This window comes from Maribacter sp. 2-571, from assembly GCF_050589625.1.
Classification (GTDB): domain Bacteria; phylum Bacteroidota; class Bacteroidia; order Flavobacteriales; family Flavobacteriaceae; genus Pelagihabitans.
In genome coordinates, this window is sequence record NZ_JBNGOP010000009.1 from 115343 (window position 1) to 158782 (window position 43440).

Consider the following 43440-nt stretch of genomic DNA (forward strand, 5'->3'; position numbering starts at 1 on the left):
AGTACTTCCCGCCGTTGTGGTACTCGGTGTAGGAGCGGTAGCATTTCCGGTTCCTCCCGTGGCATTGGCATACCATAATAGGTTGGAGCCTACCGCAGTCAAAGCGGAGGCGGTATCTCCGGAACAGTAAACTACCGGAGTGTTTACCGTTGCTGCGTTGGGTACGGTATTTCTTGTAATGATTACTTCGTTTCTGGTAGCACTGGTACAACCGGTCACCGTATTTCTGGTTTCTGCGAAAAAGCTGTTGGCGCCGTCGGTTAGGCTACCTGCTGCTGGCTGGTAGGTTAAAGAGCCCGTTATTAGGGCGGTACCACCGGAAGCGGAAGCAAACCAATCCACAGTTTCGTCCGGTCCGACGCTTACGGACACTGTAGGAACCGTATCCCCTGCGCAAAAGGCCAGATTACCGCTATCGTCCGTAGGTGCGTTTACAGTAGGGCAACTACAGTTGGGAGCGGTAACGTTAAGGGTATTGGTACAGGAATTACCGGTATCGGTTACCGTTATGGTAATATCGGTTCCCGAAGTAACGCCGGAAACGGTCCAGTTGTTTCCGCCATTGTCGGTAACGGCCCCTTGGGTACTGGTTACCGTTCCCGTACTTACGTTTACGGAAACGGAATAGGTGGCTAGATCGACCGAACAGCTTGGTGCGGTGGCTATGGCTATCGTTGGTGTTTCTCGTACGACGACCACAATTTCGGAACGCGGGCCTTCACAGTCATTGATTGTTTGGCTGACCCAGTAGGATGTGGATCCAGAGGCGGCGGTGCTCGGGGTAGGTGCGGTATTGGTACCACTGCCTCCGATTGCCGAGGTATACCATAAGAGATTGGACCCCGATGCGGTCAATGCACTCGCCGCATCTCCTTGGCAATAGCTTACCGGAGTGGTTACGCCAGGGGCGGCCGTATTGTTTTGCACGGTAACATCAAAACTATAGGTTCCGGTGTTTCCGTTGGAATCGGTGGTTTCAAAAGTATTGGTGGTGGTGCCCAAAGGAAACGTTCCTCCGGAGGCAATACCGGCAGTTTGGGTTATGGATAATACCATTGGAGCACAGCTGTTCGCAGGATCCGAAAGTTGCACGCCAGGAATACTTAGATTATCCATGCGTACACGTTTTGAGGTATTTACTTTGGTGTCACTATCAAATTCGAACCGAATACGGTAATTCCCTGTTTGTGTAACGGGTATTCTTGCAGCGTTGGTTGCTAAATCAGTATAGTTGAAGGTATAGATGGGGGTAGTAATCGCTGCTTCATCTTCCAATAAGACCGTTATCGTGTTTACACCGCTAGGATGTGCCTGTAAAGCATGTATAAAGCTAATTTCCCCTGTTCCGTTCAGATAAACTAAGGGACTGACAAGCCCCCGGGTAAAACTTGGTTCTATTTCCGAAGTATAAAAACTAGTGTTTCCGGCCAAAGGCGCACTTGTCGTTACGGTACTTCCAAAGAAGATATAACACTGCGCGATCAAGTCGTTTCGACTGGCAACTTCGAAATCGGTAACAACAGGAAAAGTACCAGTATTGGCTACACAGTTATCCGTAACGGTTGGTGTCGCATAATTTACAATGGCGGAACAACCTGCGCTGCTTGCTGCAACGGTTATATCCGTTGGGCCGCTGATAACCGGGTCAATAGTGTCGGTTACAACGACATCGAAACTGCAAGAAACCGAATTGCCGCCGAGATCCGTGGCGGTGTAAATTACGGAAGTGGTTCCGGGTAAAAACTCATCTCCTGGAGCGTAACCATTGGACGTAATGGTTGCCGTTCCACAATCATCGGTAGCGGTAGGTGGTGTCCAAGTTACTACCGCTCCACAACTACCTGCTGTAGTATTGGCGGTAAGAGGCCCCACAGGGCACCCTGTTATCACGGGATCCGTAGTGTCGGAAACGGTCAATATGGCCTCATTGGAGGTGGCGGGGCTACAGCTTGCCGCAGGACTGTTGGCGATGGCACGAAAACGATCGCTGTTCATGGCGATGGTCGTACCGCTGATCACTAGATCTGCACTTTGTGTACCACTATAGGGAGCCGCTTCGCTGAGGTCGTTCCAACTGCCCGATGTAAAGCGCTGCCATTGAAAGCTGCCGGAATTATTGGCACCGGCAGAGAAGGTAACGTTCGTTCCCGGACAGACCGATTGATTTGAAGGACTAGATGTTATGGTCGGTGGCGTGTTTACGTTTACGATGAGCTGCGCACGATTACTTTCACAGGTTATGCTACCGGATGAAGCGGATTGCGATACCCAAAAATTTTGTGTGCCCTGGGCCGAGGTATCCGGTCGGGTGTTGCCTGCGATAATATTGCCCCCGGTAGCGGCATCGTACCAGGTCAAATTTGTTCCGGTGGCATTGGAATCCAATGTGCCGGCGGTATCCCCGATACAATATTCGACCGGACTGGTAACGCTTGGTGCGGATGGTCGGTTAAAGACCACTACTTCAATTACTGCCCTTGAACCTTCGCAACCACTAGGGTCATGCACCTGGCTCACATAGTAATCGGTGGTAGCGGCCACGGATGTGTCCGGGGTGGGTGCGCTTCCAAGAGCAGGTCCCCCGGTTGCGTTTGAATACCATCGCAGGCTGTGGTCGGTAAGCGCGGTAGCCGAAAGGGGAACAGCGGTATCCCCAACACAATACTCGATCGGTGTGGTTACTGTCGGTTCCGGGGGCAGCGGTATCTGCTGCAAGGTAATTTCCAAACGGTCTACACTGGTACAGCCCGAAGATGAGTTTTCGGTCTCTACAAAATAGGTTCTTAAAAGATCCGTGGTGGTGGGCGGCTGATAGGTAGTACTTCCAGCTTGTATCTGTGTGCCCGCCGAGTCGTACCAGTTTGCGGTTTCGCCCGAACCGACCGAAACGGAAAGTTCGGGTGGTGTGGTGCCGAAGCAATGCGAGTAAGTGGTTTGACCTGTCGGTGGATTTATGTTGTTTTCTACCGTAATCGTAAAAGAGCGTTCGATTTCGTTTCCAGCGGAATCTTCCACCTCATAGGTAATGGTAGTGACACCAACGGCAAACTCATCGCCGCTCTGTAGTCCTGTTCCATCTTCCCTTTGTACAAGGAAACGATCTAGATCGCAACTAGGGTCGTTAATGTTGGTGACTATGGTTCCTGGCAACAAGAGGTCATCCAAGTAGCCAGTTTGTCCGGAGGTCAAAAATAGGTCCGAGTAGTACCGAATCCTTACTTTTCTATTACCCGAGAACGTAATAGGAAGATTTTCTTGTTGGATTGTGGTGGTGGCATACACTTCGGAAAAGAAATTTGGGATGACCACAACACCGTTCTGGTCAAGAATATCTACAATTAGGGTAGCATTATCGCCAATTGCCGAAATGCCATGTGAAAACGAGATTTCCCCATCGCCGGTAAATAAGAGTACCGGACTGGTAAACTCGCTGGAAAAGAAAGGAATACTCGATAAAACGGGCGCTTGCAAGTAATTGGACCCGTTGATGGGACTGCCAGGTTCTATGGTCGTTTGATAAAAATCGTAGCATTGGTTCGTCGGTGATTCAAAATCTTGTAATACCGGAGCTACTCCCTGACCGGCAGGGCAGTTATCGGTAGCTTGGGGATATGCCCAACTATGGACCGCCGTACAAGTAGCGGGGTCCGCGTTTAAAACAACATCACTTGGAAACTGCGTAAAAACAGGGTTTTCATTGTCGGAAACGATAACATTGAAACCGCAGGTCGTAATTTCCCCAATAGCATTTTCCGCACGATAGATTACCGCCGTGGTTCCTGGTAAAAAAAGATCTCCGGGGTCGTAGTTACTGGTAACCGAGGTCGCTCCCGAAGCGGAGGGGGGAGTCCAATTGACCGTAGCCTCGCACGTTCCCGGGGTATAAGTGACCACGACATCGGTCGGGGGGCAACCTGTAAAAGATGGAGGAGGTGCACTATTCGTTTCAACTATGCCGAAGGCGTGGTATGCAGCGTTTTCGGGAACGCTAAAACTGGCGAACAATCCGAAAACAAACAATAGAAAAACTAAGGTTCTTATTTGGGGCATTTGTTACGATTTGGTAGGTTCAATACACTGCCGCTGATATCATTTTAAACTTGGGAGAACCTATTCAGGCTAAAGCTTTAACGCAGGTTTTACCCTGGCAATGCCTTATATCGATGTTTTGTTGTAAAAAGCGGGTAAGTTGTAGTGAACGGGTAGATTTTTGAGGTATCCTACAAATAAACCTGGGTTTATCGAAAAATGTAGGCGCCTGTAAGAGCGGTATAATAGGGGTTTAAGTGGATTCTTACGAAGACTTCTACTTAAACGATTAAAATGAACTTTTTAGTAAATATACCTTTTGGTATGAGTTGTGCCAATAAAAAAGCCCCTGAAAATTTCAAGGGCTTTTTTATTGGAGAAATGGAGTCGACTACTCCTTTTTTTCTTCCAATTTATCGTCTTCTTTAGAAGCGTCTTTAAATTCTTTGATGCCACTACCTAGACCTCGCATTAGTTCCGGGATTTTCTTTCCTCCGAACAAAAGCAGTACTACGACCACTACTAAAATAATTTGCGGGGCTCCGATGGCCAAAAAAATATATGAAGCTGTCATTAGATTTTCTATTTAAATGGTAAAGATACTAAAAAGTTTATTGCCTATACGTACCCCTAACGGAGCTTTTGCGTTTTAATTGCCCGGTTCCAAGGCTATCTGCCCTGGTATAACACCCATCTAACCAATTGTTAATAGGTATTAAAAACTTTAAGGGGACCTTAAAAATTGAATGTGAAGCTTATATTTGTGCTACCATGGCAAGAAAAAGAAAAAAAAGAGGGGAGATCAAAAGGAAACTCTTGCACAAATACCGTTTGGTTATCCTGAACGAAAGTACCTTTGAAGAGAAAATCTCCTTTAAACTTAGTCGGCTAAACGTTTTTGTCACCGGCTCGCTTTTTATTATCGGACTTATCGGTCTTACGACCTTGTTGATCGCCTTTACGCCGCTCAGGGAATACATACCCGGCTATTCTTCCACCAAGTTGAAAAAACAGGCCACCGAACTCACCTATAAAACGGATTCACTGGTACGCACCCTTTATTATACCAATCGGTATTTAGACAATGTTCGAATGGTGCTCCGCGGGGATATCGAAAATAGCGAGGTCAATCGAGACTCCCTGTTCGAACGTTTCAAATTAGATCCCGCGTCCGTAAATTTGACCCCTATCAAGGAAGATTCCCTTTTGCGTGCCGAAGTTGCCCTTGAGGACAAGTACAATTTGTTCGAGCGAAATGTACGCAATACCAACGTGGTTTTTTTCCCTCCATTGAGCGGCACCATATCCCAATCGTACGATACGCAGAAAAAACACTATGCCGTTGATGTTGTAGCGCCTTTGGAAAGTCCCATAAAATCGGTTGCCGATGGTACGGTTATTTTTGCGGAGTGGACGGCCGATACAGGGCACGTTATTATTATCGAGCATCGCGACGGACTTTTGAGCGTTTACAAGCATAACGCTTCGTTGACCAAGGGGCAGGGCGATATCGTAAGTTCCGGGGAAGTCATTGCATCGGTAGGAAATACCGGTGAGTATACTACCGGTCCGCACCTGCACTTTGAATTATGGAACAATGGCGTTCCCCTGAACCCCACCGATTATATCGATTTTAAATAGCGCCTATGTCCCTCAAATCGATTGCAGCAAAATTGTTTGCCAAGCACATTGCCAAAAAGACCTTGAAATGGACGAATAATCCCGTTGCCACCCAGGAAAAGGTTTTTCAAGATTTGATTGCAACGGCACGGCACACGGTATTCGGTAAGGACCATGGTTTTGATACCATAACGAACCATGCCGACTTTGTGCAAAAAGTACCGATCCGGGATTATGAACAGTTGAAACCTTATGTAGAACAGGTATTGGAGGGTCGACCGGATGTTTTATGGCCCGGACTGCCCGTTTATTTTGCGAAGACATCCGGAACTACTTCGGGCGCCAAATACATTCCCATTACCAAAACGTCCATTAAGCAACAAGTAAACGCCTCCCGAAATGCCATTCTCAGTTATATTCACGAAACCGGGAATACCGACTTTGTTAACGGTAAAATGATTTTTTTACAGGGAAGTCCGGAGTTGACCGAAAAAAATGGCATCAAATTGGGAAGGTTATCGGGAATATCGGCCCATTATGTGCCCAAATATTTGCAGACCAACCGACTTCCCAGCTGGGAAACCAATTGTATCGAAGATTGGGAAACCAAAGTGGATGCCATTGTATCGGAAACCGAAAATGAAAACATGACCGTTATTGCGGGTATTCCTTCATGGGTACAGATGTACTTTGAGCGGCTACGGGCGAAAACGGGAAAACCGGTAGGGGAACTTTTTAAGGGGTTCGAACTCTTTATTTATGGAGGGGTTAATTACGAACCCTATCGCGCGACTTTTGAAAAGCTGATCGGCCGAAGGGTGCCCAGTATCGAACTGTTTCCCGCCAGTGAAGGCTTTTTTGCGTATCAAGATTCCCAAACGGAAAAAGGCATGTTGCTTTTACTTGACGCCGGTATTTTTTATGAATTTGTGGCAGCGGATACCTTTTTTGATGAATCGCCCGTGCGGCTGGGAATTAAGGACGTGCAGCTGCACGTTAATTACGTAATGATCATTAGTACCGATGCCGGTCTTTGGGGCTATAATCTAGGGGATACCATTCAGTTTGTTTCCTTAAACCCCTATAGAATAGTCGTTTCCGGAAGAATCAAGCATTTTATTTCGGCCTTTGGAGAACATGTTATCGCTAAAGAGGTGGAGGAAGCAATGCAGCTGGCAATAGCGCAGACCGATGCCGAGGTAAACGAATTTACCGTAGCGCCACAAATTACCCCACAAGGCGATGAACTTCCCTACCACGAGTGGCTCGTAGAGTTCCAAAAAGTGCCGTCGGATCCCGATACGTTCGTTTCAATATTGGATAATGCCCTGCAAAAACAGAACAGTTATTATTACGATTTGATAACGGGCGGTATTTTACAGACCTTGAAGATAAGCGCGATTCGTCCGGGGGGCTTTTTGGAGTATATGAAATCCATTGGGAAGCTTGGTGGCCAGAACAAGGTACAACGGCTATCCAACGACCGCAAATTGGCCGATGGACTACGCTCATTTAAGCGGTAAGGGCAAACAACGTGAAAGCTGTCCAAGGAACAACTTCGCTTTTGTGCCTTTAAACGGTATGCTATATGGTGCCGGTTTTTGAAGCCCTTCGGGAGATAGCGGCACTAAAAATGGGTGTTTGCGTTTTAATTATTAGTTGTAATTTCGTTGTAAATTCAACTATGGCCAACACGATTAAAACGACACGCGCACAGGAATCCACCAATGCCATTGAGCGCTTGTACATTACCATGCGCCACCTGTTCAATAGGGGTTTTTACAAACCGAACGGGGTTTCGGGGGAATCCTTAAAAAATGCGCTTTTGCAATTGCGCCCCGAAATATACGGTAGCGTGGCCGAGGAAAAATCGGAATTGAACGGGCTTATCTATGTTCTGGAACGTTTACCGGAGGGGATAGAGGAATGCAGGTTCATTAACCTTACTTCCGATGAAGGCTATGGAAAATCACATTTCACCCCCATCATACCACCAAAACGGCGTCGGAACTGCTATCGGATCGATGCCGAACAAATGAATATTGAAATTACACGGGGCAGGTCCGATATTTATGATATTCTTACCCACTTGACCTTTCTTTTCATTGAATCGGAGAAAATTTGCAATCGGGTATTGATCGAAGATTCCGATAAGACCATTAGAGACTGGAAAAAATTGGAATCGGCGGTGAAAAAAAATAAGCTTACCCAAGCCGAAAAGGAAGTGGCAATAATTCATACCGCCACCATACTGGGGCGCTCTTTTGAAGATACCATGGACATTTACACCCGTTTTGCGACTAAAAAACGTCCGGAACGGTTTCTACATATCATTTACTGGTTGGGAAAGCTGGCCATCGAGGAGGAGCTTACAGGCGAAAAACGAGCCATAACCTTCACTTCATTGTTACGAGAGCGGCTCGGCCATCATATTCATGGAGAGCGATGGGCGAAAACCATTAAACAAGTACTTGCAAAAAACGGATTGTTACGGCGCCCTATTCATATTATCAGCGCCAACATGCATAGCGTTATGAACTCCCTTTTTGCCCGAAATGCGCTGCAAAAAGAATTTCCGAATACGGAATCTTTGGAGATATATGAGGCATTAAGCTCATCTGCGAACACCGATTTCCGAAACAAGGTTATTAAGGAAGCGAGTAAAAACGGAATGCTTTCGGTGGATGATACTTCCGGAACCAATATCGACGTACAAATTTTTGATTTGGCAAAATTGGGTCCGGCAGGCTGTTGTTATGAATTGGACCCGAATATTCCCGATGATGAAAAACCTGTTATCTTTGTTATGGACTATGCCTTTGGGGAGCAGGCCTATGAGACCATCGACGAGCTGTTAAGGCCTTACGGGAAGAACAAGAACGATATGACGTTTTTAAATATCAAGTCGATTTCGATAATGGGTAAGGCAGGCATCCTCGAGGGCGGAAAAGGAGATTTGATGATTCCTTCCGCGCATATTTTTGAGGGGACCGCCGATAACTATCCGTTTCAAAATCAGCTAAGTGCCGAGGATTTTAAAGGGCATGGACTTGAAGTATGTGAGGGAACTATGGTTACCGTTTTGGGAACCTCACTCCAAAACAAGGATATTTTAAAGTTCTTCCATAGGAGTACTTGGAACGTAATAGGTTTGGAAATGGAAGGGGTACACTACCAAAAAGCCATACAATCGGCCTCTAAGATAAGAAAGAGTATTGCGGAAGACGTTCAGGTGCGGTACGCGTATTATGCCTCTGACAACCCTTTGGAAACCGGAAGTACCTTGGCCTCGGGCGGTTTGGGCACTACCGGGGTAAAACCGACCTATTTGATTACCGATAAAATTTTAAAGCAAATTTTCAATACATAGTTTATGGGAAACCAGACACCCCCTACTCCTAATACTACTTCCGATGAGATTGATTTGGGGCAATTAGTTAAATTGGCAAAAAAAGTAATCAATAAGGTTGGAAACTTTTTCTTAAGGGTTTTCATTTATTTGAAGAAAAATGGGATAAAGTTGGGAGGCTTGATCATCATAGGTCTTGCAATCAGTTTTGGACTCAATCAAATTATTTCCAAGAAACTTAAAACCGATGTAATTGTTCGACCCAACTTTGAGAGCAAGAATTACTTATATGAGGTAGTAGCTGAGTTAGAGGCAAATATCAAATCAAAAAATGAAGTCTTTTTCAAGGGGCTAGAAATCGCGATATCCGATTTGGAAGGGTTTAAAATTGAGGTTAATGCCATTGAGGATGAGAAAGCTAAGACCGACGAAGCCATTATTAACGAAATGAAGTATTTAGAAGTACTTGAAAATTTCAAGGATGAAAGCTTCGTTATCGACATTCTACGTTCAGAACTTTCTGAACAAAGCGTAATCAATCACAAAATTACGTTTACGTATAAAAATTCAACTAAAGGCCCGGCCATTGTCAAAAAGTTGATGGCATATATCAACACTAATACTTATTTTGATGGCCTAAGGGAGGTTCATATTGCCAATGCCCATTCCAGAATCGAGAAGAATACAAACCTGATAAAACAAATCGATGTTTTGGTGGACAATTATGCTAAGGCACTGTTATCCGAAAAACAAAAATCGGGTACCGGAGTAGTCTACATGGAAAAGGAAAACACCTTGAATGTACCTTCTCTTTTGTCACAGAAGGACGTGCTACTCAAAGAAATAGAGGACAAAAGAGTGGAATTAACCCAGCAAACAGGGATACTTAGTATTTTGAATTTTGGCAAGACCCAAGAGGTAAGTAAGTCTTTTTTTAATCGAACCTACTTCTTGATACCGGCTATTTTAGTCGTCGGTTTTCTGCTGTTATCCTTCTTCAAGTACCTTGAGCTTAAGGTAAAGGAAATCGAATAGATGGAAACCGGACCCGATACGAGAACACTGTTGGTGACTGGGGGCGCGGGCTTTATAGGCAGTAATTTTATTCCTTTTTATTTAGACAAAAACCCTTCACATCAAATTGTCAATTTAGACAAGTTGACATATGCCGGTAATCTGCTAAATTTAATAGATGTTGTCGATGACAATCACTATCATTTTTTTGAGGGCGATATTTGTGATAAACATACGGTAGATAGCCTTTTCGATAAGTTTGAAATTGATGGCGTTATCCATTTTGCGGCGGAATCGCATGTAGATAACTCCATTGCAGATGCAAGTAATTTTGTAAAAACCAATATAGAGGGAACGCATGTATTGTTGGAAGCCGCTAAACGGTATTGGATGACCGAAGCAAACGAACTCAAACCTGGTTTTGAACAAGCGCGTTTTCACCATATTTCTACGGATGAAGTATACGGTAGTTTGGGTGCCGAAGGTTTTTTTACCGAGGAAACGCCTTATGCACCTAATAGCCCGTACAGTGCCTCAAAGGCCGCTTCCGATTTTCTGGTAAGGAGTTATGGACATACCTATGGGCTTCCCGTGGTTACGACCAACTGTTCCAATAACTATGGACCGAAGCAGCATGATGAGAAACTGATACCGACCATAATTCGACATGCCTTATCGGGCAAACCGATACCCATCTACGGGAATGGAAAAAATATAAGGGATTGGTTGTATGTGGAGGACCATTGTATTGGTATAAATATGGTTTTTGAAAGCGGTGTTTTAGGAGAAACATATATTATCGGTGGCGATACGGAGCATACGAACATTGCAGTCGCAGAGCGAATATGTGCTATTTTGGATGAAGTATTCCCAAAGGAGAAAGGATCATATAACGATCAAATCACTTTTGTAAAGGACCGTTTGGGACATGATTGGCGTTACGCCATCGATGCCGGTAAAATGAAAAGTCAAATGGGTTGGAAACCCCGAGAGAACTTTGATTCCGGCTTGCGTAAAACCGTTGCTTGGTGCTTAGAAAAATACCAAAAAGTATAAAAATGAAGGGAATTATCTTGGCCGGTGGTACCGGTACACGTCTGCACCCCATTACCTTAGCGGTAAGTAAGCAATTGATGCCTATTTACGACAAGCCAATGATCTACTATCCGCTAAGCACATTGCTGTACGCCGGCATACAGGAGATTTTGATCATTACCACTCCCAAAGATCTTGAATTGTTTCGATCGCTCCTTGGCGACGGCACTCGCTATGGATGTTCTTTTTCTTATGCGGTCCAGGCCGAACCAAAGGGTTTGGCGGAAGCATTTATCATTGGAGCCGATTTTATCGGAGGGGACAAAGTTGCACTCATTCTGGGCGACAATATATTTTATGGGTCAGGACTTGCCAAACAGATGCAGGACCATAACGACCCTGATGGGGGTGTTATTTACGCCTATCATGTTCACGACCCCGAGCGTTATGGTGTAGTGGCCTTCGATGCCTTGGGAAAGGCCATCAGCATAGAGGAGAAGCCGGAACGCCCAAAATCAAGTTATGCCGTTCCGGGCATTTATTTTTATGACAACCAAGTGGTCGATATTGCGAGGGGGATTGCGCCAAGTTCACGTGGTGAGCTCGAAATCACCGATGTTAATCGGGCTTATCTTGAAATGGGCAAACTACAGGTGAGTATATTAGATCGTGGCACGGCATGGCTCGATACGGGCACTTTTCAGTCCTTGATGCAGGCTTCCCAGTTTGTGGAAGTATTGGAAGAACGACAGGGCCTCAAAATCGGCGCTATCGAGGCAGCAGCCTTTGAAATGGGATATATCGATGAAAAGGAATTCGCGGCTTTAACCGAACCTTTAATGAAAAGTGGTTACGGAGAAAAGCTATTGGGTATTCTTAAGCAGTAGAAATGACAGGAACGAAAACCGCATTAAAAGGTTGCGTAATACTTGACGCACCGCTTTTTAAAGACGAAAGGGGGTATCTGACCGTTGTTTATACCGATGAGCGATTTAAGGAGGCGACCGGTTCAGCGGTAAACTTTGTACAGGACAACCAATCGTTTTCTCAGTATGGGGTATTGCGTGGGCTGCATTATCAAAAAGGCAAACACGCTCAGGGAAAATTGATACGTGTGCTACAAGGTTCGATATTGGATGTGGCAGTGGACCTTCGAACAAACTCGCCCACATTCAAACAGCATATCAGTGTCGAGCTAAGCTATGAGAATAAAAGACAACTTTTTATACCAAAAGGTTTTGCGCACGGTTTTGTGGTTTTAAGCAATACAGCTGAGGTACTTTACAAATGCGATAATTATTATAACAAAGAAGCAGAGTGTGGGATTGCCTACAACGATCCCGACCTTGCTATTGACTGGAAAATACCGTCCCATTCCCAGATTTTGTCCGAAAAAGACAGGGCGCTACCAAATTTTGATATGGCCAGCTTATGAGCAAGATTATCGTTACTGGTGGAAGTGGACAATTGGCAACGTGTATCAAAACCGTAAGCAAGCCTTCTGAAAATTCTTTTGTCTTCCTCGATAAGAACAGTTTGGACATCACCGATTACAATGCCGTCAACGCTTTTTTTGAAAAGGAAATGCCAGGCTTTTGTGTGAATTGTGCGGCGTATACCGCTGTAGATAAGGCCGAGGCGGAACCACAAAAGGCTGCGCTCGTAAATGTTGATGGTGCTAGAAACTTGGCCTTGGCTTGTGCGAAATATAGTGTGAAGCTCATTCATATTTCTACCGATTTCGTCTTCGACGGTCGTAAAAAAACACCGTACAATGAGAAAGACGACACCAATCCGCTTGGGGTCTACGGACAAACCAAATTGGCAGGGGAAAAGGCCATTATGGAGAATTTAAAAACCTATTTCATACTGAGAACGTCATGGCTATACTCTGAATACGGGCAAAATTTTTTGAAAACGATGTTACGCATGAGCAACGATAGTAAAGAACTTCGAGTAGTCAATGATCAAAAGGGCACTCCAACCTATTCCCTGGATTTAGCACATTTCATTGTTGGGCTCATCGATAAAAATGAGGATAGGTACGGGCTCTATCACTATAGTAATAAAGGGATGGCCACTTGGTTTGATTTTGCGTTGACGATTTTCGAAAATTTGGGGATACGTTGCCATGTGGTCCCCATTGCTACCGGTGAGTTCGCCGCTACCGCAAAACGACCGAAATATAGTGTTTTAGAAACTACCGAGGTTGCGAGCGTATTTGATATTCAAATTCCCGATTGGAGGGAAAGTCTTAAAAAATGTCTGGTTGGGATGCGATTATAAGGAAGTGTTTTAGGAATAGTTTATTGTTGAGAGATTAAGGAAACTACTTTGTTAGGCAAACAAAGAGACCCACTGGATATGGACTTTAATCTTTAAAAAAGAACGTTACTCCACTTGCATCTAAAATATAGCATTTAGCGTTGTTCAAAAGGCAATTTATTTAAGATGACCTGGGAAAGATTTATTTGGCCAAACTTTGCTGGAACGTATAAAGGTATTGCGCTTGGATAACGCTCAAAAATTTACTTTTGGAATGGAACCCGACCCACTATGCGCCGCTTTTAGCGCTTTACCCATAAAGACCTTAGTGCCAAATGCCTGACAGAAAAGGCGCATAGCCTTTGTTATTCCGTAGCTCCCATCCGCGCTATACCTGTAGCGTAACGGAACAATCGTTTGGAATATCGTATTTTTACGTTTATCATAGTTTTCTTAATCGGAACTAGCCATTTTCATATGATTATTAATTTCGGGGGGCCGTATGTTGAGTAAGCGAATTCTGAAAAAATTACCGTTTTTTTTTCTCTTTTTATTGTCGTTTTATCCGTTGATGAAATCGGGTATCGCCTCCACAACCGCTATTCTTTTTTTGTCCTCTACCTTGCTCGTTTACCGTAAAAATTTTGCTTTAAGATATCAGGATTATGGCTTAAAACCTTTGATTGTAAATTGTGGTTTCTATGTTTTATTACTTCTTTCTATAGGATATTCGGATAACATTGCGGACGGCTTCAAAAAGGTACAAGCCAGCTTGCTACTGTTGTTCTTTCCTAGTGTTGTCATATACTTCTTACCAAGAATAAAAGAAGAAACTTTTAAGTATCTATCGTACGGTTTTATTGTTTCGAACCTGATTTTGCTAATTTACTTTTTCCATGTTCTTATCGATGGCCTTGAAATAGACAGGTTCCCGAAACTATCCGAAAGTAGTTTTTTGGCACAAATCAAAGCGTTGAACACATATCCTTACGAATTTGCCCTATCTAAGGCCCAAAAGCATTTAAACGTAATTTATGAATCTCACAAAGTGTACGTATCCTTGCACTTTCTTACGGCCATGTTGCTTTCATTTCGCTTGCTTATGAAGGCAAAGGTATGGATCGTAAATAAGGTGCTTTTGGGTGTCTTCACCATTATGTTCACTCTTGCTATCGTATATAGCCAAGCAATAACAACGGTGTTAGCACTTATTGTGATTATCGGTTTATTTCCGTTTTTCTATTTCAGAGGACGGCTAAGTAAAATGATGTTTATCAGTGGTATTATCATACTTATAACAATAGGTAGTTTCATAGGGGTTTTTGATACCTACGCGAACAAGAATACCACATCTGTTTTCAAATTGTTTTCATCGGTCTTTAAATCAGATACTGTTGAAAGGGGTGTAGACAAGCGCATCTACATCTACGACTGTAGTGTGGATTTGATAAAAAAACAACCTTTTTTCGGCTATGGAGTTGGTGATGTCCAAAAGAAACTAAATGAATGTTACAGCGAAAAAAATTATAAAATTGCCGAGTACCAATCTACAGGAACGGATATCAACTCGCATAATTATTATCTGAATATGTGGTTGTCTGCAGGTTTTCTGGGATTGGGATCCCTTATTTTTTTGTTTATATATAACTTGATTCTTGCATTTCGGGTAAATGAATACATATATGTTTTTTTCTTATTGGCTTTCGCTCTAAGTTTATTGACCGAAAATATTTTGGTGCGCATGGCAGGGGTATTCCTATTTGCGGTTTTTAACGCTTTGTTTTATTCCATAAGTACTATCGATGTCCAAAGAAAACGATAAGCCAAGAAGTTTAGCCAAGGGTTCCTTTATATACGGTATTGGCAACATAGGTACGTTGGTAATTAACTTCTTTTTAGTGCCGCTGTACACATTTTATCTTTCGAACGAGGAGCTGGGCTATTTTGATTTGGTCGCCTCGGGGCTAATTTTGATGGCACCTGTTTTTTTCGGGCATATAGAACTCGCGGTCGTTCGTTGGGTCTTGGCCAACAAAAATACCAAGAATGTTACCGATGTGGTGTCAAATGCCCTTGTGGTGTTTTTGGCGGGCCTTTGTCTTTTTACACTTGTATTTGGGCTGGTAAATGCGTTCTCCAATGTGACGCTGGCGAAATACGTTTTTGTTTATCTGATTTCCAATTTTTTCTACATTATCGTAAAACAGGTAATCCGCAGCGTCTTTTCGTCCACACATTATGTACTAACGGAACTTTCCTATGTTCTTATGGTGCTATTGTGCAGTATCTTTTTTGTGGGCAACTATGGCCTGAAAGCTATTTTTCTTTCCTACGGGTCGGCGTCGATTGTACTTTTAGTTTATGTTCTTGCCATGGGGATAACGAAGTACATAAGTTTCAACACTATGAAAATGACCATTACAAAGGAATTACTGGGTTATTCCTTTCCTTTGGTGTTGAACGCCATAAGCCTTTGGATGAACAACCAATCCAGTAAGTACATAATTGCCTCTTTCCTTACTTTGAGCGCCAACGGTATCTATGCCATAGCATTTAAGATTGCTTACGTAATACAAATCTTAAATCGTATTTTCTATTTTTCTTTACAGGACAAAATGTTTGCAGTTTACGGTAAAGCGGAGTTTAAAGACTTTTTTTCAAAAACGTTCAATACGTATTCGGGATTGTTATTTTCGTTGCTTTACCTGCTTATAGCTGTCCAGAAGGTGTTACTGCCTTTGATTATAGATACGTCTTTCTTGGAGGCGACACGATACATCCCTATCTTGGCCCTAGGGGTAGTATTTATGTCGTTATCCTCCGTTTTAGGCATTATATATCAATGTGAAAAGAAAAATATGCACGCATTCAAAACCTCTCTGGTATCAGGTATCTTAATTGTGTTTATGGGGTTTGTATTAATTCCCGATTATGGACTTTACGGTGCTGCGCTGGTTTTTATGATAGGTAATTTTATCTGGTTGCTCTATCGCTATATTGATATTCAGAGGTATACCGTTGTAAAGGTCAAGATGTTATTTTTTTTGATGTACATCGCTACCGCTTTTGTATTGTTTCTGATTACCAACAACGAGGGTATTTGGTATATCGTTTTGGGTATTGTTGTCGCCGTTTCTGCTTCCGTACTGTTCAATCGAGAATTGTTACGAACCAAGTTATCGGCCATGAGGAAATTTTTTTAATCATATTTTTAATTAACACGTGCGAATTTTACTTTCCATAGCGTTCTGTCTGCTGAGTATAATAATCTTGGCCACACAATGGTATGGGTTTGGATTATTTTTTTCATTAGTATCTTATGGCCTTGTTTTGTATCAGACCTTTAGGACGGTAGGTGTTAATTCCGTACTATTTCTTTTTATGGTCTTGTTCGGTATGTACGGGTATAGTGTTCCTATTTCCGTTTTTTTTGATGCGGACATTGGTTGGCATCGGGTGGCAAAGCTAAGGTCATGGCAAAAAGTGGACGACTCATTGTTTTCTTTCTTGATCAGCAATCAACTTGCATTATTGGCAACGGCCATACTTTTTCTGTTTTTCGTTAAAAAGCGGGTCATGAAGATACCTGTCAATGCTACGAGCAAAGTAAACGCTAATTATTATCGGTTCGCTTTGGTTGCGGGAATTCTATCCAGTTTAAGCGAAGGCCTTAATTTTTTGCGTGCCGGTGGTTTTGGTGCTATTTCCCATGGCAAGGCCTTTTATCAAGGCGCTGTGAATGATTTGGCAATGAACATTCCCTATGAAGGCTTTTTTTACATTTCAATAGCCTTGTTTGCGCAGTTTTTCGCAACGGTTCAAAGTAAAACTGATAAGTACCTTACTTATCTCCCGCCTTTTTTAGTATCGATTGTATTTATACTCTTTATCAATCTTGCTATCGGGGAAAGGGGAACCCTATTGGTAGCTATGGTGGTCTTTGTTCTGGCTTACACCATCAAAAGAAGGATTACCAAAGTCGGTTTTTCCTATATTTTGCTTTTATCGTTTGTTTACGTTGCGTTCAATGTTCTGACCTTGTTAAGGGAGAAGAATATCGAATACAAGGGTTTTTCAAAATTTTTCGCAAGCTATGACCAAAAGCTGTATAAGTTAATGAATCCGGCGAATTCAGAATTTGGTTCACCAGCTTTGAACTATCGAATCTTTATCACGAAAAAGGAAGAAGACTACCGGTACAAAATTGGCAAAACCTATACTGAAATTACTACGGCCTTCATTCCCAGGTATGTTTATCCAACCAAACCGATAGGTATCGTTTTTGAATTTAGGGATAAATATTTTGCCGAACGCAAAGAAATGGGATCTACTGCGGGAACCGGCTTTTCCTCATTGATGGAGGCCTATATGAATTTTTGGTACTTTGGACCCTTTGTGGTATATCTTGTCTTTATGTTTTTTCTGATTTATATGGAAAGCAAACGCGGGAGACAAAAAATCTTCACGGATTTATTATATCTTCTTTTGTTCAATGTGTTTCTTATTTTCTCAAGGTCGGCATCGCAATATATCCTCTACACTCTTTTCATGTACATTGGGCAAATACTTGTTGTTACTTTTGTTTATAAAGCATTGCCCAAAAAGGTATTTAACGTTTTAGAAATTAACGATGCAAAGAGGTAAAATCTGTTTTTTTGTTCCCTTCTATCCCCTTATAACGGGAGGGGCCGAATATCAAGCTAAATTGATAGCTTTAGCCCTTCAAAAGGAAGGGTTCACGATTGTATATGTCTCCTCCGGCCATGAGCATGAAAAATGTGAGACTATAGATGGTTTTAAAGTATATCAATTAAAAGTGTCGGCAAGTTTGAGCGATAAAATGTCACTTTACAGCACCTTTATAAAAAAGGTCGGCAAAATTATCCGCGACGAAGCGCCCAATATGCTCTATCAACGCATGTTGAATACCTTTACCTATCGCTTTTCCAATCTTGCAAAAAATCTTAAAATCCCTTTTGTGCTTCATATTGCGGACAATTATTCCATCGAATTCGGTACGGGCACCAAGGATTTACTTAAAAGAAAACTCTTCAAGCGTATTTTAAAAAAGAATCCAATAATTATTTGCCAGACGGAATACCAACGAAGCAAAATACGGGATTTTAAATATGAGCCCACAGCGGTAATTCCCAATATGCACCCTTCGATATGCAGCAGTGTACCTACAAAGGATAAGAAACGAATTGTTTGGATCGGTAATGCCAGACCGGTAAAACAGTTAGAAGTATATTTGGAACTAGCGGAGTGCTTATCCGATTCCGATTACGAATTTCATGTTATTGGAAAGCTTCCGGATAATAACTACGGAAAATGGTTGCAAGAAAAGGTGGTTGCCAACAGGAATATCGAGTATCATGGGATTCAAAACAATGATTTTGTGAATTCGTTTTTAAGCCGTTCGGCCTTGTTGATCAACACTTCCGTTTCAGAAGGATTTTCAAATACTTTTATACAAGCCTGGATGTGCGGCACCCCTGTTCTTGCATTAAATTCAGATCCAGGGGGTATTATAAAAACCAATAAAATTGGATTAAACTGTAATGGCGACAAATCAATGCTTGCCAATAGTATTGAAGAAATTTTAGAATCCCCGACCTATGGCACACTGTGCGAAAGATCGCTGGAAACTGCAAATAGTTTTTTCGCTATAGAAAAGAACATTCCTAAATTCATTACTATTTTAGAAGAAGCAAAGCATGACCGAAAAAAACCCTAACGATGACCGACGGATATTATGGACTCATAATTTCCCTAAAATACCAGGAGGAGGCGGGGTCTGGATGTACAATCAATACGAATTTGTCAAGGATAAGGTCGATCTGTACTATATGAATGATCTTCGGAATCCGATTTGGTTTATACTACATTTGTTCCGTCTTCGACGAATATCGAAAAAATATGATATCGTTCATGCCCAGTATGGTTCTGCTGTAGGTTTTCTGACCAGTTTTGCAAAAGCTATTCGTATCGTTTCACTGAAAGGCTCCGATTGGTACAAAGCGCCTGGCCGTTCCATATTTGACAGATTAAGAATATTTTTGGGATCGACCTTAACGAAATTTGCACTCCTGAGAAGCAATCATGTGATAGTAATGTCGGATGCCATGCGGTCGATGGTCGTAAAAAAGTTCCCTGAAACCAGGATTACTACAATAGTAGACCCGATCGACATAAAAAATTTTGTTGCGACACCTGAAAACCGACAAAGACCCGTAAAGAGGGTATTGTTCGCGTCATCTACCTTGCACAATCCAATAAAACGGTTTTCGCTCGCGAAAAAGGCGGTTTCGCATCTTCAAAAGAGAATGGAAAATGTAGAGCTGGTGGTAATGACAAAAGTCCCATACGATAAAGTGAGCGAGTTTATGAACGCTACAGATGTGTTGTTACTGACCTCGACCCATGAAGGTTGGCCGAATGTCGTAAAAGAAATGTTGGCCTTGGACAAACCTTTTGTAAGCACTGATGTAAGTGATTTGGCCGCAGTTGCCTCAAAAACCAATTCTTGTTATGTATGTACCGATGATTTTAAAGAACTCGGCGATGCACTGTTTAAATCACTTAACGCCCCTAAAGAGGATTTGAGATATTTGGTAGAAGCCTATAGTATGGAAAGTGCTTTGAGCACGCTGTATAAGGTTTACGACCAATATTCAAGGCCATAGAACATTTCATTTAAGCTTGAAAATTAAAAAATAGCCGTAATCTTGTAGGTAAACGTTATTACAATGGAAGCCTTAGAAATAGAATTGTCTATCGTAATGCCATGTTTAAATGAGGCAGAAACTTTGCAGGTTTGCATTGAGAAGGCCAAAAGCTTTCTGGAAAGCTCTCAAATAAGGGGAGAAATCGTTATTTCCGATAATGGAAGTACCGATGGCTCTCAGGATATTGCACTTGAAAATGGCGCTAGGGTCGTGCATGCTCCGGAAAAGGGTTATGGCGCGGCGCTCTTAACAGGTATCCAAAGCGCAGAGGGAAAATATGTTATCATGGGTGATGCCGATGATAGTTATGACTTTCTTGGACTAATGCCCTATGTTGTTAAATTGAGGGAAGGTTATGATCTGGTAATGGGAAATCGTTTTAAGGGAGGTATTAAAAAAGGGGCTATGCCCTTCATACATAAATACTTGGGAAACCCTGTATTATCTTTTATAGGACGACTGTTTTTCAAAATTCCGATACGTGATTTTCATTGTGGACTTAGAGGGTTTAAGAAACAATCGTTTATTAAAATGGATCTTCATACAACAGGAATGGAGTTCGCCTCTGAAATGATCGTTAAAGCGGCCTTGAATAAAATGAAGATATCCGAAGTTCCTACCGTCCTCTCTCCTGATGGTAGAAGCAGACCGCCACATCTGAGAACTTGGAGGGATGGTTGGCGGCACCTTCGATTTTTACTTATGTTTTCTCCAAATTGGCTCTTTTTGTACCCTGGTGCGGTTATTACCATTTTGGCAGCAGCTTTTAGTTTTATATTGGTCTTAAAACCCGTTAGCCTAGGGGGAATCACTTTTGACATTCATACCATTATTATTTTGGCCTTTATGCTCATTATTGGCATACAACTCATTTTTTTTCACTATTTCGTCAAAATATATAGTGTTGTAAAAGGTTTGGTTCCGGAAACGAAGGATTTTAATAAAATGTTCAATTACTTCAATTTGGAAAGAGGGTTGGTTTTAGGTCTTATACTTACTCTTTTAGGCATCGTTCAAATTGCCTATAATTTTTACACTTGGGGAACTCTAGGTTTCGGCGGTTTGGAACCCGTTATTTTTGTGAGAAGAGTGCTACTTGCCGTAGTACCCCTTACATTGGGCTTACAAACAATAATGTATAGTTTCATGTTCAGTATTATCGGTATTAAAAGAAACAAATGAGTTCACCTTTAGCAAAAGACAAAAAGAACTTTTTAGATCGTATGCTTATCTCTTTTCATCGGAATGTTTCGCATGGGAATAGGGTAGAACTGTTGTCAAAATTACTTTACAAAGAAATGCGGTTCCTAAAAGAAAAGGACATTAAAGAATCATTATTTTTCTTAGATGTGGGTTGTGGGGATATGACTATTGGGAATTCTATAGCAGAGATGGATACAGACATCCATTTTAAGGGTATCGATATTCACCAGATTACCGATGATTTAAAGAATTCTGAAAAATGGAAAAACTATTCCTGCTTCGATGGTAAAACAATTCCCTTTGCTGATAATTCTTTTGATGTAGTGCTTTTCAGTGATGTATTGCATCACGATTTTGATAATATCGAGCGCTTGTTGACCGAAGCAAAACGCGTTTCAAAATACATAGTGATCAAAGATCACTTTGAATATGGTTTTCTTTCGCGAAAAATACTTCAGCTAGCGGACATTGTAGGAAATTATGGTTATGGAATTTCTATTCCAAAAAAATATATGTCCAAAAATTCCTTTTTGAAATTGATAAGCGCTTGTGGTTTGAAAGAAGTTAGGCGAATGTGCCCAATACATCTTTACGACCACAATTTATTGGTTAAGACGGTTTTTAGACCAAAATATCAATTTATCAGTATACTAAAATAGGATGTAAGCCATGGTCCGCACCATTAATAATTTTGAATCATTATAGTAATGAAGCGTTTAAAGCATCTCTTTAGATCCAAGGAAATTCGTTTTTTCATACTCTCGGTGGTGCTCTTGCAGTCTGGGTTTTACTTAAACCTTTGGAATGTTGCGGATAAATCTTGGTTTTACACGTTTCAACAAAGTTCGGAGAGTTTGATTATTGGGCGTTTAGCCGCATCTGAAAGAGAGGGTCTTTCGTTTAAAGCGGGTTTACTTGGGAGATATTGTACCGAAGGTGATGTATTTGATCAGTATCCGTTCTATGAAAACAAAAAGCAGGAGGCCGAAAAAGAGTGCTTTGAGACGTATGATAGTCAAATCGCCGGGCAAGCCTTTGTATTTGTTTTACTAGATCAGCTCTCACCGTTTTCAAAAGCTACAAACATTCGCTTTTTCAGGTTTTGTTCAGCACTTCTTCTTACTATTATACTTGCCTTGTTCCTGTCTTGGGTAAGCCGAAGGTATGGATTGATTACAGCTTTTATCACCTTACTTTTTTGCCTTTCGTCACATTGGCTTACCGTATTCGGAAGAAATCTATATTGGGTAGTTGGAGTACTTTACGTACCGTTCATATTTATGTTGTACCGACTCGATGCCGAAAGTTCCAAAAGAAAATCGGAATTAAGTTTTAAGAAAATTACGCTGTTTTCGTTTTTACTGGTCTCGTTGAAATGTGTGTTCACAGGTTTTGAACTAATTACGACGACACTTGTAATGTTTGTTGTTCCCATTGTTTACTTCGCCTATCTTGATTCCTGGAAGAGAATGAAATTTTTTAAAAGGGTGTTAGGCGTTTCATTGGGGGTGGCCTGTGCTGTTTTATTTTACTTCATTGCGCTGGCCTTTCAGTTATCCTTCGTAAAAGGATCATTGACTAAAGGTTTTGAGCACATTGCCTATAGTTTTTCAAAACGCACCTCTGGCGGTGATGGAGATTTTCCTGAGATAATAAAAGAATCGCTCGAAAGTACCGTCCCGGGGGTACTCGAAAAGTATTGGTCCGGGGTAGCCATAGATTTGAACACTTTTGTTGATTCTTCTTGGAGAAGTTTTTTTAGCATAGATTACGGCGAGCTGATATTGTTGTTCATTATCTTTTCCATCCTAGTGGTGTTTGTCAAAAGTACCGGTAAAAGTGTTTCGGACCTGAAAAGAAAGAAGGCATTGGTTATTGTGACTTGGTTGTCCATTTTAGCACCGTTGTCATGGCATATAATTTTTAAGGGTCATTCCTATATCCATACGCATACCAATTTCATTGCATGGTACATGCCGTTCTGTCTCTTTGGTTTCGCCATTATTGGCAATGCGCTTTCTACGAGTAGTGAATACGTTAAAAAATTGTATTACGCTTCGAAACGAACTTATAAGGTATCATTTCAATTAGGTATTCTGATCATATTAACACTATGGGCCGTACAGCAGTATGACGGGATTGTCAGGTATGAAGCGTTAAAAAGTGTTCAAAAAGAATCAAATCTACTTGCCAGTACTTCAGGATTCGAAATATATCAATACGATAATAAACTTTGGTATTTTAAAAGTAACGCCAGCCCAACGCAAATGAGGACGAGATTTTTTTTGCACGTTGTTCCTGAAAAAAATGAATCCCTGCCACAAGTCCGAAGAAAATACGATTATGCAAACCTTGACTTTTATTACCGTGACAATCTTTTTTCCTTGCCATGGTGGAAGGTGCAAAAAAATGACATGATCGTTTCGGTCGCTCTTCCGGAATATCAAATCAAGACAATCAAAACAGGACAATTTTTAGGAAAGGAAATCGTGTGGGAAGCCGACATTAAATTACCCTAGGGGTATTAAGGCAATGTCCTTTATTTGAACGAGTTCTCCCAAAAGCTTTAAATCAGTTTATAGTACAAATTAAAATATGGCATTAGTATCAATAGTAACCCCCGTCTATAATTCAGAGAGGTATATTGAGGAAACGATATCCTCCGTTCGTGCACAAACATACGAACATTGGGAGCATATATTGGTAGATGATTGTTCTACCGACAGCAGTGAATCGCTAATAAAAGCATTACAAAAACAGGACGATAGAATTAAATACTTTCGTCTAGAAAAAAACGGTGGAGCGGCTATTTCTCGGAATAAAGGCATTTCAATGGCAAAAGGAGACTATTTAACTTTTTTAGACGCTGACGACATATGGTTTCCAGAATTTATAACCAAAAGCATAAGCGCTCTTAAAAAGAATAATGTCACGTTTGTTTTCTCTAGTTATAAACGATTTGATGAAAATTTAACACCGCTCCTCAAAGATTTTATCGTTCCGGAGAAAGTGCGCTATGATGATATTTTGAAATCGAATTCCATAAGTTGTCTTACCGCTTTTTTAGATATTAAAATAATGGGTAAAAAGTATATGCCTTTGATCAGGAAACGCCAAGACATGGGCCTTTGGATTTCGTATTTGAAGGAGATTGATTATGCGTTAGGTATTCAGGAGCCTTTGGCCATTTACCGAATTAGAAAGGACTCTTTGTCAAGGGACAAAAAAAAGCTGCTAAAGTCACAATGGTATTTTTATAGTAAGGTGGAAAAACTTGGTTTTTTCACTTCAATATACTACATGGTCCATTGGATGATTAGAGGCTTTTTAAAGTACCAAGGTTAGAAGAAGTTCTTTACTAAACTGCTATTCAGGGAGAAATACGATGGACTTGTTGGTATTTAAGTGGTTTTTACAAAAGAACACCTATTTTTGAGGACAAATGTTTACCCAAATATGCCCAGACCATCCATCCTAAATTCCATTGAACGTAAGTTTATATTGCTTATCGGGGATCTCGGTATAGTGCTGTTATCGCTCAATGTTTTTATAAACCATGCTACAAATACCGAGTTTATTTCCGTTCGCTATAAAATCAGTTTGTTTGCTTTTGGTATTTTCGTGTATTTGGCCTTGGCATATATTTTGGAGTTCTACAGTTTGGAAAAAGTAAGTAAGCGCCGGAACATTTTTTCGCAATCTACCTATGTTAGTGGACTATTCGTTTTTTTGGTCTTTATTTTTTCCGTCCTCGTTTTTGATGCCAGCTTTTGGCGAATTCCGTTATTATGCTTTTTGTTGCTCACACCTGTACAAATAGCTGGTTGGCGATTGCTGTTCAGAAATATTTTTGCGGCGATTCCGGATTCCAAAAACGTCCTTTACATCTACGATGATCATACCAATAAAAGTCTTCGAGAAGACATCGCCCTGATTGATGGAGACCAAATGAAAACGTTTCATAGAGTAAAACTGACGTATTCCATACAAAACGATTCTGCCGTGAACAAAAAGTTCTTTTTGTCCGCGGCAAGCAAAATAGACACGTTCATTATAAATACCAAAGGGTATAATGAATTGTCGCAAGATTTGGAAAAGTTGCTATTAAGGTCGATCGTTAAGGGGAAGGAAGTTATTTCATTTACTTCCTTTTATGAAAATACGTATGAGGCTATGCCCATTCGTTCGCATAACGATAGTTTTTACGAGCTGTTACAGCTTCGCAATAAGAAGATTAGATATTTACAGGTTATTTTCAGTTTTTTAATGAACTTTTTTCTTTCTTTGTTCGTCGGGATCATTTTTATATTAATTATACCGTTCGTTTACGTTGGTAATTTGTTTTTCAATAAGGGTCCGCTGTTTTACAATCAAAAAAGGGTGGGTCTTCACGGGGATGAGTTTAAAATATATAAGTTTCGTTCTATGGTGGTGGATGCGGAGAAGGAAGGGGCAAAAATGGCCACGAGCGGGGACGCTAGGGTAACCCCTTTTGGGAAAATACTTCGTTTGTTCCGTATTGATGAACTACCACAGATCATATCGGTAGTAAAAGGCGATATGCAATTCATAGGCCCGCGACCGGAACGAAAAATATTTGTGAACGAGATTACAAAATTGACCCCTTATTACAATGTTAGGCATCTGATCCGACCCGGGATAACCGGTTGGGCGCAGGTGAAGTATAAGTATGGTCAGAATCTGGAAGATTCGGTAAAAAAATTGGAATATGATTTTTATTACATCAAAAACAAGTCAATAACATTAGATTTGAGGATTGTCTTTAAAACGGTTACCACGGTGCTGTTTTCACGAGGGATTTAAATAGCGTAAATGAAAAAAGTTTTAATAACCGGAGGTGCGGGTTTTTTGGGTTCGCATTTGTGTGATCGCTTTATCAAGGAAGGTTTCCATGTCATTGCCATGGACAACCTCATTACGGGCGACCTAAAAAATATTGAACACCTGTTTCCGCTGGAGCAGTTCGAGTTCCACCATCATGATGTATCAACGTTTGTGCACGTTCCGGGCGAATTGGATTATATTCTGCACTTCGCTTCCCCGGCAAGCCCGATAGACTATCTTAAAATACCGATAGAGACGTTAAAAGTGGGTTCGTTGGGCACGTTAAATCTGTTAGGCGTGGCCAAACAAAAGAAAGCGACTATTTTGGTGGCCTCTACTTCGGAGGTATATGGGGATCCGTTGGTACACCCCCAGACCGAGGAGTACTATGGTAACGTGAGCCCAATAGGGCCTAGGGGCGTTTATGACGAGGCCAAACGGTTTATGGAGTCCATTACCATGGCCTACCATCGTTTTCATGGAGTGGATACACGTATCGTGCGTATATTTAACACCTATGGCCCGCGAATGCGTTTGAACGACGGTCGGGTAGTACCGGCATTTATGGGTCAGGCACTTCGCGGGGAGGACCTTACCGTGTTCGGGGATGGTTCCCAAACCCGTTCCTTTTGTTATATAGATGATCAGGTAGAGGGAATATACCGTTTGTTATTTAGTGATTATGCCGAACCGGTAAACATTGGCAACCCACATGAAACGACCATCAAAGAGTTTGCCGAGGAGATCATCAAACTTACGGGGACCGAACAGAAGGTCATTTATAAGCCGCTACCACAAGACGATCCTTTGCAAAGGCAGCCCGACATCAGCCGGGCAAAGGAAATATTGGATTGGGAGCCAAAAGTGCCCCGTTCAGAGGGATTAAAAATCGTATACGATTACTTCAAATCCCTTCCTTTATCGGTGCTACAGCAGAAAGCGCACCGAGAATTCAATCAAAAGCAACACTAGCACATACGATAACCGTTTGGTTCAAATTTTACACTTATGAAAATACTGATCGTCGGTTCGGGCGGCCGCGAACACACCATGGCCTGGAAACTGAAGCAAAGCCCAAAACTAACAAAGCTGTATGTGGCGCCCGGAAACGCGGGAACGGCCGACATCGCCCAAAACATACCGATAGGGGTCAACGATTTTGAGGCCATAAAGCAATTGGTGTTGGAAGAAAACATAGAAATGGTCGTCGTAGGGCCGGAGGACCCACTGGTGAACGGCATCCACGATTTCTTTTTGGAGGACCCGGACTTGAGCGGGATTGCCGTGATAGGGCCGCAAAAGGCCGCGGCAACCTTGGAGGGGAGCAAGCAGTTCGCCAAGGAATTTATGATGCGCCACGGTATTCCTACTGCCGCATACCAGAGTTTTACGGTCGATACCCTTGATGAGGGGTATCGTTTTTTGGAAACCCTGACCGCGCCTTATGTGCTAAAGGCGGACGGACTTGCAGCCGGAAAGGGCGTATTGATCTTGGAAGAGCTCGAACAGGCCAAAAAGGAACTGAAATCGATGTTGATCGATGAAAAGTTCGGCAATGCCAGTACTACCGTGGTCATTGAAGAGTTTTTGGCGGGTATCGAACTCAGCGTTTTTGTACTGACCGATGGGGACGGATACCAGATCTTGCCTACCGCAAAAGATTATAAACGTATCGGGGAAGGCGATACCGGATTAAATACGGGCGGCATGGGGGCCATTTCCCCTGTTCCTTTCGCCGATAACGTATTTATGGATAAGATACATGCCAATATAGTCAAACCTACCGTAGAAGGCCTTAAAAAGGATAATTTGCCCTATAAGGGATTTATTTTCATCGGATTGATAAAGGTGGGGGACGAACCCAAGGTAATCGAGTACAACGTGCGTATGGGAGATCCGGAGACCGAAGTGGTATTGCCGCGGATCCAAACGGACCTGTTGGACCTTTTGAAGGCGACCGCAGCGGGTACGCTAAACGAGATCGAGCTAAAGATCGACGACCGTACAGCGGCTACCGTAATGCTCGTTTCCGGTGGATATCCCGAAGCCTATGAAAAAGGAAAGGAGATTACCGGTTTCAGAAATGTTCAGGACGCTTTGGTATTCCACGCGGGCACCCAGTTGAAGGACGGTAAAGTGCTTACCAACGGGGGGCGCGTAATGGCCATAACTTCTTACGGCGAAAATTTTAAAGAAGCTTTGGCTACCTCCTATACGAACATAAATACCGTTCGGTTCGATCAAATGAATTATCGAAAGGATATTGGTTTCGACCTATAAACCAAACTGACCGACATCAGTGTTGGCGGCTTTGGGCCATCGAAAACGGTGAACGTAGTGGCGTAACCGTATTTTGGAGGGTTAAAGGTAGGAGTGGGACGTAATGCTCTTGTCCTCTTCACCATTGTCGTTGTAGCTCTTGAGTTGCAGCATCCAATACCCGAAAGCCACGAATCCAATTGCAAAAAACACCCAATTCAGCATATTGGAAGTCCACCAACTTTCCACAAATCGAAGAAAATCGAACGGGGCGAAAAGATAGTTGACAAATAGATCGGCGATACCTTCAAAAAATGCTTTCATCGGAATGTACTGGTTAAAGTTAAACGTATACCGTTACGTTTCATTGCCCAGGGCAGGCTTCGTTTCGTTGTCCATGCCCGGATTTTTGAATTTCAGCAACAGTAATCAGTATATTTGAGTACAAAAATATAAAAACGCCCGATGATTTCAAGCTTTTTTGGTAAAACAAAGCCCGCTAATTACATTGTTTTGCTGATTACCGTGTTCGTTTGTTACTGTTTTGTGCACTTTTTTCTTTTCGACAAACACTACGGCCCCGAATATTTTATACTGCAGTTGGTTACCCTGGCCACGCTTTGTTTTGGATATTTTGTGATGAATTTCATCGTAAAACGGAATAAGGTAACGGGTCCAAATTCGTATACGATTTTGTTCTTCACCCTATTTTTATTGGTGTTCCCAAAGACATTGATCGATAGCAACGCCATTTATTGCAGTTTTTTTTTATTGCTCGCCTTGCGAAGGCTGATCAGCCTACATTCCCTAAAGGCCATACGGTCAAAACTGTTCGATGCTACCCTATGGATCGTTATCGCCAGCTTGTTTTACGATTGGGCGTTGTTGTTCCTGTGCTTGGTATACCTGGCCACCTATGTTTACGAACCGAAAAACATAAAAAACTGGTTGGTACCTTTTGCCGGGGTTTTTGCCGCCGGTATGGTCATTTACTGCGTTCTTACGGTTTTTGGATGGGTCGATTTTGTTTGGGAACACTATGTTTTTGACTACCGTTTTAATAAGGCGAACTTTTTAAACTGGGCCACCAGTACCAAATTGGTGCTTTATATCGCCGCGGTTTCCATCGTGGGGCTGCTTTCTTTTGTGAAACTGGGTAAGGCCGGTATGGGAAAGGTGGCTACAATGCGCTTGGTGGCCGTAGCGTTTGTTTTGGGTGTCCTTTTAAACTTTTTGGTCTCCGGAGCGGAGGTATACCCGATAATGGTCACGTTTTTTCCGGCCTCCATATTTTTTGCAAAGTATGTGGAGTCCATTCGAAGAGCGAATATGAAAGAAGTAACCTTGATGCTGTCCATTTTTTTACCGCTTATGGTATTCTTCCTTAGCCTGGCCATAGGCGATTGAGCGTCACTTATAAGTTTCCGTTGTAGTAGCGGGTGGGTTGGGCCAGTGCACCTTCCTGAAAGGAGATTACGGCTACAGAAACGTCCCAAACGGGCGTCACCGCTTAAGTTTACCTATGGTCCGTCGTTAACTATGATAATATCGGTATATTTGATGTCAAAATAAGGTAACCATGTTCAGTGACTTTGCATACCAGATTTTTGAGGAAAGCATTAAAAAATACCATGTCTTGGACAGGGTAGACCAGGTTTTTGAAAATCCATATCCCAAATCGGAGGTATCACATCTGTTATATAGAAAAAATTGGATCGATACGGTGCAATGGCATTATGAGGACATTATTCGTGACCCGGACATCGTTCCTGAAGATGCCTTGGTATTAAAACGTCAGATCGACGCCAGTAATCAGGACCGCACCGATTTGGTAGAGTATATCGACAGCTACTTTCTAGAAAAATACCGGTCGGTAGAAGTTGGGGAAGGAGCAACGATCAATACGGAAAGTCCGGCTTGGGCCCTAGACCGTCTGTCCATCCTAGCGCTAAAGGTGTACCACATGAACGAAGAGGCCAACCGGAGCGACGCTTCCGAGGAGCACCTGGCAAAATGCCGCAAAAAACTTGCCGTGCTATTGGAACAGCGCAAGGACCTTTCCACCGCAATAGACCAACTACTTGCCGATATTGCCTCTGGAGATAAGTACATGAAAGTGTACAAGCAAATGAAAATGTACAACGATGATGAGCTGAATCCGGTACTTCGCGCTCAAAAATGAACCCCTTGTAATGGGTACTCCCGTTCACAAACACGTATTGGTAATCCGGCTTTCCGCCATGGGTGATGTGGCCATGACCGTTCCCGTGCTGCGTGCGCTTCAGGAACAGCATCCAAACTGCACCGTTACGGTGCTCACCCGTTCGTTTTTTTCACCAATGTTCGCGCAACTTCCGCAGGTGTCGGTATTTACGGCCGATGTAAAAGGGCGGCATAAAGGGATTTTGGGGCTTTGGAGGCTTTATCGGGCCCTAAAGCAATTGGGCATCACCGAGGTAGTAGATCTACATGCCGTATTGCGCAGTACCATACTAAAGGGTTTTTTTAAATTCGGGAGCACGCCTTTCTTCGGTATCGATAAAGGCCGTTCCGATAAAAAAGCATTGACGGCCCCAAAAAAGAAGGTATTCGCACCCTTGAAAAGCACTCATGAACGGTACGCGACCGTTTTCGGTCTGGCCGGATATCCCATTTCGTTACAAAAGACACATGTGCTGGAAAAAGAGTCGCTATCCCCTGCCGCCCGAACGATTGCAGAGAACAGGCCGCGTAAATGGATCGGTGTGGCACCTTTTGCCGCGCACGAGGGAAAGCAATATCCTCTGGAACTAATGAAAAAAGCGCTTGCTGTACTGCAACAACAGGTCGGTTGTACCCTCTTTTTGTTCGGAGGGGGCAAAAAGGAACAGCTGTTGTTGGATACCTTGGTAGGCGATACTGATCGGGTAAACGTAACCGGTAAGCTAAGCTTTGCGGACGAACTGTCGTTGATTTCGAATTTGGACGGTATGGTGGCTATGGATAGCGGCAATGCGCACTTGGCAGCAATGTACGGGGTTCCCGTAGTTACCCTTTGGGGCGTTACCCATCCGTTTGCGGGGTTTTATCCGTTCGGTCAGCCCGATTCGTTGGCCTTGTTGGCCGATAGGGAACAATTTCCCCTTATACCGACTTCCGTGTATGGAAACAAGGTTCCCGAAGGATATGAAAACGCTATAAAAACGATCGGTACCGAGGCCATCGTTCAAAAGGTGAGGGCCATGTTGGAACTTTCCTAGGAAATGTTGGCCGTTGCGGTCTTTACTTCCAAAGATTTTAAATAGTTTCTAAGCTGCGACATAAAACGATACTTTCTTGCCGAAGGGGTAATTTCCACCATTAAGGTTCGAACCCCCATATAGGCGCTCATCAGAAATACGGCAACGCCTTCCGCATCTACATGGCGGTTGATGTACCCGTTGAACTTCCCGCGTTGTATGGCCGATACCAAATTCACCTCCCAAACCTTAAGAATGTTGTTCAGGTGTTTCATAACCCGTTCGTTTCTGCCGTTGAACTCGTTGATAAAATTGCTCAATACAAAGCCATAGTCCAGTTCGTTATGTACGGCGGTTTCCAAAGCGTCCTCAAAACAACTATTGATAAGGTCCAAGGTGTGCTCGTGTCCCTCAATGGGCTCTATAAGTACCGTGTATATTTTTCGTACCAGAAGATTTTCAATGATTTGGATAAAGAAATCCTCTTTCGATTTAAAGTGATGGTAAAAAGCCCCTTTGGACATGGAGAGTTCTTTTAACACGTCATCTACACTCGTGTTATAGTAGCCCTTACTGTAAAAAAGATATAGTCCGGTAACCTGCATGCGTTGCATTGTAGCCATTCGTTTCAGCGTCTTGTCCATAAGATACGGGTTTTTTGTAATACCGACCAACCGGTCGCTATACAATAACCGGGTGTTCGGCCGTTACCATACGTGAAACGGACAAAAAACAATAAAACTCGCTAAAGTGCTTTATGGCGCGTTTTTGTACGACAATTTTTTAAGGACACAGACCGATGGGTTGGTCCCCATGTGCAAACAGACAGGTTTTAAAGGGCCATTTGAAGCGATATTTCGAACGGTATGTTGGCAGACCTTCAGGTAACCGTACCCTGGCAGCTGCTTCCCGCCCCGGCCGTACAGCCATAGCAGTGTTGTGAGATAATAATGTTACGGTCGTTCAGTACCTCCTCATTATAGTCTTTAATGTGTTTTACCTTACTGGCCACTTTTAGACCCAACATTTGGTTAAAGTCACAATCGTAGATCCAACCATCCCAGCTGATCGAAATGGTATTGGTACACATCACATTTTCTACAGCCCCGGGATTATAGGCCTCCACAAGGGCGTACATATAATCCTCGTAGTTTTCCGAAGCGATCAAATAATCTAAAAAACGGGCAATGGGCAGGTTGGTTATGGCGAAGAGATTGTGAAAGGCGATATCGAAATCTTCTTTCAACGCCTTTTTAAAGTCCTTTTCCATTGCGGCTTGATCTCCCGGTAAAAAGGCACCCGAAGGGTTGTACACCAAATCGAGGCGTAAGGGGCTGTCCGGCATACCGTATCCAACGGCATTCAGCTCCTGTAAGGCCTTGATCGATTTGTCGAAAACGCCGTCGCCCCTTTGTTTGTCGGTTTTTCCTCGGGTATAATGGGGCATCGAGGAAATGACGTGCACATTGTGTTCTTTAAAGAAATCCGGAAGGTCATAGTATTTTTTATTGGCCCGAATAATGGTAAGGTTCGATCGAACGATAAAATCTTTGATGCCCGCTTTGGCGGCTTCCTCCACGAACCAGCGAAAGTCGGGGTTCATTTCCGGCGCCCCACCGGTCAGGTCCAAGGTATGCGCCCCGGTATTCTTGATGATCTCCAAACACAACTGCATGGTATCGCGGGTCATGATCTCCTTGCGGTCGGGTCCGGCATCCACATGGCAATGCTCGCACACCTGGTTGCACATATAGCCCACATTGATCTGGAGGATTTCCAGCTTTTTGGGCCGCAACGGAAAATGTCCTATTTCCGCGATCTTGTCCTTGAAAAACGGGAGCTCCCCTTCTTCAAAAACACCGCCGTTCAATATATCGAGTTGCCTATTGCTCTCGGCAAGGGCATTGTGTCTCGCTTTTAATGATTTTGTAGCCATTTTTTTAAGTGTTCAGTATTTGGTATGCCCTACACCGCGGCCCCATATCGGTAATTTGGGATTGGGGGCACCGCGCAAATTCCAGCTTATGCCGGAATGGTATTACATACTCAGTTTATCGTACTTGTTCATCATTTGTACGCCGTGTACAAGAGTGGCCCCACTTTCTATTGCGGCACCAGCATGCACGGCCTCCATCATTTCCTCTTTGGTAATGCCCTTTTGCAGGCCGTCTTTGGTATAGGCATCAATACAGTATGGGCATTTGACCACATGGGCCACAGCAAGGGCGATCAGGGATTTTTCTCGGGCGCTGAGCGCACCTTCCTCGAATACTTTTCCGTAATAATCAAAAAATTTGGTGCCCAGTTCTTCGCTCCATTCGGTTATTTTACCAAATTTTCTAAGATCGGCCGGGTCGTAATATGAATTTGCCATAAGTGTTTTTTTTTAGGTGATGGAACTACCGGAGTCCCGTTATCGAAACGCCGGATTTTAAAAGGAATCGCTCAAAAGAGCCTATTTTGCGTAGAGTTACATTCGCGGAGAGCCCTTGTTGAAGGGAATACTGCCATGCGGTATCGTTACCAGCTGTTCCACATAGGGGTTTCGGCTTGGTTTGGGCCGCAATATCAAAAGAATGGCCGCAAGGAGTTGGCCTGAGGCCTTCTTGACCACTGAAACATAACGGTAGAGATCTTTGGTGGTGTTAATATCCAAAAGACGGGCCAGTTGAACCACTGCGGAACCCTGTTCCGACGCAAGCCGCATCAAAGCAGTGGCGGTGCGAGCGGTCTGCCAAGGCAATTGCCTGAATTTTGCGGCACAAAATTGCTCGGCATGAATGCCTAAGAGGTAGCATCCCCCGTCCTTATCGGGGCCGACCACCATATTTTTTTTGTCCAGCCGCTTCAAAGCGGTAAGGATATGGTGTTTCTTTAGTTCCGGAGCATCGTTGCCCACGGCAATGATCTGTTGGTAGCCCAATGCAAAAAATCGCTCCAGGGCGTTGGTAAACTTTTCTCCAAAGGTAGCACCTACTTGGAGGGTTTCGTTGAGGTGTACCACATCCAAACCTGTTTTTTGGGCTGTTTTCAGGGTCTGTTCGGTAAGTGTATCAAACAACGATGCACCTTGCGCGATGGGTTTGTGCTCCATTTCGGCCTGCGCGGAACGTGCAAAAACGAGTACTAAAGTGTTATTTCCGGTGAATGCCCCCATAAATTTTACCTACCGTGAAATTACAAATAAATTACGGCCCGTCATATCGGTCGGTACGGAATCCGATTCTTTACTCGATAATCGAGATTTAAAAGGCTCCGACGCTTGCGTCGAAATCAATGTTAATTTTCGTTCTAATGCCTCGTGGCTTGCCCCGAGGTTGTTTACTTTGGACGGCAAAAATAATGAAGTACCGTCCCACTGCCTAAGTTGAACAGATTTCGGACAACTTGCCGTTGCTTCCGGGAACCTTGTAGATCGGTCGTTTGAATCGGGCGGAGTAAAGTGCCTGTAGGAGGGCTCGAAGATTGCTATCTTCCTAAAAACAACATATTACTAGAAAACATGGATTTGAAGAAACACGCTAAAAAACTACTAATAGGTGGGTTGGTAATACTGCCTATGGCCCTATACTTGTTAACCAGGACCGATTTAAATGGATTTTCCACCCTAGGAAGTATACTGATCGGTATTTCGATACTGTCCATCTTATTAGGGCTTTACCACTCCCAGAAACAATGAATTTTTTTGGGTTTTGATTGTCGAACAGCAATGTGCGTTGTCGCAAAGGAAGTCGCTTAACCGCGGGTTTTGAAGGAATGTCGGAAGGGTCTTTTGGGACCAAGTGCAAGGAGCGTTTGTAGCAAAAACCTGTATTAAAATTTTGAAAGTTTAACCCGGATTATGTATTAGAACTTCGTAATGAAGCTTTTAGCTGGGATAAAAGATGACATTTTATGAATGTAAGCATAGCCCCGAAACTTCGGGGCTACGGTTACATTTAAAAATGTAGCGCAGCACCATATTTTGAAGTAGCTGGAAGCTGTAATAGATTTTCTAATGCATAAGCGGGTTTAATCTTAAAAAACAATTATATGCGCCTAAAGTTAAGTACGTCTACCGTTTCAACACTCATATTATTTTTAGTCTTGGTAGGGCTTTACCTTGGTTATTTGGATGGTTCGGTTTAAACAACGCTTTAGTTAAAAACATATCGATTAGGGCAATTACAGCATCTCATTGTTTGTTGAATAAAAGTGAATCTTAAGTTGGTTTCAAATCTTCTTTACTAATAAGGTACCATTAGAAATGGTATTACAGGTTTTTATAACCGTTTCATCTATATAATTTCAGGAGTAGCACACCAACAATAAGAATTCATATCAGCTGACCGTGCTACTATTTGTAGTAGTTGTTGGGGATTTTGTCAATCACAGTGGTCAATCTTAGATACAAGAATGTTCTAGCATTTATAGTAGTCTAAACAACCGATAAAGGTTCTAATTTTTATGATTAGTAAACTGATTCAAGGTTAAGTCCTGTTGCAATATCCGAATCGATTTCATTTTCCCAATAATATTTCCTTTCGGTGCCTTTCCAAGCGTTTGATAAAATCGGAGGGATACATTTTCGTTTTTTTATAAAAGGCCTTTGAAAAGGATTCCGAACGGTTGAACCCGATTTCCTCTCCCAGGGCCTGTACGGTGAGTTTTCTCAGCCGCGCATCCGTTTTCAGTGCCTCGATCACATGATCGATACGCAGGTCGTTGATATAGTTGGAAAAGTTCTTTCCCTTGTCGTGGTTGATGATTTTGGAGAGGTAGTTGGAATTGGTCCCCATTTTTTTTGAGAGCGATGCCAGGCTTATTTTTTGGGACAGGAATCCGTTCCCGTTTTCGAACCGCAGCAGTTTTTCCCTTATGGGGAGCAGTACCGCTTCGGCGATACCGTGTATCCCGTCGGTAGGGACGGACTTTTGTGAGGCGCTCTTGCGCTGTGTTCGTGCCAGGAGTTCCTGAAAGCGTTTTTGGGCCAGCCGCCGTTTTCGAAAATAATGGATGGCCAGTAAAAGCAGTAGCGTTGCGATGCCGGTCGATAGGTACAGGTACCGTTGATAGGTAACGGTCCTGTTGCGCAATTGGGCTAGGGCATGTTCCTTTTTACGTTCGAGCTCGGGCATGTCGTATCCCGAGGACAAGTTGGCCTTTAAGTATTTGTAGCGGTTGTCCAATACGCTATCGAAGGATACATATCTGTCCATATAGTCCAGTTGCGCCCGATAGTCGCCCCTGTTTTCGTAATGTTCGGAAAGGAGTTTATAAACGTCCAACATTTCGGGAATGACGTACCCATTGGCATCCACAATGGAATCCATGATCTTTAGATCGGGTATCGCGGCTTCCTGATTGCCCAGGGCCAGATTGGATTTGGCGCGGTAGTAATAGTTCTGTACACTACTTTGTACCGCTACCTTTTCCAGGGTTTCCGTTAATATTGGAATGGCCTTTTGGTATGCGCCTTTGTAATACTGAAGGACGCCTTGGTTTGACCAAAACTTTGCATGACGGATAGTGTCGTTTCGCGACAGGCTTTCTTGTAGCCCCTCGTTTAGATAATACTGTGCGGAGTCCAAGACCCCGATCCTTAGATAATTATTAAAGAGATTAAAGAGGACCTGTGTTTTTTCAAAAGAGGGCGGATTCAGGGTATCCCTGAACCCTTCGTATATTTCTTTGTATAGCGCTATCGCCTTGTCCGATTCCCCAACGATTCCCCTTAAAGCGGCCATATCGTACTGATGATTATGCTGCCGTCTCAGATTACCACTTTGCAGAGCACTCTCATAGGCATTTAGAAGTTGTTCCAAAGCTTCCTCATACTGGTCTTTTTTGTACAATACCGTCGCTTTAACGGAATAACCGTAATCGGGAAACCTTTTATGGACCATGTCCTTTGTTAACCAAAGAATGGAATCCGCGTATTGGAATTGCATTTCCGGTGGGGAAACGTATACCATGTTCCTATAGGCCTCGGCCAGGGTGAGTGTATCCCCATCCTTTTTGGCCTTTGCCATAAAGGCGTTTACATAGGGCGACACCCTAAGACTGTCCCGCTTTATCGGCGCGATGATATCCGCCAGCTCTTGATAGGACACGCGCAAAAGGGAATCCGGTATTTGGGCAGTGTTTTCTTGTTGGGCCTGTACGCCAAAAATGGGCGATAACAGTATGGGGATTAGTGCCCCCAGCACTTTAAGCTTTTTAAAAAATATCATAACAACGAACAAACAAATTGTGTTGACATATTAAGTGCTCATGCCACCTATTGGGCAAACTATTTCATTTAAATGAAACAAAGATAGGGCTCGAATGCAGCGTTATCTTGAGATAAAACTACATTAAGTGGGATAAGCTGTTTTATAGGTTTATTTTATTAAAACAAACCGAACACGCCTCCAAATAGGTAAACCTTACCGTTGAACACATGAAAATACGCACCGAAATTTATAAATATCGACAATAATCGTTTGTAAGAACCTTCAATAATGTAGAATTTACCGGAATAAAACAGATTACGCTACCATCGTTAAATTTCATCTATTTTGAACTCTATTAGAAATATAGAACGCTTACAAAGGCTTCATAAACTTATTCAACAAGAAGTTACCGGTCCGCCCGCAACTTTGGCCACTCGATTGCATATTAGCGAACGTTTGGTGTATAATTTAGTGGATCAGTTAAAAGATTTGAGAGCGACCATTCGGTACGACCGAAGCCGTAAAACCTATTACTATGTCGATTATTTTCAGTTTGAGGTTCGTATTTCGGTCTCTGTCCAGAACCATAAGATGGAAAACTAAGTTTTGATAGTACTGCTAAAAATAATATTGTCCCTAGTACTCCATAGTGCAAGCCAATGCTGTCGATTTGGTGTTGATATTGGTGCGATGGGCAAAGGAGTTTTACTGGCTTTAGTAATCGTTTGGGCTTACCAAATTATCACTATCATCGGAAGATATACCGCCCAGGCTAGAAAGCAGCTGTTATAACGCGACTTTATTGCATATAGTGGACAATCAGAAAGGACGAATCAACCGATACTTGATGAAACTAAGATGAAGAGCAATTTGTCCGGCGTATTCACATTTAACATACTGCTTGGGCAATAATTTCCTTAATTTTAACCACCAACAGCACAAGCAACATACATGCTACAACAAGGCACATCGGTGGGTTTGGTCCTTTCTGGCGGAGGGGTTCGGGGGATGGCCCATATTGGGGTACTTCGTGCCCTGGAACAACATGGCATTGAAGCAAAAACCGTTTCCGGAAGTAGTGTCGGTGCGCTGGTGGCGGCCCTATATGCCAATGGAAACCCCATTTCCGAAATGCTGTCCTTTTTTAAGGAAACCCCCTTGTTTAAATACAACTACTTTACCATTTTAAAACCGGGGCTTGTAGATACCGAACGGTATGTTGATATTTTTAAGGGCTTTTTCCCGGAAGATAGTTTTGGGGCGCTACAGCGTGAGCTGCATGTGGTGGCTACGAATTTGCAGAAGGGCGAAGAGGCTTTTTTTTCGGAAGGGAGGCTTATTCGCCCCTTACTGGCATCAGCGGCCTTGCCGCCGGTATTCAGTCCGGTCGAAATCGACAATTGTCTGTATGCCGATGGCGGTATTATGAACAACTTTCCGTTGGAACCCATATTGGGAAAGACCGATTTTATGATCGGTAGCAACGTATCCGTTGTTAAAAAAGTGGACAAGCGGAGCATTCGTTCCTCGTTACAACTGGCCAACCGTACTACCGCTTTAATGATTTATGCGATCAACCGCCAAAAAATTCACCAATGCGATATGATTTTTGAAGCAATGGAACTCGAAAAAATCGGGGTGCTGGACAAAAAGGGTATCGAAAAGGCCTATGTGATCGGTTACGACCATGCAGCTAGGCAGTTAGAAAAATATCTTTCCAAGGAATAACAAAGGGCAATACCGCACACCAAATGATAAAAAAGAGCCCCATTCCATTGGGGTAGGGTTGTTTGTGTAGGATTGCGGGCAGTATGACAAAAAGTACCCAAGAGCCTTTATACAACAGTTGAAACAACAGTACCAAAGCCATCTTTTTGGGATACCAGAGCCCTACAATGGACAATATAAAGATGGCGCCCCAAAGGCTTCCGACCAACCGAATGACCTCGGAATACGGATACGCATTTTCAAATACCGTTAGGGCAGCCTTTTGGGGGTAGAATAGGGAGGTAATACTGATCCACCCCGCCACAAGAATATTGGCGATATACACGATTTTTAATACAATCATTTTTCTACGATTTCTTTGTTTTAAACATGACTTTAGGGAGTGTTTTCTGGAATTCTATTTTTATTCAAAACTAGGGCCCGTCTATCATAAACCATTTACCCTATGGTAAATTAGAGTTTTGATGGCCTTTGCGAGCTATTGTCGAGAGGAAGCTGCCGGAATGTTGAAAAAGGACCGCTTCGCTAAAGGAGGAAAGACCGCTTCGCTGAAGGAGGAAAGATATGGTATGGGTGGTATCAGGAAAACTAACAATGGGGGACACTAATGTCACGCTGAGCTTGCCCGCACCGAGCGAAGACGAGGTGTCGAAGCGCTTCGGTTTATGCCGATCGGTTTTTTGTTGGGTTAGGGTGTTTGGTGTTCCTAGGTTCTCGACTGCGCTCGAAGTGACAGTTGAAAAAGGAACCGCTTCGCTGAAGGAGGAAAGACCCCTCTGCTGAAGGAAAAAGATATGGTAAGGGTGGCATCAGGCAAACTGACAATAAGGAACACCAATGTCACGCTGAGCTTGCCCGCACCGAGCGAAGACGAGGTGTCGCAGCGCTTCGGTTTATGCCGATCGGTCTTTTGTCGGGTTAGGGTGTTTGGTGTTCCTAGGTTCTCGACTGTGCTCGAAGTGACAGTGTATTGTTAAGGTTTATGGGTTTAGCAAAAGTCCACTGATTGTTGTCCGGTCGATACCTTTTTTGAACGGGTCCTCGACAAGCTCGGCCTGACAGCTTGTTTTTCATTTGACAAACGTAAAAAGGAACAAAATTATCCCGCTATTCACCAGTTTTGCCTAGCGAAACTGAATCATCGAAAAAGATCAGTTTGGGTTTCGGGACAGGTTCTTTCGGATACGGCTTAGCGACTGTTGCGTTATGCCCAAGTAAGAGGCGAGGTGTTTTAAAGGTACCCGCTGTAGCAGTTGGGGTCGGTTCTTCAATAACGACCGATACCGGTTTTCGGCGGTTTCGTTTTGAAGGTCTTCCAGAATGTTTTCGGTGAAAAATTGCACTTCTTGGGTGACTTTGGCGGCCAACTCATTCCAGATCCCTAATTGCAGTAGGGCTTTGTGGTCCTCGTATCGAATTTCCCAGACTAAGCTGTCTTCCAAAGCCTCTATATTTTCGCGAGCGGGTTCCCGTTGGTTGAAACTGCGCTGTGAGGTAAACATATAGGGCGCTTCCGTAAAAAACTTGGTAACGGTTTCCCCATCTTTCCAAATGAAGAAACGTAAGAGACCGCTTTCTAAAAAACGCAAGTGATTGCAAACGGAGCCTTCCTCCAAAAGTAAGGTCCCTTTTGGAACATTTTTTTGGGAAAAGTGCACATGAATACCTTCCCATGCGTCATCGGAAAGGGATACATATTGTTTTATATAGGTTTTAAGTGCTTCCAGGATGTACTCTTAATTAATACCATTTCAAACTTATAAATGGTATAATTCAATTGTTATCGACCATTACCGTAGCGTTGCATTCCAATAGCCTATTGGGTCGAGCACCGTCAATATCGAACTTGATCGTGCAACCATCCGTGTATTCATTACCCGTTGGCGCAATCCATCGTCCATTTCATCGGTACACGTAATATAGACCCTAAAAAATCCTTTGCAAATCCATCGATGTCTTTATGGCAATACCTTCAAGGAAAGGTCGCTATCCTTGTTTTAAAAGCGAAGCGGTCTTTTTTGCGATCGCTATACATCGTCATAGTCCACTTTTAGCGTGGGTGTCGTAGCATGGGCCTGACATGTAAGGATAAAGCCGTCCGCAATTTCGGCATCGGTCAAAATCTGGTTTTTTACCATTTCGGCCTTTCCTTCGGTTACTTTGGCGATACAACTACTGCAAACACCTCCTTGGCAGGAGTAGGGGGCATCAATGTTTTCCTTAAGGACCGCATCGAGCACCAGCATTTTTTGATCCATGGTGAACGAAAACGTCTCGTCGTCTACCACCACTTCAATAGCAGTTTCCCCTTCCGATGCTGCCGGTGGTGTTGGCACTGTTTCCGTTGCGGCAGTGAACAATTCAAAATGAACGATTTCTTGGGGAGTCCCGTTATCGGAAAGCCCCTTTTCTACCACTTTGATCATTTCCTCCGGTCCACAAAGGTAAAACGCATCAAAAGCAAGTCCGTTATGCTTGTTCTTTAGCACATAGTTTACGGTGCTATCGTCTATTCTTCCAAAAAGACTGTCCTCTTCCCGGGTACGGCTATGGATAAAGTGGGTATGGAATCGATCGGGATAGGTTGCTTGGAGCGCCGCGATTTCCGAGGCGAACATCGTTTCTTCCACCGACTGGTTTCCGTACGTTAGCACAAAAGTACTTTCGGGGTGTTTTTCCAAAACCGTCCTGGCAATGCTCATAATGGGGGTAATACCACTTCCCGCGGCAAATGCCGCAATCGTTTTGGCCGTTTCGGTGGGTTCAAAAACGAACCGTCCTTCGGGGGGCATAACCTCTAGCATGTCACCTTCCTTCAACTCCGAATTGGCGTAAGAAGAAAAGGCACCGCCCTCCACTTTTTTCACTCCGATGGTAATCTGTTCTGCGGTAGGGGCCGAACTGATGGAGTATGCCCGTCGGATGTCCTCTCCCTGCAACGTTTTCTTTAAGGTGATGTATTGGCCTGCGCTAAAAGAAAATGTACTTTTTAACGCTTCTGGGATGTCGAAACTAATAGCGACCGCTTTAGGGGTGAGTCGCTTGATCTGTGAAACGCGCAAAGTATGAAAGTTGGCCATCTGAAAATTTTTGTTTGCAAAATTAAGCATTGAAAGCACCATTTGAAAACCGCGGGTTCAAAAAACACCGAAACCAGATGAAAAGAAGATGGTCGATCGGGACAAGTTCAAGCTCAAGAGTCAAATTCAAGCCTCTTAATACTAACTACTCTGTACTAACTACTTTTTTTAAAAAAGACCGCTACGCTGAAAGAAAAAGGATAAAAGACAAGTTCAAGTACAAATGCAAACTCAAATCCAAATTCAAATCCAAACGTTGCCACTACATACTTTTTACGCATTACCGGCAACTGCAGTTAAGAATTGTTTATTGCTAATTGGTCATTGTTCAATGAAAAAAGACCGCTACGCTGAAAGAATAAAGACAAGTGTAAGTATCAAGTTCCAGTTCCAGTTCAAACACAAACACAAATTCAAATTCAAGCTCAATTTCAGGCCAATTACTTTTTACTCATCACCAATTATTTTTTCATTGCTAATTGCTAATTGCTAATTGCTAATTGCTAATTGCTAATTGCTAATTGTTCATTGTTCATTGAAAAAAGACCGTTACACTGAAAGAACAAAGACAAAAGACAAGTTCAAGCGCAAGTGACAAGTGCAAGCTCAAAGCCACATTCAAACTCAAATATCAAACACAAAAACAAGCTCAAGCCTCTTAATACTTACTACTTTGTACTTACTACTTTTTTAAAAAAAGACCGTTTCGCTGAAAGAAAAAAGAGAACAGAAAAAAGAGAATAGAAAAGGAAAGAAACACAAGTTTAAAACAATACTTTTCACTAACCACTAACCACTAACCACTAACCACTAACCACTAACCACTAACCACTAACCACTAACCACTAACCACTAACCACTAACCACTAACCA

General features: G+C 42.9%; 36 protein-coding genes (1 of these 36 running past the window's edge). 25 read left to right on the forward strand and 11 right to left on the reverse strand.

What is annotated here, in order from left to right; genetic code table 11:
• Together ACRD7P_RS08620 and tatA are read right to left on the reverse strand one after the other, a co-directional pair.
• On the reverse strand, window positions 1-4050 hold the 5' end (the start) of the coding sequence (locus tag ACRD7P_RS08620) for a gliding motility-associated C-terminal domain-containing protein (RefSeq protein WP_430907143.1). Its footprint begins 4590 nt before the window's first position; only the first 4050 of its 8640 coding nucleotides appear in the window; it begins with the start codon at window positions 4048-4050; its stop codon lies beyond the left edge, outside the window.
• A gap of 370 nt (window positions 4051-4420) precedes the next feature.
• Window positions 4421-4603: a twin-arginine translocase TatA/TatE family subunit gene (gene tatA, locus ACRD7P_RS08625; protein WP_430907144.1), complete on the reverse strand. Its 183-nt coding sequence runs from the start codon at window positions 4601-4603 to the stop codon at window positions 4421-4423.
• 197 nt (window positions 4604-4800) lie between these two features.
• Between tatA and ACRD7P_RS08630 the strand changes: the two genes are divergently transcribed.
• From ACRD7P_RS08630 to purD, 20 genes are all read left to right on the forward strand, one after another.
• Entirely contained in the window at window positions 4801-5670 is an 870-nt protein-coding gene (locus ACRD7P_RS08630; protein WP_430907145.1) for a M23 family metallopeptidase, read from the forward strand.
• A gap of 5 nt (window positions 5671-5675) precedes the next feature.
• On the forward strand, window positions 5676-7172 hold the full coding sequence (locus ACRD7P_RS08635; protein ID WP_430907146.1) for a GH3 family domain-containing protein: 1497 nt from the start codon (window positions 5676-5678) through the stop codon (window positions 7170-7172).
• Window positions 7173-7333: 161 nt separating this feature from the next.
• On the forward strand, window positions 7334-9019 hold the full coding sequence (locus tag ACRD7P_RS08640; protein ID WP_430907147.1) for a DUF6909 family protein: 1686 nt from the start codon (window positions 7334-7336) through the stop codon (window positions 9017-9019).
• A 3-nt stretch (window positions 9020-9022) separates the two neighbouring features.
• Window positions 9023-10033, forward strand: a complete 1011-nt coding sequence (locus tag ACRD7P_RS08645; protein WP_430907148.1) for a hypothetical protein — start codon at window positions 9023-9025, stop codon at window positions 10031-10033.
• Complete coding sequence (rfbB, locus tag ACRD7P_RS08650) at window positions 10034-11068, forward strand: dTDP-glucose 4,6-dehydratase (RefSeq protein WP_430907149.1); 1035 nt, start codon at window positions 10034-10036, stop codon at window positions 11066-11068.
• 2 nt (window positions 11069-11070) lie between these two features.
• Window positions 11071-11934, forward strand: a complete 864-nt coding sequence (gene rfbA / locus ACRD7P_RS08655) for a glucose-1-phosphate thymidylyltransferase RfbA (protein ID WP_430907150.1) — start codon at window positions 11071-11073, stop codon at window positions 11932-11934.
• A 2-nt stretch (window positions 11935-11936) separates the two neighbouring features.
• A complete protein-coding gene (gene rfbC, locus ACRD7P_RS08660) occupies window positions 11937-12482 on the forward strand; it encodes a dTDP-4-dehydrorhamnose 3,5-epimerase (RefSeq protein WP_430907151.1) in 546 nt (181 codons plus the stop codon).
• Window positions 12479-13333 (forward strand): dTDP-4-dehydrorhamnose reductase, encoded by an 855-nt coding sequence (gene rfbD / locus ACRD7P_RS08665; RefSeq protein WP_430907152.1) that lies wholly within the window; start codon window positions 12479-12481, stop codon window positions 13331-13333. Before rfbC ends, rfbD begins: the two co-directional genes overlap by 4 nt.
• Window positions 13334-14267: 934 nt before the next feature.
• The gene (locus ACRD7P_RS08670; protein WP_430907153.1) at window positions 14268-15134 is read left to right on the forward strand and encodes an O-antigen ligase family protein; all 867 of its coding nucleotides are present in this window, start codon (window positions 14268-14270) and stop codon (window positions 15132-15134) included.
• Window positions 15115-16515 (forward strand): lipopolysaccharide biosynthesis protein, encoded by a 1401-nt coding sequence (locus ACRD7P_RS08675; RefSeq protein ID WP_430907154.1) that lies wholly within the window; start codon window positions 15115-15117, stop codon window positions 16513-16515. The genes ACRD7P_RS08670 and ACRD7P_RS08675 overlap by 20 nt, the downstream gene beginning before the upstream one ends.
• A 19-nt stretch (window positions 16516-16534) precedes the next feature.
• Window positions 16535-17956 carry an O-antigen polysaccharide polymerase Wzy gene (gene wzy / locus ACRD7P_RS08680; RefSeq protein ID WP_430907155.1) on the forward strand — a complete coding sequence of 474 codons (1422 nt, stop codon included), beginning with the start codon at window positions 16535-16537 and terminating at the stop codon, window positions 17954-17956.
• The gene (locus ACRD7P_RS08685) at window positions 17943-19049 is read left to right on the forward strand and encodes a glycosyltransferase family 4 protein (protein ID WP_430907156.1); all 1107 of its coding nucleotides are present in this window, start codon (window positions 17943-17945) and stop codon (window positions 19047-19049) included. Before wzy ends, ACRD7P_RS08685 begins: the two co-directional genes overlap by 14 nt.
• Window positions 19030-19998 carry a glycosyltransferase gene (locus tag ACRD7P_RS08690; RefSeq protein WP_430907157.1) on the forward strand — a complete coding sequence of 323 codons (969 nt, stop codon included), beginning with the start codon at window positions 19030-19032 and terminating at the stop codon, window positions 19996-19998. The genes ACRD7P_RS08685 and ACRD7P_RS08690 overlap by 20 nt, the downstream gene beginning before the upstream one ends.
• A gap of 63 nt (window positions 19999-20061) precedes the next feature.
• Window positions 20062-21222: a glycosyltransferase family 2 protein gene (locus tag ACRD7P_RS08695; RefSeq protein WP_430907158.1), complete on the forward strand. Its 1161-nt coding sequence runs from the start codon at window positions 20062-20064 to the stop codon at window positions 21220-21222.
• Entirely contained in the window at window positions 21219-21902 is a 684-nt protein-coding gene (locus ACRD7P_RS08700) for a class I SAM-dependent methyltransferase (protein WP_430907159.1), read from the forward strand. The genes ACRD7P_RS08695 and ACRD7P_RS08700 overlap by 4 nt, the downstream gene beginning before the upstream one ends.
• 810 nt (window positions 21903-22712) lie before the next feature.
• Complete coding sequence (locus ACRD7P_RS08705) at window positions 22713-23762, forward strand: hypothetical protein (RefSeq protein WP_430907160.1); 1050 nt, start codon at window positions 22713-22715, stop codon at window positions 23760-23762.
• Window positions 23763-23838: 76 nt separating this feature from the next.
• Complete coding sequence (locus ACRD7P_RS08710) at window positions 23839-24588, forward strand: glycosyltransferase family 2 protein (protein WP_430907161.1); 750 nt, start codon at window positions 23839-23841, stop codon at window positions 24586-24588.
• A 111-nt stretch (window positions 24589-24699) separates the two neighbouring features.
• Window positions 24700-26067, forward strand: coding sequence for a sugar transferase (locus ACRD7P_RS08715; RefSeq protein WP_430907162.1), 1368 nt, complete (start codon window positions 24700-24702; stop codon window positions 26065-26067).
• A gap of 9 nt (window positions 26068-26076) precedes the next feature.
• Window positions 26077-27060: a UDP-glucuronic acid decarboxylase family protein gene (locus tag ACRD7P_RS08720; protein ID WP_430907163.1), complete on the forward strand. Its 984-nt coding sequence runs from the start codon at window positions 26077-26079 to the stop codon at window positions 27058-27060.
• A gap of 36 nt (window positions 27061-27096) precedes the next feature.
• Window positions 27097-28368: a phosphoribosylamine--glycine ligase gene (purD, locus tag ACRD7P_RS08725; protein ID WP_430907164.1), complete on the forward strand. Its 1272-nt coding sequence runs from the start codon at window positions 27097-27099 to the stop codon at window positions 28366-28368.
• An 81-nt stretch (window positions 28369-28449) separates the two neighbouring features.
• Here the strand turns inward: purD and ACRD7P_RS08730 are convergent, their stop codons facing one another.
• Window positions 28450-28671, reverse strand: a complete 222-nt coding sequence (locus ACRD7P_RS08730) for a DUF6341 family protein (protein ID WP_430907165.1) — start codon at window positions 28669-28671, stop codon at window positions 28450-28452.
• Window positions 28672-28812: 141 nt separating this feature from the next.
• Between ACRD7P_RS08730 and ACRD7P_RS08735 the strand changes: the two genes are divergently transcribed.
• From ACRD7P_RS08735 to ACRD7P_RS08745, 3 genes are all read left to right on the forward strand, one after another.
• The gene (locus tag ACRD7P_RS08735) at window positions 28813-29754 is read left to right on the forward strand and encodes a DUF6427 family protein (RefSeq protein ID WP_430907166.1); all 942 of its coding nucleotides are present in this window, start codon (window positions 28813-28815) and stop codon (window positions 29752-29754) included.
• Between the two features lie 172 nt (window positions 29755-29926).
• On the forward strand, window positions 29927-30529 hold the full coding sequence (locus tag ACRD7P_RS08740; RefSeq protein ID WP_430907167.1) for a DUF4254 domain-containing protein: 603 nt from the start codon (window positions 29927-29929) through the stop codon (window positions 30527-30529).
• A 10-nt stretch (window positions 30530-30539) separates the two neighbouring features.
• Window positions 30540-31586: a glycosyltransferase family 9 protein gene (locus ACRD7P_RS08745; RefSeq protein WP_430907168.1), complete on the forward strand. Its 1047-nt coding sequence runs from the start codon at window positions 30540-30542 to the stop codon at window positions 31584-31586.
• On the opposite strand, the gene ACRD7P_RS08750 is transcribed toward ACRD7P_RS08745, so the two are convergent.
• From ACRD7P_RS08750 to ACRD7P_RS08770, 5 genes are all read right to left on the reverse strand, one after another.
• Window positions 31583-32209: a TetR/AcrR family transcriptional regulator gene (locus ACRD7P_RS08750; RefSeq protein WP_430907169.1), complete on the reverse strand. Its 627-nt coding sequence runs from the start codon at window positions 32207-32209 to the stop codon at window positions 31583-31585. The two genes, ACRD7P_RS08745 and ACRD7P_RS08750, sit on opposite strands and share 4 nt — an antisense overlap.
• Window positions 32210-32445: 236 nt before the next feature.
• On the reverse strand, window positions 32446-33501 hold the full coding sequence (gene arsS / locus ACRD7P_RS08755) for an arsenosugar biosynthesis radical SAM (seleno)protein ArsS (protein WP_430907170.1): 1056 nt from the start codon (window positions 33499-33501) through the stop codon (window positions 32446-32448).
• Window positions 33502-33603: 102 nt separating this feature from the next.
• Window positions 33604-33939, reverse strand: coding sequence for an arsenosugar biosynthesis-associated peroxidase-like protein (locus ACRD7P_RS08760; RefSeq protein WP_430907171.1), 336 nt, complete (start codon window positions 33937-33939; stop codon window positions 33604-33606).
• Between the two features lie 96 nt (window positions 33940-34035).
• Window positions 34036-34722, reverse strand: coding sequence for a TIGR04282 family arsenosugar biosynthesis glycosyltransferase (locus tag ACRD7P_RS08765; RefSeq protein ID WP_430907172.1), 687 nt, complete (start codon window positions 34720-34722; stop codon window positions 34036-34038).
• A 1342-nt stretch (window positions 34723-36064) separates the two neighbouring features.
• A complete protein-coding gene (locus ACRD7P_RS08770) occupies window positions 36065-37753 on the reverse strand; it encodes a helix-turn-helix domain-containing protein (RefSeq protein ID WP_430907173.1) in 1689 nt (562 codons plus the stop codon).
• Between the two features lie 351 nt (window positions 37754-38104).
• Between ACRD7P_RS08770 and ACRD7P_RS08775 the strand changes: the two genes are divergently transcribed.
• Together ACRD7P_RS08775 and ACRD7P_RS08780 are read left to right on the forward strand one after the other, a co-directional pair.
• On the forward strand, window positions 38105-38362 hold the full coding sequence (locus ACRD7P_RS08775; protein ID WP_430907174.1) for an HTH domain-containing protein: 258 nt from the start codon (window positions 38105-38107) through the stop codon (window positions 38360-38362).
• Between the two features lie 348 nt (window positions 38363-38710).
• Window positions 38711-39487, forward strand: coding sequence for a patatin-like phospholipase family protein (locus tag ACRD7P_RS08780; RefSeq protein ID WP_430907175.1), 777 nt, complete (start codon window positions 38711-38713; stop codon window positions 39485-39487).
• Here ACRD7P_RS08780 and ACRD7P_RS08785 read toward each other — a convergent pair.
• The 3 genes from ACRD7P_RS08785 to ACRD7P_RS08795 form a co-directional block, all read right to left on the reverse strand.
• On the reverse strand, window positions 39453-39830 hold the full coding sequence (locus tag ACRD7P_RS08785) for a hypothetical protein (RefSeq protein ID WP_430907176.1): 378 nt from the start codon (window positions 39828-39830) through the stop codon (window positions 39453-39455). The two genes, ACRD7P_RS08780 and ACRD7P_RS08785, sit on opposite strands and share 35 nt — an antisense overlap.
• An 808-nt stretch (window positions 39831-40638) precedes the next feature.
• Entirely contained in the window at window positions 40639-41145 is a 507-nt protein-coding gene (locus ACRD7P_RS08790; RefSeq protein WP_430907177.1) for a Crp/Fnr family transcriptional regulator, read from the reverse strand.
• Window positions 41146-41514: 369 nt separating this feature from the next.
• A complete protein-coding gene (locus ACRD7P_RS08795) occupies window positions 41515-42567 on the reverse strand; it encodes a 2Fe-2S iron-sulfur cluster-binding protein (protein WP_430907178.1) in 1053 nt (350 codons plus the stop codon).
• Between the last annotated feature and the right edge of the window lie 873 nt (window positions 42568-43440).

Coding starts and splice junctions, on each gene's coding strand:
- tatA (WP_430907144.1), bottom strand. CDS start 4,603: ATGACAGCTTCATATATTTTTTTGGCCATCGGAGCCCCGCAAATTATT.
- ACRD7P_RS08630 (WP_430907145.1), top strand. CDS start 4,801: ATGGCAAGAAAAAGAAAAAAAAGAGGGGAGATCAAAAGGAAACTCTTG.
- ACRD7P_RS08635 (WP_430907146.1), top strand. CDS start 5,676: ATGTCCCTCAAATCGATTGCAGCAAAATTGTTTGCCAAGCACATTGCC.
- ACRD7P_RS08640 (WP_430907147.1), top strand. CDS start 7,334: ATGGCCAACACGATTAAAACGACACGCGCACAGGAATCCACCAATGCC.
- ACRD7P_RS08645 (WP_430907148.1), top strand. CDS start 9,023: ATGGGAAACCAGACACCCCCTACTCCTAATACTACTTCCGATGAGATT.
- rfbB (WP_430907149.1), top strand. CDS start 10,034: ATGGAAACCGGACCCGATACGAGAACACTGTTGGTGACTGGGGGCGCG.
- rfbA (WP_430907150.1), top strand. CDS start 11,071: ATGAAGGGAATTATCTTGGCCGGTGGTACCGGTACACGTCTGCACCCC.
- rfbC (WP_430907151.1), top strand. CDS start 11,937: ATGACAGGAACGAAAACCGCATTAAAAGGTTGCGTAATACTTGACGCA.
- rfbD (WP_430907152.1), top strand. CDS start 12,479: ATGAGCAAGATTATCGTTACTGGTGGAAGTGGACAATTGGCAACGTGT.
- ACRD7P_RS08675 (WP_430907154.1), top strand. CDS start 15,115: ATGTCCAAAGAAAACGATAAGCCAAGAAGTTTAGCCAAGGGTTCCTTT.
- ACRD7P_RS08685 (WP_430907156.1), top strand. CDS start 17,943: ATGCAAAGAGGTAAAATCTGTTTTTTTGTTCCCTTCTATCCCCTTATA.
- ACRD7P_RS08690 (WP_430907157.1), top strand. CDS start 19,030: ATGACCGAAAAAAACCCTAACGATGACCGACGGATATTATGGACTCAT.
- ACRD7P_RS08695 (WP_430907158.1), top strand. CDS start 20,062: ATGGAAGCCTTAGAAATAGAATTGTCTATCGTAATGCCATGTTTAAAT.
- ACRD7P_RS08700 (WP_430907159.1), top strand. CDS start 21,219: ATGAGTTCACCTTTAGCAAAAGACAAAAAGAACTTTTTAGATCGTATG.
- ACRD7P_RS08705 (WP_430907160.1), top strand. CDS start 22,713: ATGAAATTTTTTAAAAGGGTGTTAGGCGTTTCATTGGGGGTGGCCTGT.
- ACRD7P_RS08710 (WP_430907161.1), top strand. CDS start 23,839: ATGGCATTAGTATCAATAGTAACCCCCGTCTATAATTCAGAGAGGTAT.
- ACRD7P_RS08715 (WP_430907162.1), top strand. CDS start 24,700: ATGCCCAGACCATCCATCCTAAATTCCATTGAACGTAAGTTTATATTG.
- ACRD7P_RS08720 (WP_430907163.1), top strand. CDS start 26,077: ATGAAAAAAGTTTTAATAACCGGAGGTGCGGGTTTTTTGGGTTCGCAT.
- purD (WP_430907164.1), top strand. CDS start 27,097: ATGAAAATACTGATCGTCGGTTCGGGCGGCCGCGAACACACCATGGCC.
- ACRD7P_RS08730 (WP_430907165.1), bottom strand. CDS start 28,671: ATGAAAGCATTTTTTGAAGGTATCGCCGATCTATTTGTCAACTATCTT.
- ACRD7P_RS08735 (WP_430907166.1), top strand. CDS start 28,813: ATGATTTCAAGCTTTTTTGGTAAAACAAAGCCCGCTAATTACATTGTT.
- ACRD7P_RS08740 (WP_430907167.1), top strand. CDS start 29,927: ATGTTCAGTGACTTTGCATACCAGATTTTTGAGGAAAGCATTAAAAAA.
- ACRD7P_RS08745 (WP_430907168.1), top strand. CDS start 30,540: ATGGGTACTCCCGTTCACAAACACGTATTGGTAATCCGGCTTTCCGCC.
- ACRD7P_RS08750 (WP_430907169.1), bottom strand. CDS start 32,209: ATGGACAAGACGCTGAAACGAATGGCTACAATGCAACGCATGCAGGTT.
- arsS (WP_430907170.1), bottom strand. CDS start 33,501: ATGGCTACAAAATCATTAAAAGCGAGACACAATGCCCTTGCCGAGAGC.
- ACRD7P_RS08760 (WP_430907171.1), bottom strand. CDS start 33,939: ATGGCAAATTCATATTACGACCCGGCCGATCTTAGAAAATTTGGTAAA.
- ACRD7P_RS08765 (WP_430907172.1), bottom strand. CDS start 34,722: ATGGGGGCATTCACCGGAAATAACACTTTAGTACTCGTTTTTGCACGT.
- ACRD7P_RS08780 (WP_430907175.1), top strand. CDS start 38,711: ATGCTACAACAAGGCACATCGGTGGGTTTGGTCCTTTCTGGCGGAGGG.
- ACRD7P_RS08785 (WP_430907176.1), bottom strand. CDS start 39,830: ATGATTGTATTAAAAATCGTGTATATCGCCAATATTCTTGTGGCGGGG.
- ACRD7P_RS08795 (WP_430907178.1), bottom strand. CDS start 42,567: ATGGCCAACTTTCATACTTTGCGCGTTTCACAGATCAAGCGACTCACC.